We start from the raw sequence: 57,671 nt of genomic DNA on the forward strand, positions 1-57,671 counted from the left end.
GACGAGGCCGCCGGTGCCGCGTCCGCCGAATCCGCCGCCGACGAGGCCGCCGGTGCCGGGTCCGCCGAATCCGCCGCCGACGAGGCCGCCGGTGCCGGGTCCGCCGAATCCGCCGCCGACGAGGCCGCCGGTGCCGCCGAGGCCCGTGCCGTCACCGCCGCCCGGGACACGCTGCGGGCCACCCCGCACCGCGGCCTGACGTACGGTCTGCTCCGGCAGGCCGGCCGGCTGCCCGAGCGCACGGCGCCGATCGCCTTCAACTACCTGGGCCGGTTCGACACCGACCGGCGCGGGCCCTGGCGGCCGCTGCCCGGCACCCTGCGGGGCGAGGCCGACCCGGCCCTCGCGCTCTCGCACGTCCTCGCGGTGGACGCCTTCGTGGAGGCGGGCCCGGACGGGTCGCGGCTGCGGGTCGAGTGGGCCTGGCCGGCGGGCGTGCTGGACGCCGCCGCCGTGGGCGGCCTCGCGGCCCGCTGGGAGCGCGCGCTGACCGCCCTGACCACCACCGTCGCGGCGGCCCCCGTCGAAGCCGTCCCCGCCGCACTCGCCGGCGGTCCCGCTCGCGAGCCCGCCGCGGCCGCGGCCGCCCCCGCGCACCCCGCCCCCGCGCACCCCGCGTCCGACGGCCCGTCGGACGCCGCCCCGCCCGCCACCGCCGCGGACGCCGAGGCCCTGCCCGCCACCCCGCTGCAGAGCGGCCTGCTCTTCCACTCCCGCTACGCCGTCCGCGACGGCCGCCCCGACCCGTACCTCGTCCAGCTCGCCCTCGACCTCACCGGGCCGCTCGACCCGCAGCGGCTGCGCGAGGCCGCCCACCGGCTGCTCCGCCGGCACCCGCACCTCGCCGCCGCCTTCACCGCCGACGGGGACGGCCCACCGCGGCAGGTCGTGCCCGCCGCCCCGGCGCCGCCGCCCTGGCGCACCCTGGACCTCACCGGGCGGCCGGCGGGGGAGCGGGCCGAGGCGGCCCGGCGGCACGCGGCGGAGGACCTGCGGCCGTTCACGCCGGACGCGCCGCCGCCGGGGCCCGCCCTGGTCCGCTTCACGCTGCTCCGGCTGGCGGCCGACCGCTGGCGGCTGGTCTTCACCCACCACCACCTGCTGCTGGACGGCTGGTCGGTGCCGATCGTGCTGGGCGAGCTGTTCACCCTGCACCAGGGCGGTGAGCTGCCCCCGCCGCCCGCCTACCGCGGCTACCTCGACTGGCTGGCCGCCCGCGACACGGTGGCGGCCCGGGCCGCCTGGCGCACCGCCCTGGCCGGCGCCGAACCCACCCGGGTCGGTCGCGCCGGGGCGGCGGACCCGGCCGGAGCCCCGTCCACGACCGTCTTCACCCTCGCCCCGGAGCTGGCCGCCGGGCTGCGGGCGCGGGCCGCCGACTGGGAGGTCACCCTCGGCTCCCTGGTCTCGACGGCCTGGGCCCTCGTGCTGTCCCACCTCACCGGCCGGGACGACGTCCTCTTCGGCACCACCGTCGCCCAGCGCCCGGCCGAACTTCCCGGCGCGGAGCGGCTGGTCGGCCTGCTGATCAACACCGTCCCGGTGCGGGCCCGGCTGCACCCCGGCGAGCCGCTGCCCGGGCTCGCCGCCCGGCTCCAGCGCGAGCGCACCGCGCTGCTGGACCACGAGCACCTGGGGCTCGCCGAGATCGAGGAGGCCGTCGGGGCCGGCCGGCTGTTCGACAGCTCGCTGGTCTTCGAGAACTACCCGCTGGACGAGGAGGGGGCCCGCGAGCCCGCGCCGGGGCTGCGGATCGACCGGGTCGAGCCGTCCGACGGCACCCACTACCCGCTGTCGCTGGTGGTGCTCCCGCGCCGGGGCGGCCTCGACGTCCGGCTCCAGCTACGCCCCGCCGAACTGGACGGGCACATCGACGCGGACCGGGTCCGGGGCCTGTTCACCGCCGCCTGCGCCGTCCTGGCCGGCCCGGGGGCCGGGGCGCTCACCGCCGGCCGGGTCGACCTGCTGTCGCCGGTGCAGCGCGCCGGCCTGCGGGCCTGGGGCACCGGCCCGGCGGCCGCCGCCGAACCGCCGTCGATCGGTGCGCGGTTCGAGCGGCTGGCGGCCGAGCACCCGGACCGGGTGGCCCTGCGGTACGGCGGCGGCGCCGGTGCGCCCGGCACCACCACCTACGGCGCGCTCAACGCCGCGGCCAACCGCCTGGCCCACCACCTGGCCGGGCTCGGCGTCCGGGCCGGGACGCGGGTCGCCCTGCGGGTGCCGCGCTCCCCGGAGGTGCCGGTGGCGGTGCTGGCGCTGGCCAAGCTCGGCGCGGTCTGCGTCCCGCTGCACCAGGGGTTCCCGGCCGCCCGGGCGCGCGAGCTCGCCGCCGGGGCGGGCACCGCGCTCCTGCTGGACGCCGACGGGCTGGCGCGGGCCCGCAGCTCCGGCGCGAGCACCGCGAACCCCGGGACGACGGTGCCGCCGGACGCCGTCGCCCAGCTGCTGCACACCTCGGGCTCGACCGGTCGGCCGAAGGGCGTCGCCGTCACCCACCGCGCCGTCCTGGCGCTGGCCGACGACCCGCTCTGGCACGGGCCGGACCACGACCGCGTGCTGTTCCACTCGCCGCACGCCTGGGACGCCGTGGTCTACGAGCTGTTCGCACCGCTGCTGACCGGCCGCCAGGTCGTGGTGGCCCCGGCCGGGGAGCTGGCCCCGGCGGACTACGCGCGGGTGGTCGAGCAGGGCGGCGTCACCGCGGCCTGGCTCACGGCCGGCCTGTTCGACCTGCTCACCGAGCAGATCCCGGCCGCCCTCGCCCGGCTGCGGCTGATCTGCACCGGCGGCGACGTCGTCCCCCCGGCGGCGCTCGCCCGGGCCCGCCGGGCCGCCCCCGGTCAGCGGCTGCTCGACCTGTACGGCCCGGTGGAGAGCACCACCTTCGCGCTGGGCCACGAGCTCCCGCCCGGCCCGGTCCGCGAGGACCAGGCCGTCCCCGTCGGGCGCCCGCTCGCCGGGACGCGGGTGCTGCTGCTGGACAACGCCCTGCGCACCGTGCCGCCCGGCGTCCCCGGCGAGGTCTACCTGGCCGGGGCGGGCCTGGCCGAGGGCTACCACGGCGCGCCGGCGCGCACCGCCGAACGCTTCGTCGCGGACCCGTACGGCCCGCCGGGCGGCCGGCTGTACCGCACCGGCGACCTCGGCCGCTGGGACGCCGCCGGCCTGCTGCACTTCCTCGGGCGCGCCGACCGGCAGCTGAAGATCAACGGTTTCCGGATCGAACCGGGCGAGATCGAGGCCGCGCTGTGCGCCGAGCCCGGGATCACCGCCGCCCGGGTGGTGCCGCACGGCAGCGGTCCGGCCGGGCGCTCCCTGGTCGGCTACCTGGTCGCCGACCGGCCGGTGGCCGTCGCCGAGCTGCGCCGCCGGCTCGCCGACCGGCTGCCGCGCCACCTGGTGCCGGCCGTGCTGGTCCCGGTGGAGAGGCTGCCGCTGGACCCGAACGGCAAGGTCGACGCGGCCGCGCTCCCGGCGCCGCCGCGCCCGGCCGCAGAGCCGGCCCGCACGCCCCGCCGGGAGGTCCTGGCGGCCCTGTTCGCGGAGGTGCTGGACGCCCCGGCCGTCGCCGCGGATGACGACTTCTTCGCCCTCGGCGGCAACTCGATCGCCGCGATGCGGCTGACCGGCCGGATCCGGGCCGTCCTCGGCGTCGACCTGCCGCTGCGCGAGCTGTTCGACGCGCCCACGGTGGCCGCGCTGGACCGCCGGCTCGACCGGGCCGCCCGCCCGGCCGCCGCCGCACCGGGCCCGCCCGATCCGGCGGACCGGCCCGCCCGGCTGCCGCTCGCCCCCGCCCAACTGCGGCTGTGGACGGCCGGCTACCTGGGCGAGCACCGCCCGGACCACCTCACCGCGCTGGCCCTCGACCTCACCGGGGAGCTGGACGCCGCCGCGCTGACGGCCGCGCTCGGCGACGTGGTGGCCCGGCACGAGGCGCTGCGCACCGTCCTGCCGTACGGCCCGGACGGCCCGGAGCAGCGCGTCCTCGACCCGGCGCAGGCCCCGGCCGCGCCGCAGCGCGAGGACGTCCCGCCCGAGCTGCTGGACGAGCGGATCGCCGCCGGACTCGACCGCGGCTTCGACCTGTTGACGGAGCCGCCGCTGCGCACCGCACTGCTGCGCAGCGGCCCGGACCGGCACACCCTGCTGCTGGTGCTGCACCACGCGGCGGTGGACGGGCACGGCCTCCGACCGTTGCTGGCCGACCTGCGGTCCGCCTACCGGGCCCGGGCGGGCGGCCGGGCCCCGGCGTGGCCGGCCCCGGCCGTCCAGTTCGCGGACTGCGCCCTGTGGCTGCGCGGGCGGCTCGGCGAGGAGTCCCGGCCGGACGGTCCGGCCGCTCGCCAGGAGGCCCACTGGCGGGCCGAGTTGGCGGCCCTGCCGCCGTGGCGGGGGCTGCCGGAGGCGACCGGGGTGCCGGGCGCCGCGCCGGGTGAGGCCGGCACCGTGCGGTTCGCCCTCGACGCGGCGGCGCACCGGCGGCTGGCCGCGGCCGCCCGGGCCTGCTCGGCCGGCACCGGGATGCTGTTGCAGGCGGCGTTCGCCGCCGCCCTGGGCGACCTGGGCGCCGGTCGCGACCTGGCGCTCGGCGTGCCGCTGGCCGGCCGGGACGACGAGGCGCTGGACGGCGTGGTCGGCTGCCTGGTGAACACCGTGGTGCTGCGGGTCGACCTGTCCGGCGCCCCGGACGCCCGCACCCTGGTCGGCCGGGTGCGGGAACGGTTGCTGGCCGCGCACGCCAACCAGGACCTGCCGTTCGACCGGGTGGTGGAGCTGCTCAACCCGCCCCGGGAGGCCGGCCGCCAGCCGCTGTTCGGGGTGGCGCTCTCCCATCTGGTGCGGCCCGCCCCGCCCGGTGCGGACGTGCGCTGGACGGACGCCCTGACGGCCGTCGAGCGGCCCGTCCCGGCCACCCGCACCGCCGTCGACCTGCTGCTCCAGCTGGTGGAGCGGCGTGCCGCGGACGGCTCGCCGGACGGGCTGGAGTGCACCCTGGTGCACGCGCTGGAGCGCTGCGACGGCCCGTCCGCCGGTCGGGTGGCGGCCGCCTTCCGGCGGCGGGTCGCCGCGTTCTGCGACGCGTTGAACGGCCCCGACACGTTGAACGGCCCCGACGAGCCCCGCTGCCCCGACGAGCCCCGCTGCCCCGACGAGCCCCGCTGCCCCGACGAGCCGCGCCGCCCCGACGAACGCGCCGCCCCGGCCGGTCGGGCGACGCCGCCGGTCCGCGAGTTTCCCACCACCACTGAGACGAGGTCCCGATGAGCAGCACCAACCCCTTCGACGACGAGCAGGGCGCCTTCCTGGTCCTGGTGAACGAGGAGAACCAGCACGCGCTCTGGCCCGCCTTCGTCGAGGTGCCCGCCGGCTGGCGGAGCGTGTTCGGCGAGGAGACCAGGCAGGCCTGCCTGGACTACGTCGAGAAGCACTGGACCGACCTGCGCCCGCGCAGCCTGGCCGAGGCGATGGACGCCCGCGTCGACTGAGCCCGGCCGACCGGTTCCATCAGGGCTGTTCCGCCCTGGCTTAAGGATCTTCCGCCCCCTGAACGGGAACTGACAGCATGTCAGGGACGGGCGCGGGGCCGGCCCGTAGCGACGCGGTGCGGCGCGCCCGGGTTCCCCCACACCCGGCCGCGCCGCCCGCGGACCGGCCCCGGAGCCCCGCAGGCACCCGATCGCCGCCCGTCCGGGCCGAGCGAGCCCCGCCGCCCGACCTCCCGATCCCTCACAAGGAGTCACCGATGACCGCCGCCACACCGCGGGCCGAGCGCACCGCCCGCCCCCGGCACTACCTGATGTGCCGCCCCACCCACTTCGAGGTCAGCTACGCGATCAACCCGTGGATGGACCCGGCGAAGCCCGTCGACACCGGGCTCGCCGTCGCGCAGTGGGAGCGGCTGCACGCCCTCTACCGGGAGTTCGGCCACCGGGTGGAGCTGATCGACCCGATCCCCGGTCTGCCGGACATGGTGTACGCCGCCAACGGCGCCACCGTGGTGGACGGCAAGGTGCTCGGCGCGCGCTTCCGCAACGCGGAGCGGGCCGCCGAGGGCCCGGCCTACCTGGAGTGGTTCCGCTCGCACGGCTACGCCGACCGGCACGACCCGCAGCACGTCAACGAGGGCGAGGGCGACTTCCTGGTCACCGCCTCGTACGTGCTCGCCGGCCGGGGCTTCCGCAGCACGCCGGCGGGCCACGAGGAGGCGCAGGAGTTCTTCGGCCGCCCGGTGATCGGCCTGCAGCTGGTCGACCCGCGCTACTACCACCTGGACACCGCGCTGGCCGTCCTGGACGGCGACGAGGTGATGTACCACCCGGACGCCTTCTCCTCGGGCAGCCGGGCGGTGCTGCGCCGCCTCTTCCCGGACGCGGTGCTCGCCGACGCCGACGACGCGGCCGTGTTCGGCCTCAACGCGGTGAGCGACGGCCGGCACGTGTTCCTGCCGGAGGCGGCCACCGGCCTCGCCGTCAAGCTGCGCGAGCGCGGCTTCGAGCCGATCGGCGTCGACCTGTCGGAGCTGCTCAAGGGCGGCGGCAGCGTCAAGTGCTGCACGTTGGAGCTGCGTCACCGCGACTGACCGGCCGTCCGCCCCGGGGCCCTCGGTGGCCCCGGGGCGGACGTGCGCCCGGGCCCGGCGCCCACGAGGCACGCCGCACCCGCGCACCCCGTACGCCCGGCCCGCGCCGCGCACCCGGCCGGGGCGGGCACGATGACGCCGACGGGCCGGGGGCGCCCCCCCCCGCCCCGGCGCCCCCCCCCGGGGGCCCCCCCCCCCCCCCTCCCGCGCCGCCCCCCGCCCGCCCCGGCCCGCCCCCCCGGCCCGGGGCCCCGCCGCGGCCCCCGCCGGCCGCGCCCCCGGCGGGCGGGGGGGCCCCGTCGCCGCCGGGGCCCGGGCGGCAGGCGGCGGGCCGGGGCCCGCCCGCCCGGTCGGCGTCCCGCCCGGCCGGTAGCGCTCAGCCGGCCCGCGGCGCGCCCGGCCGGGAGCCCTCGACCCAGCGCTTCAACAGCGCCGCCGCCGCGCCCGAGTCGACCGCCTCGGCGGCCCGGGGCAGCACCGCGGCCAGCCGCTCGGACACCGGCCGCCGCGACGGCTCCAGCGCGGCCAGGCCGGCCGCCGCGGAGAGCAGGACGGCGTCGCGCACCGGCCCGCGCGCGCCGTCCAGGACGGCCCGCACCACCTCCGCGTTGTGGGCCGCGTCGCCCCCGCGCAGCGCGTCCGGAGCCGCGGTGGGGATGCCGAGCCCGCGCGGGTCGAGCCGCTCCTCGACGACCTCCCCGCCGGTCGCCGACCAGACCGTCGAGGTGGTGGCGACGGACAGCTCGTCGAGGCCGTCGTCACCCCGGAAGACCAGCGCGTCGACGCCCTGGCGGGCGAACACGGCGGCGATCAGCGGGCCCAGCCGCGGGTCGGCGACGCCGACCGCCATCGCCGTCGGCGAGGCCGGGTTGGTCAGCGGGCCCAGCGCGTTGAACGCCGTCGGCACGCCCAACTCGCGCCGGGCGACGGCCGCGTGGCGGAAGGCGGGGTGGAAGGCCGGGGCGAAGCAGAAGCCGATGCCGACCTCGCGCACCGAGCGGGCCACCTCCTGCGCCGACAGCTCCAGGGCGATGCCGAGCCGCTCCAGGACGTCGGCCGAGCCGGAGGCCGAGGAGGCCGAGCGGTTGCCGTGCTTGACCACCCGGGCGCCGGCCGCGGCCGCCACGATCGCGGCCATGGTGGAGACGTTGACGGTCTTCGCGCCGTCCCCGCCGGTGCCGACGATGTCCAGCGTCGGCCCGGGCACGTCCACCCGCACGGTGTGCTCGCGGGCGGACCGGACCAGCCCGTCGACCTCCTCGGCGGTCTCGCCCTTGGCCCGCAGCGCCACCAGGAAGCCGGCCAGCTGCGCCGGGGCCGCCTCGCCGCGCATCACCCGGTCCATCGCCCAGCCGGTGTCGGCGGCGCTCAGGTCCGTTCCGGCGATCAGTGCCGCGAGCAGCCGCGGCCAGTCTCGCGTGTCAGAATTCCCAGTCACGGGGCACCCGTTTCCGCTCGTCGTTTCCCGGTGGCGCGGTCAGCGGCCGACGCCGGCCGCGAGGAAGTTCTCCAGCAGTTGCATCCCGCCGGTGGTGGTGATGCTCTCGGGGTGGAACTGCACCGACTCGATCGGCAGGCTGCGGTGGCGCATGCCCATGACGTAGCCGTCGTCGTCGGCGGTGGCGGTGAGTTCCAGCTCCTCGGGCAGCGGCGAGGTGACGATCAGCGAGTGGTACCTGGTCGCGGTCAGGCTGTTGCCGAGGCCCGCGAACAGGCCGCGCCCGTCGTGGGTGACGGTGCTGGTGCGGCCGTGCATCAGCCGGTCGGCGACCTCGACCCGGCCGCCGAAGGCCAGCCCGATCGCCTGGTGGCCCAGGCAGACGCCGAGCAGCGGCACCCGCCCGGCGAAGTGGTGGACCAGCTCGACGTGCCCGGAGGCCGCCGGGTGGCCGGGGCCGGGGCCGAGCACGACCGCGTCCGGCCCGGAGGCCGCCAGCTGCTCCGGGGTGCGGGTGTGCGAGCGGACCACCTCGGTGTCCGCGCCGAGCGCCCGCAGGTACTGGTCGATGATGTGGACGAAGCTGTCCCGCGCGTCCACCAGCAGAACCTTCACGCCGTCAACTCCTCACCCGTCAGGGCCCAGTAGGCGGCGCCCAGTTTCGCCAGCGTCTCGTTCCACTCGCCCTCGGGCGTGGAGTCGGCGACGATCCCCGCCGAGCTCTGCACGGAGTACACCGCCCCGTCGTGCGCGATCGTCCGGATGCACAGCGCCAGTTCGCTCCAGCCGCCGACGTCGATCAGGCCGACGGCGCCCGCGTAGGCCCCGCGCGGCTCCCGCTCGATCTCGTGGATGATCTCCATGGCGCGCAGCTTCGGCGCGCCGGTCATGGTCCCGGCCGGGAAGGTCGCGCACAGCGACCGCCAGACGTCGGCGTCCTCCTCCAGCTCGGCGCTGACCGTCGACACCAGGTGGAAGACGTGCGAGAAGGTCTCCACCACCATCAGGTCGTCGGCGGCCAGGGTGTGCGGGCGGCAGACCCGGCTGATGTCGTTGCGCGAGAGGTCGACCAGCATCACGTGCTCGGCCTGCTCCTTGGGGCTGGCGAGCAGCGCCTTGATCCGCCGCTCGTTCTCCTCCTCGTCCGCGTCGCGGCGGGTGGTGCCGGCGATCGGGCGCATCACGATCCGGCCGTCCTCGATCCGGAACAGCAGCTCGGGGCTGGCCCCGATCAGCGTGCCCCCGCCGTTCGGCAGCAGGTACATGTGCGGGGAGGGGTTGCGCGAGCGCAGCCGCCGGTAGACCTCGACCGGGGTGAGCGCGGTGCGCACGTCGATCCGGTGGCCGACCTGGATCTGGTAGATGTCGCCGACCCGGATGTGCTCCAGGCAGCGCTCGACCCAGCCGTGGAAGGTGTCGCGGTCCACGCTGTCCTGCACCGACCGCGGGCGGACGGCGGGCGGGCACGCGGCCGGCGGGTCCTGCCAGGCGGCCTCCCGGGCGGCGCCCGGGACGTCGTACCGGCCCTGCCCGTCGAAGGCCGGGCAGTCCGCGCTCAGCAGCACCGGCGGTCCGGCCGGGTCGTAGCGGACGGCGTCGCGGAAGAGCGTCAGCACGGCGTCCGGGCGGGCCGGCGGCTGCGCCCGCGGCGGCAGGTCCTCCATGTGCCAGGCGGCGTCGTAGCCGAACCGGGCGAGGAAGCCGAAGTGGAAGCGGTCGCCGGGCAGTTCCCGGTCCGGGGCGAACAGGGCCTGCGCGCGCCGCAGGAACTCCCAGGTCCTGGCCGGGTCGTCGGCCGCCAGCCGGCCGGGGGCGCCGGCGGCGGGGGCGAGGCCCGCGGCCAGGGCGGCCGCCCGCAGGCCCGCGGCGAGCTCCGCCGCGCCGTCGATCTCCAGGTGGGAGCCGTACAGCCGGATCTCGGCGAGCCGGCCGCAGCCGACGACGGCCGGTCCGCCCGGCCGCCCGGACTCGGTGAGGCTCTCCAGCAGGTAGACCTCGTCCTGACCGTGCCGCCGGCTCAGCCGGGTGTACAGCTCCAGCGGGTCGTGCGACGGCAGCGGCACGGCGCCGAGCCGGACGGCGAACGGAGGGTGCGATGGCGCGTCTGGCATCGGAATCCTCATCGTGAAAGGCCGGCTGGGTACGGCCGGTGGACGAATGGTCTCCAGTCAATCCGTTGTTCCGGGAAGGCGGTCAGACCAGTTCTCCGGTGCGGAGGCAGGCCAATTCGTCGACGCTTGACCTTCTTTCCGCGGCCGGGCTGCAATGAGCGGGCCAGCGATTTCCGTTCCCATCCGAGGGCCGTGATGAATCGAATTCCGCAGACCGGAGCACGTGCCGCCTGGCGTTCCCTCCCGGCGGCCCAGCAACCGCAGTGGCCGGACCGGGCGGCGCTGCGCGAGGTGGTCGCCGACCTGACGGCCGCCCCGCCCCTGGTCCTCGCCGAGGAGTGCGACCGGCTGACCGACCGGATGGCCGCCGTCGCCCGCGGCGAGGCCTTCGTCCTGCAGGGCGGCGACTGCGCCGAGACCTTCGCGGGCCTCACCGCCGACGCGGTCACCGCCAAGCTGCGCACCCTGCTGCAGATGGCCGTGGTGCTGACCTACGCGGGCGGCGTCCCGGTGGTGAAGGTCGGCCGGCTGGCCGGGCAGTACGCCAAGCCGCGCTCCCAGCCGGACGAGACCAGGGGCGGCGTCAGCCTGCCCTCCTACCGCGGTGACGCGGTCAACGGCCCGGACTTCACCGAGTCGTCCCGCCGCCCGGACCCGGCCCGGCTGCGGCGGATGTACGAGGCGTCGGCCGTCACCCTCAACCTGGTGCGCGGCTTCGCGGCCGGCGGCAGCGCCTCCCTCTACCAGGCGCACCAGTGGAACCGGGGCTTCCTGGAGGACTCCGCCGAGGGCCGGCGCTACGAGGAGCTGGCCGACGGCGTGGACCGCGCGCTGCGCTTCCTGCAGGCCTGCGGCTGCGACCCGGCCGGGCTGCTGGAGGCCGAGTTCTTCGCCAGCCACGAGGGGCTGCTGCTGGACTACGAGCAGGCCCTCACCCGCACCGACCCGCGCACCGGGGCGGACTACGCGACCAGCGGCCACCTGCTCTGGCTCGGCGAGCGGACCAGGGGCCTGGACGACGCGCACGTCGCCTACTTCGCCGGCGTCCGCAACCCCGTCGCCGTCAAGCTCGGCCCGGCGACCACCGCGGACGAGGTGCTCGGCTACGTCGACCGCCTCGACCCCGAGCGCCGCCCCGGCCGGCTGGCCTTCGTGGCGCGGATGGGCGCCGGCCGGGTGCGCGAACTGCTGCCGCCGCTGGTCGAGAAGGTCGCGGCGGAGGGCGCGCAGGTCGCCTGGATCTGCGACCCGATGCACGGCAACACCGTGCAGACCGAGGACGGCCGCAAGACCCGCCGGTTCGACGACATCCTCGACGAGGTGGCCGGGTTCTTCGCGGTGCACCGGGAGCTGGGCACGCACGCGGGCGGCATCCACGTGGAGCTCACCGGCGACGACGTCACCGAGTGCCTCGGCGGCGGGGACGGGGTGCGCGCCGAGGACCTGCACCACCGCTACGAGACGGCCTGCGACCCGCGGCTGAACCACCGCCAGTCGCTCGACCTCGCCTTCCGGGTCGCGGAGCTGATGAAGGGCTGACCCCGGGGGCGCCGGGGGCCCCGGAGCGCGATCGTGCCCGCCGGCGCCCGGTGCCCCCGGCGGCACGCGACGGCCGGGGCGGTGCGCGCCGACCCCGGCCATTCGGCAATTCCCCCCGCAATTCGGTCCCGCCACCCCGGTGGGCGGGTGCGGGGAACAGGCCTGCCGTCGGCGTGTTTTCAGGAGAACTGAAATTCGTTGACCCGTTGACGAGCCCGTCCTTAGAGTGCCTTGCGATCTGCGCCTGTTCCTCTGGGGGGAGTGGAAACGGTGGGGCACCGACCTGATTCCGGCATACGCCACGACGGCGGCGGGACACCCGTGCCGTCGGTCGCCTTCCGCATCCTCGGACCGCTGGAGGCGCTCGTCGACGGGCGCCCTCTGAACCTCGGCGGGATCCGCCAGCAGACGGTGCTCGCCGCCCTCCTGCTCGACGCCAACCGGGTGGTCAGCGTGGAGCGCCTGGTCCGGGCGCTGTACGAGGAGGCGCCGCCGGCCACCGCCCGCGCGCAGCTCCAGATCAGCGTCTCCGCGCTGCGCCGGCTGTTCGCCGCGCACGGCCTCTCCGACGTCATCACCACCCACCCGCAGGGCTACCTGATCGGGGTGGCGGACGACCAGCTCGACCTGCTGCGCGCCCGCGCCCTGGTCGGCCGGGCGCGGCCGCTGCGCGACCGGGGGCGGCGGGCCGAGGCCGCCGAGCTCTTCCGCGAGGCGCTGGTGCTGTGGCGCGGCGACCCGCTCGGCGGCCTGCCCAGCGAGGTGGTCCGCTCCGCCGCGACGGCGCTCACCGAGCAGTGGGCGGCCGCGACCGAGGAGCGCCTCCAGCTGGAGCTCGCGCTCGGCCGGCACGGCGAGGTCGTCGGGGAACTCCTCTCCCTGGTCGACGAGTTCCCGCTGCGGGAGCGGCTGCGCGGCCAGCTGATGCTGGCGCTGTACCGCTCGGGGCGGCAGGCGGAGGCGCTGCGGGTCTACCGCGACGCCCGGCAGTGGATGATCGACGAGCTCGGCGTCGAGCCGGACCCGCGGCTCAAGCGGCTCGAGCACGCCATCCTCGCCACCGACCCCCGGCTCGACCTCCCCGGCACCGGCCCGTCCGCCGCCCCGGCCGGCCGCCCGCCCGCCGGCCCGCCCGCCGCCACGGCACCCACCGCCCCCGCGGCCCCCGTCACCGTCCCCGAGATGCTCCCCGCCGACCTGGCGGACTTCACCGGCCGCGAGGACCTGCTCGCCGGGCTGCGCGAGCGGCTCCTGCTCGGCTCCCACGAGCAGTCCCGGCTGGCCGTCCCGGTCGTCTCCGTCGTCGGAAAGGCCGGGGTCGGCAAGACCGCCCTGGCCGTCCACGCCGCCCACCAGATCGCCGCCGAGTTCCCCGGCGGGCAGCTCTTCGCCGACCTGCACGGCGCGGCCCCCGACACCGTCGGACCGGCCCAGGTCCTGGAGCGCTTCCTGCGGGCCCTCGGCGTCAACGGCACCGCCGTCCCCGAGGGCCTGGAGGAACGGGCCGAGATGTACCGCGCGCTGCTCGCCGAACGCCGCGTGCTGATCGTCCTGGACAACGTCGCCACCGAGCACCAGATCACCCCGTTGCTGCCCGGCAAGCCCACGTCGGCGGTGATCGTCACCAGCCGGCGGCACATCGGCAGCCTCGCCGGGGCCGTCCGGGTGGACGTGCCCACCCTCGCCCCCGGGCAGTCGGCCGAACTGCTCGGGCGGATCGCCGGCCCCGGGCGGGTCGCCGCCGAGCCGGCGGCCGCCGCGGCGCTGGCCGAGCTCTGCGGCCACCTGCCGCTGGCGCTGCGCATCGCGGGTGCCCGGCTCGCCGCCCGGCCGCACTGGGAGCTCACCGAGCTGGCGGAGCGCCTGGAGGACGAGACCCGCCGGCTCGACGAGCTCAAGTACGCCGACGTCGGCATCCGGGCCGGCCTGTCGCTGACCTACGACGGCGTCAGCGAGGACGCCCGGCGGCTGCTGCGCAGGCTCGCCCTGGTCGACGAGGGGCCGTTCTCGGCCTGGGTCGGGATGGCGCTGCTCGACCTGCCCGAGCACCGGGTCCAGGACCTGATCGACGAACTCTCCGACGCCCAGCTGCTGGACGCCGTCGCCGCCGCGCCCGGGCGCCACACCCAGTACCGGCTGCACAACCTGATCCGGGTCTTCGCGCGCGAGCGCCTGGTGGCGGAGGAGGGCGCCGAGGCCCGGGAGGCCGCGCTGACCCGGGTGCTCGGCTGCTTCCTCCACCTGCTGGTCGAGGCGCGCCGGCGCGAGTACGGGCGGGACGTGCTGATCCGCGGCCGCGGCACCGCGCTGCACCCGCTGCCCGACCGCACGGTGGACCGCATCCTGGCCGAACCGCTGCTGTGGTTCTCCCGGGAGCGCCCGATGCTCGTCGCGCGGGTCAGACAGGCGGCCGTGATGGGCCTCACCGCGCACTGCTGGGAGCTCGCCGTCACCGCGGTCACCTTCCTGGAGACCCACGGCCGGCTGGACGACTGGCGGGTCACCCACGAACTCGCCCTCGCCGCGGCCCGCAAGGGCGGCGACCGGCTCGGCCAGGCCGCCACGCTGCACTCGCTCGGCTCGCTCGCCCTGACCCGGCAGAACTTCGCCGCAGCCGAGGAGCGCTTCCGGCAGGCCGCCGGGATCTTCACCGAGCTCGGCGACGACCTCGGCTCCGCGCTCACCGCCCGCGGCCTCGGCTACCTGGCCCGGGTGGACGGCCGGCCCGACGAGGCGACCCGCCACTACCAGGCGGCCCTCACCGTGCTGCGGGCCGGCGGCGACTCGGTGGCCGTCGCCTACGTCCTGCACAACCTCGCCCAGCTCAGGCTGGGGGCGGGGGACGAGACCGGGGCCGCCGAACTGCTCGACGAGGCACTGCGGTTGAGCCGGGAGGGGCGCGGGCGCCGGGTCGAGGCGCAGGTGCTCCACCGGATGGGCCAGGGCCACCTGGAACGCGGGGACCACGACCGGGCCCTGGAGGCCTTCTCGCAGGCCCTCGACGTGGTCCGGCTGATCGGCGACCACACCGGTGAGATCTACGCGCTGCACGGCATCGGCGCGGCCCGGCACCGGCTCGGCGAGACGGGCGAGGCCGCGCACGCCCTGCACCGCGCCCTGGTCCTCGCGGAGGCCGCCAATGAGCGCCTGATCATGGGCCGGATCCTGGTCACCCTGGGCGAGTTGGCGCTCGGCACCGGCGAGGCCGAACGGGCCGCCGAGCACCTCAGACGGGCCCGGCTGGTGTTCCGGCTGATGCGCACACCGGCCGAGGAGGCCCGCACGCTCGACCTGCTGCGCGCGGCCCGGCTGGCCGCCGGTCAGCCCGGGCCGGCCGGGCCGGCCCCTCCGACGGAGGCCGGGCCGGACACCGCCCGGCCCGGGCGGTGGGCCCGGCCGGACCCGAGGGCCCAGCCGCCGCGGCCCGCCCGCCCCGTCCGGTCGGCCTGCCCCGCCCCGCCCGGCCCGGCGGCCCAGCCCGGGCGGCCCGGCCAGCCCGCCGGCCCCGCCCAGCCCGTTCACCCTCCTCAGCCCGTTCAGCCCGTTCAGTCGGCGACGAACGCCACCGCGTAGTGGTTCAGCGAGAGGGTGAGGTTCACCCGGTGCCCTGACCCGCCGTCGGGGATCCGGAAGGTGGCCGCCACCTCGGGGTGCGCGGTACAGAGGCCGAGTGCGGTGAAGTACCGGTCGACGTCGAAGACCAGCCGGTAGAGGCCCCGCCCGCCGTCCGTCCCGCCCCACTCGTCGATCCGGCCGCTCGCGTCGGTCCTGCGCTCGACCACCGGCACCCACTCGTCGTCCACGAGCGACTCCAGCCGCGCGTCGAGTCCGGCGGCGGAGCGCCCGTGGACGCCGTCCAGCGCTTCGACGATGACCTTCCCCATGCTCAGCCCACCCGTTCCACGCGTGACGACGGCGACGACCTGCGCGGTCCACCCGGAATGTCGGCCATGAATAACCACTCCTTACCTCAGTACACGATGCATCGGGAAAAGGGCGCGTCGAGCCTATTGTCGGGAGCCGCGCTATCGGCCCGCCATCGAATGCTTATTTGTTCGAAAAGTCTTGACGGGTGCTCATTCCCGCCCAGTAAAGTCACCGCTGCCAGCCACATTCACCCGCCGCCGCACACCGCGACCCCCGTCCGGGCGTCCGTCCGGTGGCGTTCCCGAAAGAGGCGGAAATACCCATGTCCTCGAAATCCGTCCCCACCGCACGACGGCTCCGGGTGTTCGACTCGACGCTGCGCGACGGCGAGCAGGCCCCCGGCAACGCGATGAACCCCGAGCAGAAGCTGGAGCTGGCCCTCGCCATCGAGGCCACCGGCGTCGACACCATCGAGGCCGGCTTCCCGAGTTCGTCACCGCGCGACTTCGAGGCGGCGAGACTCATCTCGGGGGCGCTCACCACCGCCAAGGTGGCCACCCTCAACCGGGCGGTCCGCTCGGACATCGAGCTGGCCGCCGAGGCCGCCGGCACCGGCCACCAGATCCAGATCATGGCCACCGGCAGCGACGTGCACCTGGAGCACAAGCGCGGCCTCACCCGCGCCGAGGGCCTCCACGAGATCGTCGACAGCATCCGGTTCGCCCGTGAGCTGGGCTTCACCGACATCACGCTCGGCCTGGAGGACGCCAGCCGGGGCAGCGACGACCTGCTGCGCCCGATGATCGAGGCCGGCATCGCCGAGGGCGCCCGCACGGTGGCGCTCGCCGACACCACCGGCTGCCTGCTCCCGGCCGAGTTCGGCGCGCAGGTCGCCCGGGTCCGCTCCTGGATACCCGACGACGTCATCCTGTCCACCCACTGCCACCAGGACCTCGGGCTCTCCCTCGCCAACGCCCTGGCCGGCGTCGCGGCGGGCGCGGACGAGGTGCAGGCCACCATCGCTGGCATCGGCGAGCGCGCCGGCAACACCCCGCTGGAGGAGCTCGCCGCCGTGCTGCTCTACAAGGGCGAGCAGCTGGGCGTCACGAGCGTGCTGCGCACCGAGAAGTTCTACCCGGCCTATCAGCTGCTGGCCCGCATCATCGGAATGTCCACCCCGCGCAACAAGGCCATTTTCGGCGAGAACGCCTTCGCCACCCAGGCCGGAATCCACCAGGCCGGCATGCTGCGCAATCCGGTGACCTACGAGTACGTCGAACCGCACAGCTTCGGCCGGGAGCGCGGAATCCTCATCGGCCGGCACTCCGGGCGCACCGTGGTCCGCAACCTGTTCGACCAGATGGGCCTCGGCGCCGAGCGCGACCTGCTCGACGAGATCTACGACACCTACATCGCCGACCGCGCCGACGGCACCTGCGTCGAGCTCGGCGAACTGCGCGAGATCATCGCCGGCCGCCTGCGCCGCACCGCCGACGCCGCCGGGATGGCGGTGGCCGGGCGATGAGCGGCACCGCGCGCAACCTGATCGAGAAGGTCTGGGAGAGCCACGTCGTCGACCGGGCCCCGGGCGAGCCCGACCTCCTCTACATCGACCTCCACCTGCTCCACGAGGCCAGCTCCCCGCAGGCCTTCGACGGCCTGCAGCTGGCCGGGCGCCGGGTCCGCCGGCCCGACCTCGCCCTCGCCCTGGAAGACCACAACGTGCCCACCAACACGCTGCTGGTCAAGGACGCGATGGGCAGCGCCCAGCTGGAGCGGCTGCGCGAGAACTGCGCCGAGCAGGGCATCGAGCTCTTCTCGCTGGGCGACGACCACCAGGGCATCGTCCACGTGGTGGCGCCCGAACTGGGCTTCGTGCGCCCCGGGATGACCGTGGTCTGCGGCGACAGCCACACCTCCACGCACGGCGCCTTCGGGGCGCTCGCCTTCGGCGTCGGCACCAGCGACGTGGAGCACGTCCTCGCCACCCAGACGCTGGCGCTCCCGCGCCCCCGGACGATGGCCGTCGAGTTCCTCGGCGAGCCGCCGGCCGACGTGACCCCGAAGGACCTGATCCTCGCCCTCATCGCGCACATCGGTGCCAACGGGGCCAACGGCTACGCGATCGAGTACCGCGGCCGGGCCGTCGAGAACCTCTCCATGGAGGGGCGGATGACGGTCTGCAACATGAGCATCGAGGCGGGTGCCCGGGCCGGTCTGATCGCCCCGGACGACACCACGCTGGACTACCTGCGCGAGCGCTGGGCGGACACCGACGCCGACTGGGACGAGGCCGAGCTCCACTGGCGCTCGCTGCGCACCGACGAGGGCGCCGCCTTCGACCGCGTCGTCGAGCTGGACGTCACCGGGCTGCGGCCGTTCGTCACCTGGGGCACCAACCCCGGCCAGGCCGTGCCGCTGGACGGCGCGGTGCCGGCGCCGGAGACCTTCGCGACCGCCGCCGAGCAGCAGGCCGCCCGACGGGCCCTGGAGTACATGGGCCTGGAGCCGGAGGTCGCCCTGCGCGACGTGCGGATCGACACGGTCTTCCTGGGCTCCTGCACCAACGGCCGGATCGAGGACCTCCGGGCCGCCGCCGACGTGCTGCGCGGCCGCAAGGTCTCCGACGGCATCACCATGCTCGTCGTCCCCGGCTCGATGGCCGTCCGGGCCCAGGCCGAGGAGGAGGGGCTGCACAAGGTGTTCCTGGACGCCGGCGCGCAGTGGCGGCTGTCCGGCTGCTCGATGTGCATGGGCATCAACGCCGACCGCCTGCAGGGCATCCAGCGGGTCGCCTCCACCTCCAACCGGAACTACGAGGGCCGGCAGGGCACCCACGCCCGCACCCACCTGGTCTCGCCCGTCGTCGCCGCCGCCACCGCCGTCGTCGGCCGGCTGGCCGCGCCGACCGAGCTGTGAGCGCCGCCGGGCGCACCAGCCCGACCCGTCCGTCCGCCCGGATCCGTCCGTCCACCCGGATCCGTCCGTCCGACCCGACCGCGCCGACCGCGCGCACCGACCAGCAGGGGGCACAGGCATGAGGGAGCCGCTCACGGCGCACACCGGACGGGCCGTCGCGCTCTCCCGGGACGACGTCGACACCGACCAGATCATCCCGGCCGAGTTCTGCAAGCGGCTCACCAAGTCCGGCTACGCCGACACCCTGTTCGGGCACTGGCGCAAGGAGCCCGGGTTCGTCCTGAACCAGCCGCAGCACCAGGACGCCAGCGTCCTGGTGGCGGGCCACAACTTCGGCACCGGCAGCTCCCGCGAGCACGCCGTGTGGGCGCTGCGCGACTGGGGCTTCCGGGCCGTCATCGCCACCAGCTTCGGCGACATCTTCCTGCGCAACGCGCTGAAGAACGGCCTGCTGGCCGTCGCCCTGCCGGTGCCCGTCGTCGCCGACCTCGCCGAACGGGCCCAGGCCGACCCGGAGTTCGGGATCACCGTCGACCTCGAGGCGCTCACCGTCACCGCCGCCGGCGGGACCTGGGAGTTCGAGGCGGACCACCGCGCCCGCTGGCTGCTGCTCAACGGCCTCGACGACATCGACGTGACCCTCCGCAAGGCCGACGCGATCGCCGCCTTCGAACAGCGCCGCCCCGCCTGGATGACCAGCATCACCCGCGGAGCCCTCTCCTCCCCGGAGGCGGCGCGCAGGCGCCGGGCCTCCTGACCACCGGCGCCCGCGGCGCCCCCGCCCGAGACACCGGGCCGTGCGGCGGTGACCCCGCCCGACCCCCGGCCGGCCCGGCCGGCCCGACCCGGAACCGGCCGGCCCCACCCCAGAAACGGTGAGACCCATGACCAAGACAGTGACCGTCATCCCCGGTGACGGCATCGGACCCGAGGTGACCCAGGAGGCCCTGGAGACCATCGACGCGCTGGGCCTGGACCTCGCGTTCGACGTCCTCGACCACGTCAACGCCGACACCTACCTGCGGACCGGGGTCTCCCTGTCCGACGAGGACTTCGAACGGATCAGGGCCAGCGACTCGGTGCTCTTCGGCGCCATCGGCGACCCCCGGGTGAAGACCTCGGACTACGGCCGCGGCGTCCTGCTGCGCCTGCGCTTCGACCTCGACCTCTACGTCAACCACCGCCCCGCCACCCTGCTGCACGAGCGGCTGAGCCCGCTGCGCGACGACCGGACCCGCGGCATCGACGCCGTGATCGTCCGGGAGAACACCGAGGGCCTCTACACCGACATCGGCGGCGTGCTGCGCGGCGGCACCGAGCACGAGATGGCGATCGACGCGGACGTCAGCACCCACATGGGCGTCTCGCGGGTGATGGAGTACGCCTACTCGATCGCCGAGCGCGGCGTCTGCATGGTCGACAAGTCCAACGCCGTGCGGCACGGCGGGCAGGTCTGGCAGCGGGCCTTCCGGGCGGCCGCCGACCGCAACCCCGGCATCCGCTCCACCCACCTCTACGTCGACGCCGCGGCGATGAAGCTGATCTCCGACCCGTCGCAGTTCGACGTCATCGTCACCAACAACTCCTACGGCGACATCCTCAGCGACCTGGCCGCCATGCTGGCCGGCGGTCTGGGCAACGCCGCCTCCGCCAACATCAACCCGGCGACCGGGTTCGGCCTGTACGAGCCGGTGCACGGCAGCGCGCCCGACATCGCCGGCCGGGGCATCGGCAACCCCTTCGGCGCGATCCTCAGCTCCGCGCTGATGCTGGAGCGCCTGGGCTGGGCGGCCGAGGCGAAGGCGGTCCAGCTGGCCGTCGGCACCGCCGTCGGGGAGGGCGCGTGCACCCCGGACCTCGGCGGCACCCTCGGCACCAAGGAGGCCGGCGCCGCGGTCCGGGCCGCCCTCAGGGCCTGACGCACCCCCACCGGCCCCCTGCCGCCGCCGTGGTCGCCCCACCGACCACGGCGGCCGCCGCGGTCGGTGCGCCGCCTCGACGGGCTCGTCCTAGCCCCAGGGGTTGTGCTCGCCCGACCGGTGGTCGGCGCGGACTCCGGCGGCCCGGAAGGCGGCGGTGCGGGCCACGGCGGTGCGGAACGCGGTGTGCTCGGTCATCTCGAACTGACTCCAAGTCCTGACGGCGGCCGGTCGGCAGCGGGGTAGGGACGGCTGCAGCCTGGCAGCCCCGGCCATCGGCCCGCTATCGACGCCGGCCGGCGCGCCCGCCCGGGCCCCCGCCGACCCCCACGGGGCGGATCGGGTGACGCGGGTTTGGCCACGGGGCCGCCACGGAACGACTTCCCACCGCACCGGCCGCAGCACCAGGCTGCCGCCCGGACCCGAGGGGTGGCAGGCATGGCCTCCGCAGGTTCCCAGGGAGGTCCCCCGCAGGCGCGGGCCCTCGTGCTCGCCCGCCGCCCCAAGCTCTGGATCGTCCCCGCCGTCCTGTGCGGGCTGGTGGCCGTGGTGCTCTCGCTGCTCTACATGGGCGGCATCGTCAACCCGGTCGGGCAGCTGCACCGGCTGCCGATCGCCCTGGTGAACGCCGACCGCAACGCGCCCCCGCCGGGCCGGGAGACGAACCTCGGCACCGAGCTGACCCGGGCCGTCGTCGCGAACACCCCGGCCGGCACCGTCGACTGGCGCCAGGTCGACCCGGACGAGGCGAACGAGCAGCTGGCCACCGGCAAGGTCTACGGCGCGCTGGTCGTCCCGGCGGACTTCACCCCCGCCGTCGAGGCACTGGCGGCCGGGCGGGCGACGGAGCAGCCCACCCTGACGGTGCTGACCAACCCCGGGCTCGGCAGCCTCGGCTCCTCGCTGGCCTCCCAGACCACCCAGGCCGCGGCCCACCAGGCCTCGCTGGCGGTCGGCAAGCAGCTGACCGCCGCCCTGCCGCCCGCCGGGGACCAGGGCACGGGCGGGCCCGACACCAGCCCCACCGCGCGGCTGCTGCTCGCCGACCCGCTCGCCGTCACCACCCGGGTCGGCCACCCGATCGGCACCCACAGCGGGCTCGGCCTGACCGCCTTCTACTACACGCTGCTGGCCGTGCTGATGGGCTTCATCGGCGGCAACATCATCCACAACGGCGTCGACACGGCGCTCGGCTACAGCGACAGCGAGCTCGGCCCCTGGCACACCCGGCGGCCGACCGTCCCGATCAGCCGCACCCAGACGCTGCTGCTGAAGATGGTCATGACGGCTGGGATCACCCTGCTCACCACCACCCTGGTGATGCTCTGCTCGATCACCCTGCTCGGCATGGACGCCCCGCACCAGGGACTGCTCTGGGTGTTCGCCTACTGCGCCAGCCTGGCCGTCGGCCTCGGCGTCCAGGCGATCAACGCGGCCTTCGGCGGCATCGGCCAGCTGGTGTCGATGTTCGTCTTCATCGCGTTCGCGCTGCCGTCCTCCGGGGCGACCATCCCGCTCCAGGCGGTGCCCGGGTTCTACCGCTTCCTGGCGACCTTCGAGCCGATGCGCCAGCTCAGCGACGGCATCCGGGCCATCCTCTTCTTCGACGCCCGGGCGGACGCGGGCCTCACCCGGGCCTGGATCATGATCGTGATCGGCACCGTGCTCGCGCTGGCCTTCGGCTTCGGGATGACCCGCTACTACGACCGCAAGGGCCTGCACCGCTGGACCCCGCAGGCCGGGTGAACCGGCCGCGGGCGCCCAGCCCCCGGCCTCAGCGGCCGATCGACAGCACCACCGCGCTGGTCCCGCCCCCGGGCGTCTGGTAGTCCACGGTGTCCCCGGCGCGGTGCCCGAGCAGCGCCCGGCCGAGCGGACTGTCGGCCGTCACCAGGTTCTGCTCCAGGTGCTCGGCGAGCTCCCCGACCGCCACGGTCTCCCGGGTGCCGTCCGCGAACCGGAGGGTCACGGTGGAGCCCACCCCCACCACGTCGGTGGCCGGCGGGCCCGCCACCTCCGCCTCGTGGAGCCGCAGCTCCAGCTCGGCGATCCGCCGGTCCAGCCGCAGCACGTCGGAGGCCCGCTGCAGCTCGTCCGCCGCGTCGGCCCGGTCGCCGACCGGGTCCTCCGCGCGCAGCGTCGCGGCGGCCCTGGCCCGCTCGGCGCGCAGCTGCGCCAGGTCCTCCTGCACCGCCCGCAGGCCCTCGGGACTGATGGGCTCGGGACCGCCTGTCATACCTGCTCCCGGGATCGCTGGTCGTCCGCTCACCGCACGGCGCTCTCCATTACCGCACCGCCCCGGACCCCCGGCAACTCCTTCCGGAGGACCTCCCCCTCGGCCCGGCACCGGAGCAGCGGCCGCCCCGGGGCGCGGTCGGCACGGCGCCGGAACGGCTGCCGGACGGGGGACCCCCTCCCTGCGGACGACCGGGTGGGGCCGGGTGTCACCGGGCGGGCGACGCCGGGTGTCGGCGCGCGAGCGACGCCGTCGGGACGACCGGTTCGAGGAAGACACTGGGCGTGCCGTGCCAGGACACGTGCAGGGCCTCCCTCGCCCGCGTGCACGCCACGAAGAGCAGGCTCAGCTCCCCGTTGAGGTCCTCCTGGTGCTGTTGCGGGTCGGTGTCCACCGGGGTGATCGCGCTCCGCATGGGCACCAGGCCGTCGCTCACGCCGGCCACGGCGACGTAGCGGAACTCCAGCCCCTTCATCCGGTGCATGGTGCCGACCCGGACACCGGGCGCCGGCGCGTTGCCGAGCAGCCAGGCCGGCGTCCCGGCCCGCTCCAGGGCCTGGGTGATGTCACGGCCGAGCCGGGCGGTCCGGGCGGCGACGCCGATGTCCTCGGGACTCACCCCCGAGGCGGTCCACTCCCCGACGCGGGCGACGAGGGCCCGGATCTCCTCGGCCTCGTCGACGTGGCCGTGCGTCTCGGGGCGGGCCCCGTGGAGGGTCGAGTGGTAGCCGGCGAGGGACTCCTCCCCGCCGTCCATGTCGTCGGGGCGCTCACCGGTGAGCAGGGACGCGGACCAGCTGAGGATCTCGTGCGTCGTCCGGTAGTTGATCCGCAGCCGGGAGGACCGCCCGACCACCTGGATCCCGAGCGAGCGCAGCGAGACCTTGTTCCCGTAGATCCGCTGGTGCGGGTCACCGGCGAGGAACAGGTCGTCCGGCCCGGGCGCGACGACCGCGCGCAGGAACCTCCACTGCGCGGGGTGCAGGTCCTGCGCCTCGTCGATCACCACGTGCCGGAACGGGCGTTCGTCCTGCTCGTCGAGCACCCGCGCGGCCTGCGCGCAGACCTGCAGGAAGGTCCACTCCCCGGCCTGCCGCAGCTCCTCCTCGAACGCGGCCACCGCCCGCCACAGCTGGGCCTTCCTCAGCGGGCCGAGGGCCGTCCCCCGGCCGGACCGGGACGCCTTCAGGTACTGCTCCGGGCTCTCGATCGCCTGGGCCAGGACGACCTGCCGCCACTCCTGGTCCAGGAAGACGTCGGTGAAGTCGACCCCGAGCCGGTCGGCGATCCGGCCCCAACGGGCGAGGACGGCGCGCTGGTTGAAGACGATCTTCAGCGGGGCGCCGCCGCGCGAACGGCGGAGGACCTCGTTCGCCAGCGCGTCGACGGTGACCACCCGGACCTTCGCCCTGGCCCGCTCGTCCGTGACGAGCAGCGTGAGGCACCGTTCCAGCTCCGCGGCGAGGTCCTTGGTGAAGGTGGTCAGCAGAATCGATCCGTCGGGTGCGTCCGCCGGCAACCGGCGCGCCAGGTGGTAGGCGCGGTGCAGGGCCACCACGGTCTTGCCGGTCCCGGGCCCGCCGGTGACGCGGGCGGGCCCGTTGTAGGAGTCCCGGTAGGCGATCCGGTACTGGGCCGGGTGGAGGAAGATCCGCCACGCGTCGAACGGGCGCTCCAGGATCTCCAGCAGCTCCTCGGGGCAGGACACCAGGGCGACCCGGCCGCGTGCGTGGGCCATCGCCGAGACCAGCCCGTCCTCGGGCTGCGCCGCGCTCACCGGGGCCGCCGTCCGGGCGTAGGCCTGGACGATCTCGCGGTCGACCTCCTCCGGCTCCATCCCGCTCGCGAGGCCGATCAGCACGTCGAACTGCTGCTCCGGCAGGACCCGGTGGAGCGCCTCCAGGTGGGCCTCGTCGGGGAGCAGCCGGATGATCGGCAGGATCTCCTCGTCGACGCCCAGGCTGCGCAGGACCTTGTCGGAGCGGTCGGCGAAGAGCCGCCGGGGCTCGTCGGTGGCAGCGGCCTTCAGGGACTCGGTCGCACGCTCCAGCGCGACGTCGTTGCGTATCTCGATGCCCTGGGTGGCGGTGTTGACCGAGCCCCGGTGCTTGCACGCCCAGTCGTTGGCCTTGTCGTGGGGGAGGACCTTCAGCAGGAGGTAGCCGTCACCCTCGTCCTCCTTGAGGACCACCCCGCGCCAGAAGGCGGTGATCCGGATGGTCCGGATCCGGGGATCCCGCTGGTGGGCGAGCTTCTCCAGGTGCAGGCCGGCGTGCGTGGCCCCGGTGAACTTCTCGAAGGCCTCGAACACCCGCCGCTGCACCGGCTTCTCCAGCGCCGTGAACTCCAGCAGGAAGTCCCGGTGCATCCCCAGCGTCGCCACGCGTCCCCCTCGTTGCGCGACTCGGTCGGTCGGGCGGTGTGCCCACTGTACTGGCCTGGACGATCACTCGGGCCGCGTACGGACGACCGCCGCACACACCCCGCGCCCGGCCCGCACCAGGGCGTGATTGACGCCCGTCGCACGGGCTGCGGCGGGGCGACCCGCGGCGGTCGAGTCCGCGGGGCGGCTTCGAGGCCGGGCCGATGCGGTGGCCCGCTGCCCGGGGGGCGGGCGGGGCCTTTTCGAGGGGGCGGAGGGTGGCGGTGATCACGCCGGGGGGTGGGGGGTGAGGGGTGCCAGGGGTGGTGCGGGGGGCGGCGGTTGGGGCGAAGGTGCTGGTCCGGGGCGTGCCGGGGGCGGCGGTGCGGTGCGGGCGGGGCGGGCGCCGGGGTGGGACCGCCCGAAGGGCCGGGGGCGGGCGAAGCTACCATGTGGGCAACACCCTCAGCTCGAAAGATGGACTTGTGACTGTCAACGACGACGTGTTCACGGACTGGAAGAACCGCGAGGAGATCGCGGAGTCGATGATCCCGATCATCGGGCGGCTGCACCGGGAGCGGGATGTCACCGTCCTGCTGCACAGCCGTTCCCTGGTGAACAAGTCGGTGGTCAGCATCCTGAAGACGCACCGCTTCGCCCGCCAGATAGCCGGCGAGGAGCTCTCGGTCACCGAGACGATGCCCTTCCTGAGCGCGCTGACCACCCTGGACCTCGGCCCGTCCCAGATCGACATCGGCATGCTCGCCGCGACCTACAAGGCCGACGACCACGGCCTGTCGGTCGAGGAGTTCACCGCCCGTGCCGTCTCCGGTGCCACCGGCGAGAACAAGCTGGAGCGCCGTGACGCCCGCGACGTCGTGCTGTACGGCTTCGGCCGGATCGGCCGCCTGGTCGCCCGCCTGCTGATCGAGAAGGCCTCCGGCAACGGTCTGCGCCTGAAGGCGATCGTGGTCCGCAACAGCGGCGGCGACGACATCGTCAAGCGCGCCTCGCTGCTGCGCCGCGACTCGATCCACGGCCCCTTCCAGGGCACGATCACCGTCGACGAGGCGAACAACAAGATCATCGCCAACGGCAACGAGATCACCGTGATCTACTCCGACGACCCGACCAAGGTCGACTACACGGAGTACGGGATCAAGGACGCCATCCTGATCGACAACACCGGTCGCTGGCGTGACCGCGAGGGGCTGTCCAAGCACCTGCGCCCCGGCATCGCCAAGGTCGTGCTGACCGCCCCGGGCAAGGGCGACGTCCCGAACATCGTCCACGGCGTCAACCACGACACCATCAAGCCGGACGAGCAGATCCTCTCCTGCGCCTCCTGCACCACCAACGCGATCGTCCCGCCGCTGAAGGCGATGGAGGACGAGTACGGCGTGCTGCGCGGCCACGTGGAGACCGTCCACTCGTTCACCAACGACCAGAACCTGCTGGACAACTACCACAAGGCCGACCGCCGCGGCCGCTCGGCGCCGCTGAACATGGTGATCACCGAGACCGGTGCCGCCTCGGCCGTCGCCAAGGCCCTGCCGGACCTCAAGGCGAAGATCACCGGCAGCTCGATCCGCGTCCCCGTGCCGGACGTCTCGATCGCCATCCTGAACCTGCAGCTGGCCCGCGAGGCCAACCGCGAGGAGGTCCTGGACTACCTGCGGGGCGTCTCGCTGACCTCGCCGCTGAAGCGCCAGATCGACTTCATCGACTCCCCGGACGCCGTCTCCAGCGACTTCATCGGCTCGCGGCACGCCTCGATCGTCGACGCGGGCGCCACCAAGGTCGAGGGCGACAACGCCATCCTCTACCTGTGGTACGACAACGAGTTCGGCTACTCCTGCCAGGTCATCCGGGTCGTCCAGTACGTCTCGGGCGTCGAGTACCCGACGTACCCGGCCCCGGCACTCTGATCCCGAGCCTGCCGGACGCCCGGACCATCCAGGGCTGACTCCCCGCGAAGGCGGCGGGGCGGCGACCACCACGGTCGCCGCCCCGCCGCCTTCCGGCGTTCCCGGGGCCTCGCCGGCGCCCCGGCCCTCCCGCGCGGACCCGTCGGGGCCGCACCGTCGACAGCAGGACACCGCGTGTCCTATGGTGAACAAAGTGTTCTGACCGAGAGGGAGGACCCGCGCACATGGCGGACACGTTCACCACCGACAAGACGGCCCTCGTCGACCTCGCCCACCGGCGGATGCGGGAGGCGATACCCGACACCGGCTGGACGGCGCGGCAGAAGCTCGCGCTGACCTGCCGGATCCTGTTCGACGCCGGCCACGACTCCGGTCTGGCCGGGCAGATCACCTGCCGGGCCGAGCGGCCCGGCACCTACTACACCCAGCGCCTCGGCCTCGGCTTCGACGAGATCACCGAGTCCAACCTGCTGCTCGTCGACGAGGACCTCAACGTCCTGGAGGGCGACGGCATGGCCAACCCGGCCAACCGCTTCCACAGCTGGGTCTACCGGGCCCGCCCGGACGTCACCTGCATCATCCACACCCACCCGCTGCACATCTCCGCGCTGTCCATGCTGGAGACCCCGCTCGTCGTCTCGCACATGGACATGTGCCCGCTGTACGACGACTGCGCGTTCCTGGAGAAGTGGCCCGGCATCCCGGTCGGCAACGAGGAGGGCGAGCTGATCTCGGCCGCCCTCGGGGACAAGCGGGCGCTGCTGCTCGCGCACCACGGCCAGCTGGTCGCCACCGGGAGCATCGAGGAGTCCTGCACCCTCGCCCTGCTCTTCGAGCGGGCCGCCAGGCTCCAGCTGCTGGCCTCCGCCGCCGGGCGGATCCAGGAGATCCCCGAGCTGCTCGCCCAGGAGGCCCACGACTGGATCTCCACCCCCAAGCGCGGCCAGGCCACCTTCGCCTACTACGCCCGCCGCGCCCTGCGGGCCGGCCACCGCGACGCGCTGTCCGCCACCGGAGAGGACGGTTCCTGAGATGTCGGCGTTGAACCTGGACGGTGTGATCGCCTACCCGGTCACCCCCTTCACCCCGGACGGCGAGCGGGTCGACGCCGACCGGCTGGCCGCCCTCGTCGAGCGCCTGGTGGCGAGCGGCGTGCACGCCGTCGCCCCGCTCGGCTCGACCGGCGAGAGCGCCTACCTGGAGGAGTCCGAGTGGCGCACGGCCGCCGAGGCCGCGGTCTCCGCGGTGGCCGGGCGGGTGCCGACGGTCGTCGGCGTCGCCGAGCTCACCACCCGGGGCGCGGTGCGGCGGGCGCGGCTGGCCGAGCGGGCCGGGGCGAGCGCGGTGATGGTGCTGCCGCTGTCGTACTGGCGGCTCGACGAGCGCGAGATCGTCCGGCACTACACGGAGGTCGCCGATGCCGTCGGGATCGAGGTGATGGTCTACAACAACCCGGCCACCGCCGGCGTCGACCTCGGCCCGGAGCTGATGGTCTCCCTGGTGGAGGGCGTGGAGAACATCACCATGGTCAAGGAGAGCACCGGAGACCTGGGCCGGATGCACCGGCTGCACCACCTCACCGGCGGCGAGCTGCCCTTCTACAACGGGAGCAACCCGCTCGCCTTCGCGGCCCTCACCGCCGGCGCGGCCGGCTGGTGCACCGCGGCGCCCTGCCTGATCCCGGAGGAGACGCTGGCCCTGCACCGGGCGGTCCGGGCCGGGGACCTCGCCGGCGCGGCCGAGGTGTTCCGGCGGCAGCTCGGCGTCCTGCAGTTCATCGTCCGGGGCGGCCTGCCGACCACCGTCAAGGCCGGGCTCGCGCTGCGCGGCTTCGACGCCGGCGGCCCCCGGCCGCCGCTGCTGCCGCTGGACGCCGAACGGACGGCCGAACTGGCCGGCCTGCTGGCCGCGGTGGACGCCGGCCGGGTGGTCTGACCGGGCCGTCCCCGCGGACACGGCCCCGAGGGCGACCCTAGGGCAGCGGTGGGACGCGGTCCCCGGGCTCCGCGGGCTCGTCGTGGATCACCACCAGCACCACCGCGGGCTCGTCCCCGGTGCTGCGGCAGCGGTGCGGCACGGCCGCGTTGAAGTAGACGCTGTCGCCCGGGCCGAGCGGCACCGTCCGCTCCGGGAACTCCAGCTCGGCCGTGCCCGCGTGGACGAAGAGGAACTCCTCGCCCGCGTGCGACTTGAACGGCGCCGCGGCCCGGCCGGTCGGCGGGTACATCACGAACGGCGCCATCCGCTTGCCGGCCAGGCCGGTCGCGATCCCCTCGTACCGGGGGGCCCCGCGGCCGGCCTCGCCGGTCGTCAGCGGGGTGCGCTCGCCGGCCCGCACCACGGTGACCAGCTCGGGCTCGACCTCGTCGGAGAACAGCCGGCCGACGTCCACCCCCAGGGCGTTCGCCAGCTTCAGCGCCGTGGAGATCGACGGGTCGCTGATCCCGCGTTCCACCTTGGAGAGGTAGCTCTTCGTCACCCCCACCTGCGCCGCCAGGGCCTCCAGGCTGAGCCGGTTCTGCGTCCTCAGCGCCCTCAGTCGGCTGGCCATGCGCTACCCCTCGGTCCGGAAGATCGGCCCATTATCCCATCGGGCCCGGACGCCCTGCGGGCCCTGGCCGCGGGGGCGGCCGGACCTGCGGCTATCTTGAGGGGTCACGGACAGCCGGAGGGAGCGGGCGATGGGGATGGGTGGTCGGCGGATGGCCGCCGCGGCGGTGGCGGCCGGGGTGCTGGTGGGTGCGCTCACCGGGTGCTCCTCGGGCGGATCGGACACCGCGAAGGGCGCGTCGGGGACGGCCGCCCCGGCGTCGGGGACGGCTCCGGCGGCGAGCCCGGCCACGGGTGCGGCGTCCGCCTCCCCGGCGGCCGACGCCTCCGGTGCGGCGTCGCCCGCGGCTCCCGGCGCGGCCTCGGCGCCGGCCGCCGGGCCGTCCTCGGCGGCCTCGGCCCCCGCACCGGGCGGCAGCGGCGGGGCGCCCGTGCCGCCGCCGGCCGCGGCGACGCCCGGTCAGGACCTGGACGCGGTGCTGCTGGACGACCGGATCGTCGGCCGGGTGCTGCCCGACGCCAAGGCGATGACCGGCTGGGAGGAGGAGAAGCGGAAGGTCGACACCGCCGACCACACCACCACCTGCACCGCCGCGGCGCCCTGCACCGGCAAGCCGCTCAGCGGCTCGGTCCGGTTCTCCTCGGGGGACGTCGTCGCCCGCTTCTTCGTCGACACCCTGCCCAGCCGGGACGCCGCCAGGAACCGGCTGAAGGAGTCCTACGCCTCGTACACCGCCGGGCCGTTCCGCAAGGTCGACACCCCCGTGCTGGGCAGCGAGAGCCAGGCCTTCCAGGGCCAGCTGGCCGACGGCGAGGGCATCGGCATCGTGGTGCGTTCGGGCACCGTCGTCGCCAGCGTGACCACCGAGGGCGGGCCGGTCGACCTGGCCGCCACCCGGCGCTTCGCCGCCATGCTGGTCAAGCGGATCGAGCAGGCGCAGGCGGGCGCGACCCCCGACGCCGGCCTCGGCGTGGGCTGACGGAACGTCGGTCCGGGAGGCCCTGGCGGCCCCGGTGGTCCTGGCGGCCCCGGTGGTCCTGGCGGCCTGACGGCCTGACGGCAAGGCTGCCCCGCGCCGGCCACCCCGCGCCGGCCACCCCGCGCCGGCCACCCCGCCCGCCGCCTCGCCCGCCGCCCGCGAGGCCCCGAGCCGCTCCGGGCCCGGGGCCTCGCGGACGTCCGGACCCCCGACCGCCGCCGGCCGCGCCCGCCGCCCTCCCCGCCGGGCCCCTGGGCTGGGGAAACGGATGTCGGTCGGCCGTGATATCTACTCCTCTGGGGTGGTCGCCGCGCGGCCATGCGAAAGATGCCGACGATGTTCCAGGGGGGCCGTACATGGCGCTGTTCCGACGCCGCTCCGGCGGGGAGACCGGTCAGGACCGGGCCGGGTGGTTCGGGTTCGGGCGGCGCGCCGCCGAGCCCTCCGCCGCCGCACCGCGGCTGGACCCGGCCCTGGGGGACGAGTCCGTCCGCCTGATGCTCGGCCAGGCCCGCGCCGGGGACTGGGCGGCCCTCGGCCCGGCGCTGGCCGGCCTCGACGGCGCGGAGCTGAGCGGGGTCGTCGGCGCGATCGCCGACGTGCCCGGGGTCGAGGAGTGGACGGCCCGGGCCCTGGCCGAGCGGCCGGAGGACACCCTCGCCCTGCTGCTGTCCGGCGCCCGGCACGTGACCTGGGCCTGGGAGGCCCGCACCGGGGCCCGGGCCAAGCAGGTGTCCGAGGACCAGTGGCGGGTCTTCCACGAGCGGCTGGAGGTGGCCGAGGAGCAGCTGCTGGAGGTCGCCGAGCGCGAGCCGTCCTGGCTGGCCCCCTGGTTCTACCTGCAGATCAGCGCGCGCGGCGCCTCGCTGCCGCCGGAGGCCGCCACCTGCCGGTTCGAGGCCGCGGTGCGCCGGGTCCCCGGGCACCCGGCCTCGCACCGCCAGCGCCTGCAGCAGCTGTGCGCCAAGTGGGGCGGCTCGCACGAGGAGATGCACGCCTTCGCCCGCTCCTCGATGCTCGCCGCGCCGGAGGGCAGTCAGCTCGGCGAGCTGGTCGCGCTGGCGCACCTCGAGCGCTGGCTGGACCTCCCGGACGGCGAGGACCGCGCCTACCTGGCGAGCCCCGAGGTGGTGGCCGAGCTGCAGGAGGCCGCCTTCCGGTCGGTGCTGCACCCGGACTTCGTCCCGGTCCGCGGCTGGCAGGGCCCCTTCAACACCTTCGCGATGGTCTTCTCGCTGGCCGACCAGCGCAGGACGGCGCGGCTGCTGTTCGACGCGCTCGACGGCATGGTCACCGAGGCGCCCTGGCACTACCTGTCCGGCGATCCGGTCAAGGCCTTCCGCTCCCACCGGGACCGCTGCGCGTCCTGACGCCGCCCCCGCCCGAACCCCGTCACCCGCCCCGCGATCGAAAGAGCCTGCGGTGTCCCCTTCCGAGAACCCGGCCTCCGAGCACCCGACGAGCGCGCACACCTTCCAGGTGGACCTGCGCGGCCTGGTGGACCTCCTCTCCCACCACCTCTACTCCAGCCCGCGGGTGTACCTGCGCGAGCTGCTGCAGAACGCGGTGGACGCGATCTCCGCCCGCCGCGCGCTGGACCAGGACGCGCCCGCCCGGATCACCGTGCGCGCCGACGACGAGCTGAGCATCACCGACACCGGCATCGGCCTGACCGAGGCCGACGTCCACACCTTCCTCGCCACCATCGGCCGCAGCTCCAAGCGCGACGCCGAGGGCCGGCTGGACGGCGCCGGGCTGGCCCGGGCCCGCGGCGACTTCATCGGCCAGTTCGGCATCGGCCTGCTCGCCTGCTTCGTGGTCGCCGACGAGATCACCGTCGTCACCCGCTCCGCCGCCCGCCCGGACGCGCCGGTGATCGAGTGGCGCGGCGGCTCCGACGGCCGCTACACCATCCGCACCCTGCCCGCCTCGGCCCGCCCGGAGCCCGGCACCACCGTCACGCTCTCCCCGCGCGCCGACGCCGCCGAGTGGACGGGGCCGGGCCGGGTGCTGGCGCTGGCACGGGACTTCGGCAGCCTGCTGCGCCACGACGTGACGGTGGTGGACGCGAACGGCACCGAGCACCGGGTGAACCGCACCCCGCCGTGGGCCGAGCGGCACGGCTCGCCGCTCGCCCGGCGCGACGCACTGACCGCCTACTGCCGCGGCACCTTCGACTTCACCCCGCTCGACACCATCGACCTGGACCTCCCGCTGGTCGGCCTGCGCGGCGTCGCGTACGTCCTGCCGGACGCCGCCCCGCCCTCGCGCCGCTCCGGCCACCGGGTGCACCTCAAGGGCATGCTGCTCTCCGACCAGGCCGACGAACTGCTGCCGGACTGGGCGTTCTTCGTCCGCTGCGTGGTGGACACCGACGGCCTGCGCCCCACGGCCTCCCGCGAGGGCCTGTACGCGGACGAGACGCTGGCCGCCGTCCGCGACGCGCTGGGCGTGCGGATCCGCGACTGGCTGACCGGCCTGTCCGCGAGCGATCCGGCGCTGCTCCACCGCTTCCTCTCGGTGCACCACCTGGCGGTCAAGGAGCTCGCCCGCTACGACGACGAGCTGCTGCGGATGATGCTGCCGTGGCTGCCGTTCGAGACCACCGACGGCAACGTCACCCTGGACGAGTTCACCCGCAGCCACCCGGTGGTGCTGGTGACCCGCACCGTCGAGGAGTTCCGCCAGGTCGCCCCGATCGCCGGCGCGGCCGGCCTCGGCGTGGTCAACGGCGGCTACACCTACGACCGGGACTTGGTGCACCGGCTGCCCGAGATCCGCCCCGGCGTCTCGGTCGCCGACCTCGACCCGGGCACCGTCACCGCGCACCTGGACTCCGTCGACCCGGCCGCCGAGCTCGCCGCCGGGGCCTTCCTGACCATCGCCCGCGAGGTGGTCGGCCGGTTCGACTGCGACGTCGCGCTGCGCAGCTTCCACCCGACCAGCGCGCCCGCGCTGCTGCTGGACACCCGGGAGGCCCGGCACGAGCGCGCCCGCGCCCAGCTCGCCGACGAGGCGGACGGCCTGTGGGCGGACATCCTCGGCTCGCTGCGCGCCGAGGCGCCGCGCGCCCAGCTGGTGCTCAACCACCTCAACCCGCTGGTGCGCCGCGCCGCGACGGTCACCGACCGGGAGCTGGCCGTCACCGCCGTCGAGGCGCTGTACGGGCAGGCCGTGCTGATGACCCGCCGCCCGCTGAAGGCGAGCGAGAGCGCCCTGCTCAACCGCTCGTTCATCAGCCTGCTGGACCACGCCATGCTCGGCCACGAGTCGGCCGGCCCGGACGTCACCGACCCGAAGGAGGCGTGATGCTGGACACCCCCGACGCGGTGATGGCCGCGCTGCGCGAGAACGACGCCCGTCCGTACGGCCGGCAGCGGACCGTGGTGGCCGAGGAACTCGTCGACGCGGCGGAGCAGTTCGAGGACACCGGGGTGCACTCGATGGCCCTGCTGGAGCTGATGGAGGCCTACGAGTACGACGGCGAGCGCAGCAAGACCCCGGTGGTCTTCGCCCGGGTGCTGAAGCTCTGGGACACCGACCCGGACGGCTTCGGCGAATGGGCCCGGCACCAGGTGTTCTGGCGCTTCAAGTGGGTGGCCGGCGCCCTGCTGGACACCCCGGAGGTGCCGCTGGCGGCCGTGCACCGCTGGCACACCGAACTGCGCGACCGCTACCGGGCGGCCGGCTTCGACCTCCAGCCGTACTACGCGCAGCGCTACCACCTGGCCGCGCAGACCGGCGAGGGCCGTCAGGACGCCTACGAGCTGTGGACGGCGCGCCCGCGCACCGAGCTGAGCGACTGCCACGCCTGCGAGACGAGGGCCAGGGCCGAGCACTTCGCCGACGCCGGTGACGACGCCCGGGCGCTGGAGGTCCTGGGGCCCGTCCTCGACGGCAGCAGCTCCTGCGAGCAGGAGCCTTACCTGAGCCAGGCCGCCGCCCTGCTCCCGCTGCTGCGCCTGGGCCGGCTGGACGAGGCCCGCTCCTGCCACCTGACCGGCTACCGCTACGCGCGCGGCAAGGCCGCGATGCTGCACGCCGTCGGCCGGCACCTGGAGTTCTGCGCGCTGTCCGGCAACGAGCCGCGCGGCCTGGAGATCCTGGCCGAGAACCGCGACCTCTTCGCGGTCACGGGGGACCAGTCCGCCCGGCTCTCCTTCCTGACCGGCGCCGAGGTGCTGATCGCCGGGCTGTCCCGGGCCGGGCACGGGGCGCTCGCGGTCAGCGGTCCGCCGGGCACCGGCTGGACGGTGGACACCCTGCTCGCGCACCTGCGCACCGAGGCCGGGGCGCTGGCCGACCGCTTCGACGCCCGCAACGGCACCGGCGCGGTCGGCGCCGACCGGCGGGCCAGGCTGGCCCGCGAGCCGCAGCTGGCCGAGCCGCTGGCCCTCGGCGTGCGCGCCGCCGCCGCGCCCGAACTGGCCGCCGCCCCGGCTCCCGTGCCGCGCCGGCCGGTCGAGCCGGAGCCGGAGGACTTCACCGCCCTGGTGGTGCGCGCCCGGGAGCTGGAGCTGGTCGGGCACCCGGACGCGGAGCGGCTCTGGCTGCGGATCGAGGAGCGCTTCACCGCCGACGGTTTCGAGCTCCCGGAGGGCACCGGGGACGGCGGCGCCGCGCGGCTGCGCGCCGAACTCGCCGAGCAGCGGGCCCACCGTTCACTGGAGCGGGACGAGTACGCCGAGGGCCGGGCCGGTCTGGTGGCGGCCGCCGCACTGTTCGAGGAGGCCGGGCTGCCCGGCCAGGCGCTGATGGTCCGGGGCCGTGCGCTGATCGCGGAGCTCGGCGACGTCGAGGGCGCGGTGGCCGACTGGCCGGCCCTGGACGAGGTGCTGCGCGCGGCGGAGGAGCTGCGGGCCGCGGGCGGCGCGATGACCGACGACGACTACCTGATCGTGCTGCAGGTCCGCGCCTACGCGGCCCACCACGACCTAGTCTCGGCGCTGCCCGAGCCGCCGGCCGCGGTGCTCGGGCGGTTCGAGGAGGCGGCCGACGGCTACCACGGCGCGGCCGTCGCCCTGGGCTCCGCCCGCCGGGCGGCCACCTCCCGCCAGTACCGCGCCGACGCGGCCGCCCGGCAGGGCCGGATGGCCGAGGCGGCGGCCGAACTGCGCGAGGTGCTGGCGCAGTTGGACGCGGCCGAGCTGCCCTGGCAGACGCCGCGGGTGCTCGGACTGCTCGGCCAGGTGCTGCTCCAGGACGGGGAGCCGGCGGAGGCCGTCGAGGTGTTCCACCGGGCGCTCGCCGAGGCGGTCCGCTGGGGCGAGGGCGGCTACCCGTTCGCACCCACGTACATGATGCTCGGTCACGCCTGCATGCTGCTCGACGACCGCGGCGGTGCGGTCCGGGCGCTCACCGAGGCCGCGGCGCGCTTCGACCGCAAGGGCCGGGAGGGTGCCGAGGAGGCCGCCCGGGTGCGGCTGCAGCTCGCGGACGTGCTGCGGGCCGCGGACCGCACGGCCGACGCCGTCGCGGTGCTGGAGTCGGTGCTCCTGGACGCGGCCGCCGCCGAGCTGGACGTGCGGCTGCTGGCGCAGGCCCGGCTGGACCTCGCCCGGGGCCTGGCCGACCTGGACGAGGACCGCGAGGCGGCCGAGGAGTACCTGCGGCTGGCGGACGCCGTGGCCGGCTGGGAGGACCAGGACACCCACACGATGGTGGCCTGCGAGGCCTCGCTGGCGCTGGCCAGGGCCGGTCGCCGGGAGGCCGCGAAGGCCGCCCTGGACCGCGCGGCGGAGGCCCACGGACGGGCTCCACGGGTGGACCAACTGGCGGCCACCCTCAGGGAGTTCGCCATGCTGACGATGCGCGCCGAGGGCCCCGACGGCCTGCCGGAGGCGCTCGCCAGGCTGGCCGAGGCGGACGCCGTCGGGGCGGCCGCCGAGCGGGCTGGGCTGGAGTACGACGCCCCGTTCCTGCAGGGCGGTTCGCACTACGAGCGGGCGCGCTGCCTGGCCGTCGGCGAGCGTTACGAGGAGTCGGTGGCCGAGGCAGAGAAGGCGATCGCCCGGTACGACGACGGAGGGGAGCAGTACGGGGCGCCGCGGGCGGAGGCCCTGCGGCTCGCCGCGCTGGTCGAGGGCACCGACCTCGGCCGGACGAAGGCGGCCGTGGCCCGGCTGACGGCGGGCATCGCCCGCTGCGAGGCCGCCGGGCTGCCGGAGGCGGCGGGGGTGCTGGCCGATCTGCGGGAGCGGCTCGCCGCGGGGGAGTGAGCCGGAGGCGTGGGCCGGGGGCGTGAGCCGGCCGGGGCCGGGGCCGGGGCGTGCGTGCCCCGGCCCCGGCCGCAACCCCGGGCTCAGCCTCAGCCTCAGCCCCGGCCGAGGGCGGCCGGCGTGCCGTCAGCAGGGCCCGTCGTCGCCCCAGACGCCCCACTGGCCGCTGGCGCTCGGCACCTCGTTGAGGGTCCACCACTTCGCGTGGTACTTGTGGCCGTTGTACGAGACCTTGTTGCCCGAGGTGTACGTGGTGCTCGCGCTCCACGCCGGGTCGGTGCAGGTCCCCGAGGTGGGCGGCGGCGAGCTGGGCGGAGTGGTCGGCGGAGTGGTGGGCGGGGTGGTCGGCGGGGTCGCCCCGGCGAACTTCACGGTGTACTTGGTGAAGTCCCAGTCGTTCTGGACCACGCTGGAGCAGGAGCCGGACAGCCCCGGGTCGACGGTGCCCGGGCACTGGCGGTCCCGGTTGACCGACCAGTAGGTGTACCGGGCGAGGTGGTGGGCGGTGGCGAAGTCCAGTACGGCCTGGAAGTCCGCCTGCCGGAAGTACTCGGCGGCGTCGGTGCGGCCGTTCATCATCGACACGCCCTCGTGGGCGTACGCGGTGGCCTCGGACCAGCCGAAGGTGGTCTGCAGGATCTGGTTGAACTTCACCAGCGCGTCGGTCTGGGCGGCCGCGCCGTTGAACCCGCCGTCGAACGGCATGATCGAGTAGTTGTCCGGCGTGAACCCCTGGGACTTGGCCTCGTTCAGCATCTGGGTGCCGAACCAGCCGGTGCCCGCGTTCGTCCCGGCGGTGGTGATCGAGACGTACAGGCCGGGGTTGTTCTGCTGGAGGATGCGCGCCGCGCCGATCTCGTTGTGGATCGCCGCGGCGTTCTCGTACTCCGGCTCCTCCAGGTCGAAGTCGATCGCCTTCAGCTGGTACTTGGTGATCACCTTCTGGTAGCCGGCGGCGGTGGCCTCCGGGGTGCCGCAGACCTGGCCGAGCTTGGTGCCGCCGTACCCGCCGACGGAGACCGAGACGTCGCCACCCTTGGCCCGGACGGTCTGGATGACGCCGGGCATGGTGGTGTCGGTGTCGATCGAGGAGGTGCCGCCCCAGGCCGGGGAACAGCCGTTGCCCTGGGCCAGGATGAACGCCAGCTGGAAGGCCTTCTGCCCGGTGGCGTCCATCACCGCCGCGGCGTCCGGCGGGCTGTTGTCCTCGGGCATCAGGTAGGGCGCCGAGGCGTACCAGTTGCTGCCGAGGCCGGCGGCGGTGTCGGCGGCGGCCGAGCCGGTGCCGGCCAGTGCGGCGGCCCCGCCGGCGACCAGGCCGAGCACGCCGGCCACGGCGACGGCGACCCGGCGCGGACGGCGGCGGCCCGGGGGGTTCGGGTTCCGGGTGGCGGGGTGTGGGGGGAGTGCGCGTTCCATCGGAGGCCCTTCCAGGCGGGGACGGCGGTGGGGGGAGGGCCTGCTCGCGCCGGAGTGGGGGTGGCGCGCAGGCCCAACGGTCCTTCGGCGCGGGGTGGTTGCCGATGGCTGTCACTGGTATAGACCTGTCGAGGAAGGCCGGTCAACCCCAAAGAGGTCAAGCCGTCGGCCCCGCCCGGGCGGGCCGGCGGGGGCCCGGAACCTAGCGGACCTGGCCGCGGCGCGACGGCGGCGGTGCGACGGGCCCGGCCGACTTCAGCGTGCGCAGCACCGGCGCAGACTCCAGCGCGGTGATCTCCGGGACGCTTCCCAGCCGCCGGGTCAGGTAGCGGTGCAGGTCCGCCGGGTCGGTGCACAGCGCGGTGGCGGTGAGGTTGCTCGGCCCGGTGGTCGCCGCGACCAGCGCGAGTTCGCGGTGGGTGGCCAGCGCGCGGCCGACCCGGTCCAGGTGCGCGGGGGCGACGCTCATCCACAGCAGCGCCTGCATGTCGGCCCCGAGCAGCCGGGTGTCGTACTCCACGTCGAGGAAGACCGTGCCGTCGGCGCGGAGTTCGGCCAGCCGGCGGGCGACGGTGGCGGGGGTGTGCCCGGTCGCGGCGGCCAGGTCGCCGAGCGGGGTCCGGCCGTCCCGGTGGAGTTCGGCGAGCAGCGCGTGGTCGGTGCGGTCCAGCCCGGTCGGCGACCGGATCGCACCTGCCGTCGCCCGGCTCGGGCCCGCCGTCGCCCGGCCCGGCCCCGTCTCGGTGGGCCGCAGCCGGGCCTCCTGCTCCTCGGTCAGCGCGTCGGTGCTGCCCGGCCAGGCGGACGGCCCGCCGCGGTAGGTGTGCAGCAGGCAGTGGGCGGAGACGGCGGTGACGGCGGCGGTGCGCGGGATGTCGCGCAGCAGCAGGCTGTGGCCGTCGGCGCCCGGAGCGGTCTCGACGATGGCGGTGATCTCGGTGCCGCCGGAGGTCAGTTTGACCCAGGCGGTGTCGGGGCGCCGGACCAGCGCCTGGGCGAGGCCCTGGGCGGTGTGCGGGCCGGCGGTCAGGCGCAGCAGCCACTGGGCCCGGCCGGCCCGGTGCGGGTCGGCGAGCCCGACGACCCGCAGCCCGGCCTCGGTGCGCAGCCGCCGGTAGCGGCGGGCGACGGTCTGCGGCGACACGTCGAGGACGGCGGCGATCCGGCTGAACGGGGCGCGCCCGTCGATCCGCAGGGCGTGGACGACGGCGCGGTCGAGCTCATCCGGCATGTGCGGTCCCCTGCGGTTCGGCGGTGGGCTCCGATTCTGCCCGGTCCGGCCTCGCCGTGTGCCGTGCCTCCGCGTCGGGCCTCGCCGTGTGCCGTGCCTCCGCGTCGGGCCTCGCCGTGTGCCGTGCCTCCGCGTCGGGCCTCGCCGTGCGCCCTGCCGCCGCAGCCGGTCCTGACGCGTCCGGGCCGGCTGTGGGCGGTTCGCCGCCGGGTGTGCGCATCCCCCTGGCGGCCGCGGCGAGCAGCACCAGCGCGCCCAGCGCCACCCAGCAGGCGCGCTGCGCCCCGGCGGTGCCCGGACCGGCGAGGTAGACCCGTCCGAGCACCGCGACGCCGAGGGTCGCGCCCAGCTGCTGCACGGCGTTGAGCAGGCCCGCCGCCGAGCCGGTCTCCTGCGGCCGCAGCGGTCGCAGGGCGGTGGTGAAGAAGGCGGGGGTGAACAGGCCCTGGCCGGCGCCCAGCACCACCAGTGCGCAGGACAGCGGTGCCGGGCTCCCGCCGGCCCGGTAGGCGCCGGCGACGGCGAGCAGGCCGAGGGCCAGCGCCGCGAGCCCGACCGGCATGACCTTCGCCCCGTATCGGGGCAGCAGCCGCGCCCCCGTGTACCAGGAGGCCGCGGCCATCCCGGCCGAGCCCGGCAGCAGCGTCAGTCCACAGGTCAACGCATCGGCCCCGGAGCCCAGTTGGAGCTGGAGGACGACGACCAGGGTGAGCCCGGTGGTGACCGCGAAGAACAGGGCCGAGCAGGCCAGCGCCGCGGGGAAGCGCACCGAGGTGAACAGGCTCCGCTCGATCAGGGTGGCGGCGCCGCGCCGGGCACCGCGCCGCTGGTGGGCGCCGAAGCCCACCGTGAGGGCGGCCCCGGCGGCGAGCGAGGCCAGCGCCGGGGCGTCCGTCACCGAGCCGTCGGGCCGGAGCAGCGGCAGCACCACCAGCCCGGTGGCCGCGGCGGCGAGCGTGCTGCCGGCCGGGTCGAGTCCGGGCCGGTGCGGGGCGCGGTCCTCCGGCAGCAGCGGGGCGACGGCCAGCACGGCGAGGGCGAGCGGCAGGTTGACCAGGAAGACCGCGCGCCAGGAGGAGCCGAGCAGGTCGGCGTGGGTGAGCAGCCCGCCGAGGACCGGTCCGCAGAGCGCGGCCAGCCCCATCACCGGGCCGATGGTGCCCAGCGCGCGCCCCGTCTCGGGCCCGCGGAACAGGGCCTTGATCAGGCCGATGGTCTGCGGCACGACGACGGCCGCGGTCGCGCCCTGGACGGCCCGGAAGGCGAGCAGGGCGGCGAGCGTCGGCGCGCAGGAGCAGGCCAGCGAGGCGAGCAGGAAGCCGGCGACGCCGGTGCGGAACACCCGGCGCCGCCCGTACCGGTCGCCGAGCCGGCCACCGGTGAGCAGCAGGACGGCGAACGGCAGGGTGTAGGCGGAGGTCAGCCAGGGCACGGCGGCGGCCGGTCCGCCGAGGTCGGCGCGCATGGCGGGCGCGGCGACCTGCACGATCGTCGCGTCCAGCAGGTTCATCGCCTCGGCGGTGAGCAGGGCGCAGAGCGCCGTCCAGCGGTGCGGGTACGGGTGGGACTGGGCGGGCACGGGTTCCCCCTCGGGTGGTGACGCGACTGCCGCCACCCTCCGGCCCGTGCGTGATGCGGACCAGCCGCCGGCCACTGCATCGACGAAAAACGCCATCGGTCCGGCCCGGGCCGCCGAAAAGTTCCGCCGGCCGAAAAGTTCCGCCGGGCACCGCCCCCGGTCAGATCCCGGTGGCCCCGGCCCCCACTCGGGCTCCCACCCCGACCCCTGCGCCCGCCCCCGCCCGCACCGCGGCCAGCAGTCCGGTGACGGCCGGGGACCACGGCCGGCCGGCCGGGCCGGTGAGGGTGAGCGTGCGGTGGACGGCGGGCCGGATCGGTACCAGCACGCAGTCGGCCGGCACCATGGTGAGCGCCAGCGCGGGCATCACGGAGACCCCGACGCCCGCGTGCACCATGCCGATCAGCGTGTTGAGGTCGCGGATCCGGTGCCGGGGCGCGAACCGGGTGCCGGCCCGGCGGTACGACTCGCGGATGTGGCGCTCGCAGCCGCCCTCCGAGAGCAGGAAGTCGTCGTCCTCCAACTCGGCGACGTGGATGCTCCGTTGCCCGGCGAGCGGGTGGTCGCGGCGCAGCAGCGCGTGCATCGAGTCCGCGCCGAGCGCGACCGCCCCGGGCGGGTGCGGGCCGGCGTCGACCAGGACCGCGGCGTCGACGGTGCCGGCCGCCAGCCAGGTGGCCAGTTCGGCGTCCTCGCCCTCGAAGACCCGGACGGTGACCTGCGGGTGGGCGGCCTTCCAGTCGCGGAGCAGCCCGGGCAGCAGCGCCTGGCAGACGGTGGTCGGTGCGGCGAGCCGGACGGTGCCGGTGAGGCCGCCGGAGTGCCGGGTGGCGACGGCCCGGACGGCGGCGGCGGACGCGACGGCCGTCCGGGCGTGCGGGAGGACCTGCTCGCCCAGCGGGGTGGGCCGGGCCGGGGTGCCGCGCAGCAGGACGGGTGCGCCGAGCACCCGCTCCAGCGCGGCCACGGCGTGCGAGACGGCGGACTGGCTGATGCCCAGTTCGTCCGCGGCCGCACCGAACCCGCCGGTGTCGGCGACCGCGACCAGGGCCCTCAGCTGGGCCAGGTTGACCTCCGGAGCCATGAGACTTCCTCATCCGTGGAGCACCGTGACTTGTTGGACTCATGCTCGGCCGCCCGGCCACCCTGTGTCCAGACGGATGCCGGACGGGACGAGGGGGAGGTGGTCGGGGTGCGGCGCTGGTTGCCGGGCTTCGTGGCGCTGTCGGCGATCTGGGGCGCGAGCTTCGCGCTGATCAAGGTGGCGGTGGAGGCGGGGGTGCCGCCGGTCTGGGTGGCGTTCTGGCGTTGCGCCCTCGGTGCGGCCACGCTCTGGGCGATCCTCCTGCTGCGCCGCGGGGGCGCCCCGCGCGACCGTGCGCTCTGGGGGCACTCGGCGGTGGTCGCGGTGCTGCTCAACAGCGTGCCGTTCACCCTGTTCTCGTTCGGGGAGACCAGGGTGAGCTCGGTGCTCGCCGGAGTGCTGAACGCGACCACCCCGCTGTTCACACTGCTGTTCGCGGTGCTGGTGGTCCCGCAGGAGCGCCGCCCCGGCGTCCGCCGGCTGTGCGGCCTCGCCGTGGGCTTCGCCGGCGTGCTCACGGTGCTGGGGGTCTGGCGCGGCATCGGCTCCGGCGAGGCCGTCGGCGGCCTGGCCTGTCTGGCCGCGGCCTGCTGCTACGGCGCCGGCTTCGCCTACCTGCGCCGCTTCCTGTCCGGCCGTCCGGAGTCCGTGGTCGCCCTGTCCGCCGTCCAGATCACCTGTGCGACCGTGGAGTCGGCGGTCATCGCGCCGCTCGCCGCGGGCGCCCCGCACTGGCCGGGTGCGGGCGGGGCCGGCGCCCTGCTGGTCCTGGGCGCGGTGGGCACCGGCCTGGCGTACCTGCTCAACCTCGGCCTGGTCCGCACCGCGGGCACCGGGGTGGCCTCGGCCGTCACCTACGTCATGCCGCTGTGGTCGACCGCCCTCGGCGCCGTCCTGCTCGCCGAGCCGGTCGGCTGGAACGCGCTCGCCGGCGGCGCCCTGGTGGTCGCGGCCGTCGCCCTCACCCGCCCGCGTCCGCCCGTCGCCGGCCCGCTCCCGGCAGCGGCCCCGAAGGACCGTCACCCGGTCGGCTAGAGCGACCGGATGAGCGCGGGGGCGCAGCGGCCGGTGGCCGTCCGGGCCGCGCTCTCCCCCGGCCGGTCCCTACCGGCCGGTTCCATGGCATCGCCGCGGGTCCGCGCGGTCGGCAGGGCCGGGTCGGGTCCCGCGGTCGGGTTTCCCCGCCATCCGGCCGGGCTCCGCGGGGGCGGGTCCGGCGCCCGGTCTGACGTTCGGTGTCCGGTGGATTACGGAAAGTCCCCATCGCCCCGCTAGGGTGGCCGCCGTGGTGAGGTCGTGGGATGCGGCGGTGGAGCGGGCGCAGGACCGGCTGGCGGCGGGTCCGCTGCTGCGGGTGGCCGTCGAGGGGGACGAACGGCGGTTCGCACGCTGGGACTTGGCGTCCCTGGTGGAGGGCGAGCTGGGCGAGCGGGTGGATCCGGACGCCCTGGCGCCCGACGCCGAGCGGCGGTGGCGCGAGGCGCTCGGCGAGAGCGGCCGGGAGTGGCCCGGCGGTGAGCTGTACCGGCGCCGCTACTGGGTGCTCGACGGGGGCGGCGCGGTGGCCGGCACGGTGGCCGTCGACAACTGGACCAGGGGGTCGGGCCAGCTCGCCCTCTCCTCCCTCTACCTGCGCCCCGGCGCGCGCGGCCGGGGGCTGGCCGCCGGGGTGCTGGACGAGGTGTACGCGGCGGCCACCGTCGAGGGCCTGCCCGGCTTCCGGCTGGAGGCGCACTGGACCTGGCAGCACGCCGTCCGCTACTACCTGCGCCGCGGGCTCTGGGTGGTCGGCTGGAAGCACTCGCTGACCCTCGCCCGGGTGCCCCGGCTGCCGCGCTACCAGGTGCGGGAGGAGGCCGGCTGGCTGCACCTGCTGGTGTCCGACCGGGTGCGCGGCTGGGTGTCGATGCTCGCCGCCGGCCACGAGGGCGACTGGCTGCGGCTGGACGAGACGCCCGAGTACCGCTCCGCCGACGGCTGGGTGCACGGCTACGCGCGTTCCACGCTGGCACTGCACCTGGCGCTGGCCGGCCGGCCGCTGGTGCGCGGGCCGCAGTGGTGGGCGGAGGCGTGGCGCTGGTCGGACGCGGGGGAGCCGGAGGGCCTGGCATACCGGATCGAGCACGTCGAGCAGTCGGCCCGGGCGGCCGGCCGCCGGGTGGTCAGCCCGTACCGCCCGGCGGTGGCGGCCGCCCGGCTGGCAGACTCGGGGGATGGCTGAGATCGAGATCGACGGCGGGCCCGCCGACCCGGCGCGGCTGGCCGCGCTGGGGTTGCTCAACTACGGGCACTTCACCACCCTGCGCGTGGCGGAGGGCAGGGCCAGGGGGCTGGCGCTGCACCTGGACCGGCTGGTCCGGGACTGCCGGACGCTGTTCGCCGCCGGCCTGGACCGGGCAGCGGTGCGCGAGCGGATCCGGGCGGTGCTGCCCGCCGACGGCGCACCGGTGACGGTCCGGGTGACGGTGTACGACCCGGAGCTCGGCCTGGAGCGCCCGGCCGGCCCGGCCGTGCCCCGGCTGCTGGTCACCACCCGCCCGGCCGCGGCCGCCGTGCCCGCCCCGCTGCGGGTCCGGACGGTGGCCTACCGCCGGGAGCTGCCGCAGGTGAAGCACGTCGGCCTGTTCGGTCTGGTCCACCAGCGGCGCAGCGCCCAACTCGACGGCTTCGACGACGCGTTGCTGGTCGATCCGGACAGCGGCCTGGTGACGGAGGGCGCCACCTGGAACCTCGGTCTGCTGGACGGCCGCCGGCTGGTCTGGCCGCAGGGCCCCAGCCTGCCCGGCGTGACGGCGGCGCTGCTGGCGGGTGCGTACGACGGGCCGCAGTCCCACGAGCCGGTGGACGCCGCCGGGTTGGCCGGGTTCCGGGCCGCGTTCGCGGTGAACGCGGGCGTCGGCGTCCGGCCGGTCGCGGCGATCGACGGCACCGCGCTCGACCCCGGTGACGCCGTCCTGGCCGAGCTGCGCGCCGCCTACGAGGCCGTCCCCGCCGACGAGGTGTGAACGCCGGTGCCCCGGGGCGGGCGGCGGGCGCCCGGGCGGATCGACCGGTGCACGAAGGGCTCGCTCGTACGGGTGACAAACGGCGTCCCGGCAGGCGCAATGGGGTGGCGGTCGAGTCCAAGACCCTTTATCGGCACTGATCGTGATGTCGGATCAGCTACGCTCTCGCCCGCCCCGACCGACCCGCCGAAGCAGAGAGTAGCCCGACATGAGCAGTCCTCCCGCGGCCCCGGCACCCCGCTGGCCGCTGATCCTGCTGCGCATCACCGCGACCACCCTGGCACTCCTGGCGCTGCTCCAGGCCATGCTGGCCGGCAGTTTCCTCAACGGCACCTACGAGTCGCTCAAGGACCACGAGGGCAACGCGATGACGCTCGCCACCGTGGCCGTCCTCCAACTGGCGGCGGCCGCGCTGGTGCGCCGGCCCGGCCGCGGACCGCTCTGGCCGCTGTGGACCACCGCCGTGCTCGTCGTCGCCGTCACCGGCCAGATCACCGCGGGCTACGCGCGGGCGATCGGCGTGCACGTCACGCTGGGCGTCCTGCTGGTCAGCGCCGTCCTGTTCGGCCTGGTCGGCGCCTGGCGGCTGCCGCTGCCCGCCCCGGCCGGCGCGCTGCCCGGGCCGGACGGCAGCGGGCGGCTGCCGCGTCCCGGCGGGCCGGTGGAGGTGTCCAAGTGAACCGCCGCCGGTTCCTCGGCATCGGCGCCTCCGTGCTCGGTGCGGGCGCGCTGGCCGCCGTGGCCGTCCCGTCCGCCGCCCGGCTGTTCGCCGAGGGCCGCCCGGGCCGGCTGCTCACCAGCGAACTCGACCTGCCGGAGGCCTTCCGCGTCCCGCTGCCGGTGCCCGCGGTGCTCCAGCCGGTGCGCAGCGACGCGACCTCCGACTACTACGAGGTCACCCAGCAGGTCGCCCGGCTGGAGATCCTGCCCGGGGTGCGGACCGAGGCCTGGACGTACAACGGCAGCTTCCCCGGGCCGACGGTGGTCACCCGCTCCGGCCGGGCCGCGGTGGTCCGGCACCGCAACGAGCTGCCGGTGCCGTCCGTGCTCCACCTGCACGGCGGGCACACCCCGGCCGACAGCGACGGCTACCCCACCGACCTGCTGCTGCCGGTCGGCTCCACCGGAGCCGCCGCCCAGGGCGCGGCGGGGATGCCGGGAATGGCGGGGATGGAGCACGGCGGCGGACGCAGCGTCACCGGCGAGCGCACCCACACCTATCCGGGCCTCCAGCGCGCCGCCACCCTCTGGTACCACGACCACCGGATGGGCTTCACCGGGCCCGGCGTCTGGCGCGGACTGGCCGGCTTCCACCTCGTCCACGACGACGAGGAGGCCGCCCTGCCGCTGCCACGCGGCGACCGCGACCTCCCGCTGATGCTCGCCGACCGCTCCTTCGCCGCCGACGGCTCCTTCCGGTACCCCTCGACCGACGCCGCGCTGGCGGTGCCCGGCGTCACCGACGACTACATGAACGGCGTCCTGGGGGACGTCATCCTGGTCAACGGCGCCCCCTGGCCCCGGCTCGACGTCGACCGCGCCCGCTACCGGCTGCGGGTGCTCAACGCCTCCAACACGCGCCAGTACCGGCTCGAACTGGACCCGCAGCCCTCCGGGGGCGACGCCCTGGTCCAGATCGGCTCCGACGGCGGCCTGCTGGCCGCCCCGGTCGCCCACGACGCTCTGGAGATCGCCCCCGCCGAGCGCTTCGACCTCGTCGTCGACTTCTCCCGCTACGCCCCCGGCACCCGGGTGCGGCTGCTCAACCGCTTCGGCAGCGGCCGCACCGCGGAGGTGATGTGCTTCGACGTCTCCTCCCGGCAGGTCGCCGACGACTCGACGGTGCCCGACCGGCTCTCCACCGTCGAGGAGCTGGACGCCTCCGCCGCCGTCACCACCCGGGACTTCGCCTTCCGCCGCAGCCGAGGCCTCGGCTGGACCATCAACGGCGACGCGTACCAGCCGGGCCGCGACCTCGCCCGGCCCGCGCTCGGCAGCGTCGAACGGTGGCGCTTCACCAGCGACCTGCACCACCCCGTCCACGTCCACCTGAACCACTTCCAGGTGATCGGCCGCAACGGCGGGGCGCCGGGCGCGTACGACGCGGGCTGGAAGGACACCGTCGACCTGCGTCCGGCCGAGGGGGTCGAGGTACTGGTGCGCTTCACCGACTACGCGGGGACGTACATGCTGCACTGCCACAACCTGGAGCACGAGGACATGGCGATGATGGCGGACTTCACGGTGGGGTGAGCCCGGCTTTCATCCGGACGGCGCAGTGCCGGGGGTGCGTGCGGTGCGGCCCCCGGCACTCCTGCCCTAGCGTCGCGAGAAGGCGCACCTTCGCCTTCCGGCCGACCGAGGAGCCGCGCATGACCACCCCCGCCGAACGCCGCCGCGCCGGCCGGACCGCCCGCCAGCGCGTCTCCCGCTCCGCCCACGGGCGGTGGATCCCCGCGGCGGACCGCCCCGATCCGGTCACCGTGCTCCAGGAGCAGGCGGCCGACCGGGTCGCCCGGCTGCTGCCCATCCGCTACGGGCGGATGGTCGAGACCCCGTTCACCTACCTGCGCGGTGCCGCCGCCGTCATGGCGGCCGACCTCGCCGCCGTCCCGAACACCGAGCTCACCGTGCAACTCTGCGGCGACGCCCACCTGTTGAACTTCGGCGTGTACGCCTCCCCGGAGCGTGCGCTGCTCTTCGACGTCAACGACTTCGACGAGACCTACCCCGGCCCCTTCGAGTGGGACGTCAAACGCCTCGCCGCCAGCGTCGCCGTCGCCGCCCGGGACAACGGGCAGGACGACGAACGGGCCCGCCGCGCCGCCCGCGCCGCCGCCCTCGGTTACGCCACCGCGATGCGCCGGCTCGCCGGGCTCGGCGAACTCGACGTCTGGTACGCCCGGATCGACACCGAGGACCTGCTGCCGCTGCTGCGCACGCCCAAGCAGCGCAAGCGCTTCGAGGCCGGGATCGCCCACGCCCGCCGGCGCACCAGCCTGCAGGCCTTCGAGAAGCTCACCGAGGTGCGGGACGGCCGCCGGCGCATCATCAGCGCGCCGCCCCTGATCGAACCCCTGAAGAAGGACGAACTGCGCGGCGTCGGGCGGGTGTTCAGCGACTACCGGGCCACCCTCGCCGAGGACCGCAGGGTCCTCCTGGACCGCTACCGCTTCGTCGACGCGGCGATGAAGGTCGTCGGCGTCGGCAGCGTCGGCACCCGGTGCTTCATCGTCCTGCTGGAGGGCCGGGACACCCGGGACCCGCTGTTCCTGCAGATCAAGGAGGCCGGCCGGTCGGTGCTGGAGTCCCAGCTGCCGACCACCAGGGTCGACGCCGAGGTCGCCGCCCACCACGGCGGCCGCCGCGTCGTCACCGGCCAGCACCTCATGCAGGCCGCCAGCGACATCTTCCTCGGCTGGACCACCGGCCCGGCCGGCCGCCACTTCTACGGCCGCCAGCTGCGCGACATGAAGGGCTCCGTCGAGGTCGCCGAGATGACCGTGCACGGTCTGCGCGACTACGCGGACCTCTGCGGCCGCACCCTCGCCCGCGCCCACGCCCGCACCGGGGACCGCCTCGCCATCGCCGGGTACCTCGGCGGCGCCGACACCTTCGCCGAGGCGATCGCCGACTTCTCCCTGCAGTACGCCGACCAGACGGCGCTGGACCACGCCCAACTGGTCGCCGCGATCGACGCCGGCCGGGTCAAGGCCACCCGGGGCGTGTGAGGGCGACCGGGCGGGTGGTCCGCCACCCGCCCGGGCGGTTCCGTGCGGCCCCGGCGGCCCCGGCGGACCGGTACAGGCTCCCGGCGGGTCACCGCGGCCCCGGGCCGGTCACCGCGAACCCGGCAGGGTGAGCGCGGCCAGGCGCTCCAGCTGCTCGGCCTGCCCGGCGAGGTCCATGGCGCCCAGCCGGGCGACCACGTGCCGGGCGCCCGCGGCGGCGTACCGGTCGAGGACGGCGGCCACCTCCTCGGGCGTCCCCAGCGCGACGGCCTGGATCCGCTCCACCTCCGCCAGCGGCAGGCCGTAGTTGGCCAGCGCGTAGGCGTCCATCACCTCGCGCGCCGCCGCCGCGTCGCGGTCGATCCGGACGTTGACGAACAGCGCCGGCGTCACCGCCCCCGGGTCCCGCCCCGCCTCCCGGGCGGCCTCCCGCACCGCGCCCAGCCCGGTGGCGTAGGCCCGGGGGTCGGGCGGGTACGGCAGCCAGCCGTCGTAGTCGCGGCCGGTGCGGGCCAGTGCGGCCGGCGTCGCGCCGCCGAGCCACAGCGGCGGCCCGCCCGGGCGGAACGGGGCCGTCGCGGGCGGGAGTTCGGCGAAGTCGTGGAACTCGCCGCGGAACTCCGTCGCCCCGCTCCACAGCGCCCGCCAGAGCGCCACCGTCTCGTCCAGCCGGGCGAACCGCCGCTCCCACGGCACCTGCGACAGCTCGTGCAACGGCCGCCCGAACCGGCCCGGGAAGCCCGCCCCGACCGCGACCGTCAGCCGGCCGCCGGAGAGCAGGTCGACCGAGGCCAGGGTCTGGGCGGCCTGGACGGGGCGGCGCAGCACCGGCAGCAGCGCCCCGGTGCCCAGCCCGATCCGCTCCGTCACCGGGGCGAGGGCCGCCAGCATGGTGAGCGGCTCGATCCGAGGGGTGAGCAGCGAGTCGTTGACGAAGAGCGAGGCGAAGCCGAGCTCCTCGGCCCGGCGGGCGAATCCGATCAGCTCACGAGGGTCTCCGGCGGGCGCCCACTGGGCCTGGCCGGTCGGAAGAAACACACCGATGTCCATGGCCCCGATCCTGCCGACCGCGGAGAATCGGCTCAATTCCCGCCGGGGAATGGCGGTTTCGGCCGTTCCGGGGTTGGCTGGCAGCATGGACTTCCCCCAGGCCCTGCGCGAGCGCCGCACCGACCGCCGCCTCAGCCAGCTGGACCTCGCCACCCGCGCCGGCACCACCCAGCGCCACCTCAGCTTCATCGAGTCCGGCCGTTCCGTCCCCGGGCGGGGCATGGTCGTCCGGCTCGCCGAGTCGCTGGAGCTGCCGCTGCGCGACCGCAACGAGCTGCTGCTGGCCGCCGGCTTCGCCCCCGTCTACCCGGAGACGCCCCTGGACGGGCCGGAGCTGGCCCCGATCCGGGCGGCGATCGACCACATCCTGACCGGCCACCTCCCGTACCCGGCCCTGGTGGTGGACCGGCGCGGCGACGTCGTCGCCGCCAACGCCGCGCTCGACCTGCTCACCGAGGACGCCGACCCCCGGCTCGTCGGCCCGGGCACCAACGCCTACCGGCTCGCCCTCCACCCCGACGGCCTCGCCCCGCGGATCCGCAACTTCCCCACCTGGGCCCGGCACATCCTGGAGCGCACCCGGCACCTGGGCGAGCTGCACGCCGAACTGTCCGGCTACGTCCCGGACCGGGACCCGGGGGAGCAGCACCTGGGCTTCGCCGTCCCCCTGGAGCTGGACACCTCCGCCGGCGAGCTCCACCTGATGACCACCGTCACCACCTTCGCCACCGCCGTGGACGTCACGCTCGCCGAACTCAAGTTGGAGGCCTTCCTGCCCACCGACCCGGCCACCACCGAGGCCCTGCTCAGCGCCCGGGGAACTGGTAGTCCGCGGTGATCCGGCCGTCCGCCCCCACCACCACGAACTCCAGGCCGCCGCCGACCGCCTCCCCGCCCGCGCTCGGCGCCATCTCCCAGCCGAAGGTGACCACGTCCCGCAGCCGCAACGCGTCCTTCCGCGTCCGGAAGGTGAACTCCCCGGGTGCCACGAACTCCTGGTACGCCCGTGTCACCCGCACCTCCAGCTCCGCGTGGCCGCGGGCCTCCAGCACCGGGTCGTCGAAGCCCACCCGGGCCGCCGCCTCCCGCACCTCGACCGGCGGGTGCAGCAGGTGCACGGCCTCCGGTGCCCACAGGGCGGCGATCGCCTCGCGGCGCCGCTGCGGGTCCGCCTCCGTCCACACCGCGGCGTAACGGTCGGCGATGTCCTGCGCGTCGATGCTCATGTCCCTGCCTCCTGGCGTCCGTTCGGTACGACCCCCATGCTCCGGGCCGCCCTGCCGCGGAACAATTCCCGCCGGGGAATGCCCCGGGCCGGCGCGTCGGTGCGCCCGCGGAAATTGCGCTTGCCCTGGTCGGGCGGGTGGCGTTGGCTGGGGCGCATGACCGAACCGCACACCGAACTGCACACCGAACGCCTGCTGATCCGCCGCTGGCGCGAGAGCGACCTCGCGCCGTGGGCCGCGATGAACGCCGACCCCGAGGTCCGCGAGCACCTGGGCGACGTCCTCACCCGCGAGCAGGCCGACGCCTCGGTGGCCCGGTTCGAGGCCGCGACCGAGCGGCGCGGGTACGGCTGGCTCGCCGTCGAGGTGCGGGAGAGCGGCGAGTTCGTGGGCTTCGCCGGCCTGGACGACGTCGACGAGGGCCTGCCGTTCACCGGCGTCGAGATCGGCTGGCGGCTGGCCCGCACCGCGTGGGGCCGCGGCTACGCGACGGAGGCGGCCCGCGCCGTCCTGGCGCACGGCTTCGACACCCTGGGGCTGCCGGAGGTCCTCGCCGTCACCACCGCCACCAACCTCCGCTCCCAGGCCGTCATGCGCCGCCTCGGCATGGTGCACGACCCGGCCGTCGACTTCGACGACCCGGACGCCCCCGAGGGCCCGCTGCGCCCCAACGTGGTCTTCCGCCTCGACCGCGCCGGGTACCGGGCCTGAGCCGGAGACCGGTGCCGGGCGGGAGCGTGACCGGTGCCGGGCCCGAGAACGTGACCGTCACCATGCCTGAGCAGGGCTCCGATCGTCGGCGGCGTGTGCCAGCATGACCTGCATGTTGGCGATCGGGGTGCAGGAGAACGACGGGACGCGGCACCGGAGGGTGGGCGCGGAGGTCCTGGCGCGGCTGGTGCGGCGGATCGGCGCGGACGGGGACCGCTTCCTCGTTGTGCAGCGGATACCGGACCTGCCCGACGTGTACATCCAGGTGTGGCACGCCGAGGGCGGGGACTACGAGCTCGAGCACCGCGACGGCTCCGCCGAGCGACACTTCGGGGTCCGGCTGGACGAACCGGAGGCGGTCGTCGCCGCGATGACGGGCTGGTCCCGCGGCGAGCCCGGCTGGGGCGCGGGCCTGGACTGGCGGCCGCTGGCCACCGGGCCGGCGCCCGAGCCCGTCCCGCCGCTGGACCTGCCGCCGGGGGAGCTGGGGCTGCTGCTGGACCGGCTGCGGCTCACCCTGGCCGGTGGCTACGCGACCCGGGCCGACCTCGCCGAACTCGCCGAGGACTACCTGGTCTCCGGTGACCGCCGGCCGGTGTCCCGGGCCCAGGCCGAGCAGCTGGCCGACCGGCTCTGGCTGGAGCGCGTCGGCGAGCAGACGGGGTGGATCGGCGAGACCGACCCGGAGCGCCTCACCCGGGCCTTCGCGGCCCTGGAGGAGGCCGGCATCACGGCCCGCGAGGACTTCACCTGCTGCCGCACCTGCGCCGACGAGGAGATCGCCGCGGACGGCGCGCCGGACGCCCGCGGCTACGTCTACTTCGACGCCCAGGGCACCGACGCCGCGGCCGCCGGCGAGGGGCTGTCCCTGCACTACGGCGGCTTCGACGCCTCCCCGCTCACCACGACGGCCATCGGTCACGAGGTGGTCGCCGCCCTCACCGAAGCCGGCCTGCAGACGGTCTGGAACGGCGACGCGTCGCGCGTGGTGGAGCTGCGCCCCCTGTTGTGGCGCCGCCGTCTGGTCGGCTGAGCGTCCACCCGGGCCGGCCCGGGGCCGACGCGGGGCCGACGCGGGGCCGCTCCGGGGGCACGCCGCCGGCCGGGGCCGCCGGCGTGCCCGGGGGCGTCAGGGCACCAGGATCCGCAGGGCGCCCGGGGCGACGCTCACGTCGACGGGCAGCGGGGCGATGAACTCGCCGTCGGCGTAGGCGGTGATGCCGGGGGAGTCGATCCGCAGGCCGGTGGTGCGGTGGGTGGTGACCTCGGGGCGGGTGGTGTGGGTGCCCTTGAACAGGGTGGGGAAGAAGCGGGCGATCCGCAGCCGGGGCATGGCGTCGACCAGGGTGACGTCGAGGAGCCCGTCGTCGGGCACGGCGGCGGGGCACATGAGCATGCCGCCGCCGTAGCTGCCGGTGTTGCCGACGGCGGCGAGGGTGAGGTCGCGTTCGATGACGGTGCCGTCGGCGAGGGTGAGGCGGAAGGGCAGCGGCCGGAGGTTGGCGAACTCGGCGAGGATGGCCAGGTTGTAGCGCATCCGCCCGCGCGGCCACCGGAGCCGGTTGGCGCGGTCGCTGACCAGCGAGTCGAAGCCGGTGGCGAGGACGGAGCCGAACCAGCGGGCGGTGCCGTCGCCGGTGGTGATCCGGCCGAGGTCGACGGTCCTGGTCCGGCCCGCGGCGACGACGGCCGCGGCGGCCTCGGGGTCGTCGCGGGGGATGCCGTAGGCGCGGGCGTGGTCGTTGCCGGTGCCGGCGGGTATCACGCCGAGCGGCACCGGGGTGCCGGCGACGGCCTGCAGGGCGAGGTTGATCATCCCGTCGCCGCCGACGGCGACCAGTGCGTCGACGCCGTCGGCGACGGCCTCGCGGGCCAGGCGGCGGGCGTCGTCGGGGTCGCGGCCCTCGTGCCGGTCGACCCGGAGGCCGAGGGCGCTCAGGTGGGCGACGGCCCGCCGGGCGGCGGGTGCGGCGTGGCCGGCGCCCGCCGCCGGGTTGGTGAGAACGGCGACGCGGTGCACGGTTCTCGGGCCGGTCACGGGATCAGCTTGCCGGGGTTGAGGATGCCCGCCGGGTCGAGTTCGGCCTTGACGGCGCGCAGGATGCGCACGCCGAGGTCGCCGATCTCGTCGGTCATCCAGGGCCGGTGGTCGGCGCCGACGGCGTGGTGGTGGGTGATGGTGCCCCCGGCGGCGACGATGGCGTCGCCGGCGGCCCGCTTGGCGGCGGCCCACTGCGTGAGCGGGTCCTCGCCGAGGGCGGCGACGACGGTGAAGTAGAGCGAGGCGCCGGTCGGGTAGACGTGCGAGATGTGGCAGAGCACGAGGGCGCCCGGCAGGGCGCCGGTGAGCGCCTCGGTGACGGCGGCCCGCAGCTGCGGCAGCCGGCTCCAGTCGGTGGCGGTCTCCAGGGTCTCGCACAGCGCGCCGGCGCCGAGCAGGGAGTCCCGCAGGTAGGGGGCGTTGAACCGGCCGTGCTCCCAGGCGCGGGCGGGCTGCTCACCGAGGGAGGTGGCGCCGACGGCGAGCAGGGCGTCGCGGGTGAGCCGGTGGCGGGTGGCGACCTGGTCCTCGGTGCCCTCGAAGACGGTGACGGCGAGGCAGCCGGTGACGGCGGGGGCACCGCCGATCTGCTCGGTCATGGCGAGGTTGACCATGGTCTCGGCCTCGTCGGAGAGCCGGATGACGGTCGGGCCGGTGCCCTGCTGCTCGACGGCGCGCAGCGCGGCGGTGCCGGTGGCGAAGTCGGGCAGGCTCCAGGCCTCGTAGGCCTTGGCGGCGGGCAGCGGGTGGACGCGCAGGCGGACGGCGGTGATGACGCCGAGGGTGCCCTCGGAGCCGAGGAAGAGCTCGCGCAGGTCGGGGCCGGCGGCGGAGGCGGGGGCGCGGCCGAGGTCGAGGACGCCGACGGGGGTGACGACGCGCAGGCCGCGGACCATCTCGTCGAACCGCCCGTACCCGGCGGAGTCCTGGCCGGAGGAGCGGGTGGCGGCGAAGCCGCCGATGGTGGCGTAGCGGAAGCTCTGCGGGTAGTGGCCGAGCTCGTAGCCGCGTTCGGCGAGCAGGGCCTCGGCGGCGGGGCCGGTGAGGCCGGCGCCGAGGACGGCCTCGCCGGAGGTCTCGTCGAGGTCGAGGAGCCGGTCGAGGCGGCGCAGGTCGAGGGAGACGACGGCGCCGTGGCCGCCGCGCTCGGGGTCGAGGCCGCCGACGACGCTGGTGCCGCCGCCGAAGGGGACGACGGCGAGGCGGCGTTCGGCGCAGAGCGCGAGGACGGCGGCGATCTCGTCCTCGCCGCCGGGCAGCACGACGGCGTCGGGCGCGTCCTGCGGCTCGCGGCTGCGGCGGCGCAGCAGGTCGGGGGTGGACTTGCCGCCGGCGCGCGGGAGCCGGTCGGCGTCGGCGGCGCTGACGTGGTCCTCACCGACGGCGTCGGCGAGGGCCTTGAGGTCGTCCGGGGTGATCCGGGAGGGGCGCAGGAGGACCTCGTCGGCGGCCGGTCCGGGGGTGGCGTCGCCGGTGACGCCGAGGGCGGCGGCGAGCAGCCCCTTGATGTCCGCGGACAGCTCCTTGGCGAGGGCCGGGTCGCCCCAGGCGTCCCACTTCATCGGGGGGAGCGGAAGTGCGGCGCCGGCCGGTCCCGCTTGCGTCTCAGGTGCCATGCGTTACAGTTTCACACATCATGTCAAGTAGTAACGCCGACTCCCCGAGCACCGGGCGGCCCCCCGGGGCGGCCCGGGCACCCCGCGCCGCCGCCGAGCCCGTCGCCGCCGAGCCCGTCGCCGCTCCGCCCGCCGCCGCGGCACCCCGCAGCACCGACGACGTGATCCTGGACGCCGCCGCCGACCTGGTCGTCCATTTCGGCGTGCGCCGCACGCAGCTCGCGGAGATCGCGCGCCGCGCCGGGGTCAGCCGGCCGACGGTCTACCGCCGCTGGCCCGACGTCCGGGCGGTGATCGGCGCCCTGCTCACCCGGGAGATCGCGGCCACCCGGGAGGGCGTCGCCCTGGCGGCCGGGGGCGACGGCGCCCCGATCGACCGGGAGGCCTTCGTCGACGGGGTGGTCGAGGTCGCCGTCCGGCTGCGGGACCACCCGCTGCTCGGTGCGCTGCTGCACTCGGCCGACTCCGACCTGCTCCTCGAGTACGTCGTCGAACGGCTCGGCACCAGCCAGCGCGGCCTGCTGGAGGCGCTGCGCTCCGGCATCGAGCAGGGCCAGCGGCACGGTTCGGTCCGGGCCGGGGAGCCGGTCGAACTGGCCGCGATGGTCCTGCTGATCGCCCAGTCCACCGTCCAGTCGCACCGCATGGTCGCCTCCCTGCTGCCCGAGGCGGCCTGGCGGCGCGAACTGGCCAGAGCGCTGAACGGATACCTCGCGCCATGACCTCGACGTCCGCCGGGCCCTTCGCCGGTTCCGGTCAACTCAACGCGGCCCGCCGGCGGGTGGAGCTGGAGGCCCTCGCCGAGGGCCCGTCCGTCGACCTGCTGGTCATCGGCGGCGGCGTGACCGGCGCCGGCGTCGCCCTGGACGCGGCCTCGCGCGGGCTGCGCACGGTGCTGGTGGAGTCCCGCGACCTGGCCTTCGGGACGAGTCGCTGGAGCTCCAAGCTGGTGCACGGCGGCCTGCGCTACCTGGCCTCCGGCCGGATCGGGGTGGCCCGGGAGAGCGCGGTGGAGCGGGGCGTGCTGATGACCCGCACCGCCCCGCACCTGATCCGCGCGCTGCCCCAGCTGGTGCCGCTGCTGCCGGGGCTGCTGCGCCCCGGGCAGGCCTCGCTGATCCGGCTGGGCTTCCACGCCGGGGACGCGCTGCGGCTGAGCGCGGGCACCCCGGGCGCGCTGCTGCCGAGGGTGCGGCGGATCGACGCGGCCCGGACGCGGCGGCTGGTGCCGGGCGTGCGTTCCGCGGGCCTGGCCGGCGCACTGGTCGCGCACGACGGCCAGCTGGTCGACGACGCGCGGCTGGTGGTGGCACTGGCGCGCACCGCCGCGCAGTACGGCGCGAGCGTGCTGACCAGGGTGCGGGCCGAGTCGGTGACGGGCACCTCGGCCCGGCTCGTCGACACGCTGAGCGGGCAGTCGCTGACGGTGCGGGCGGGCGCGGTGGTCAACGCCACCGGCGTCTGGGCGGGCGAGGTGGACACCTCGATCCGGCTGCGGCCCAGCCGGGGCACCCACGTCCTGGTGGACGCCGCGGCGCTCGGGCACCCGACCGCCGCGCTGACCGTGCCGGTGCCCGGCTCCACCAGCCGGTTCGTCTTCGCCCTGCCGCAGCAGCTCGGCCGGGTGGCGATCGGGCTGACGGACGAGGACGCGCCGGGCCCGATCCCGGACGAGCCGGTGCCCACCGAGGGGGAGATCGCCTTCCTGCTCGACACCGTCAACACGGCCCTCAGCACCGCGCTGACCGCCACGGACGTCCGCGGCGCCTACGCGGGGCTGCGGCCGCTGATCGACACCGGCGGCGGCAGCACGGCCGACATCTCCCGCGAGCACGCGGTGCTGGAGTCGCCGTCCGGGGTGGTCACCGTGGTCGGCGGCAAGCTCACCACCTACCGGCGGATGGCCGAGGACGCGGTGGACACCGCCGTGCGCCTGCGCGGCCTGCCGGCCCGGGCGTGCTGGACGGCCCGCCTGCCGCTGGTCGGCGCCCCGGCGCACCGGGACAGCCGGCCGGCCCCGCAGGGCGCGCCCGCCTCCCTGCTGGCCCGGCACGGCGGCGCGGCCGGGGAGGTGCTGGCCGCCGGGGAGGTCCGGCCGATCGCCGAGGGCGTGGACGTGACCCGCGCCGAGGTCGCGTACGCGGTCACCCACGAGGGTGCGCTGGACGCCGCGGACGTACTGGACCGCCGCACCCGGATCGGCCTGGTCGCGGCGGACGCCGAACGGGCCCGCCCGGCCGTCGAGGAGATCCTCGGGGACCGCCGGCCGTCCTGAGCCCGGGCGTCCCGAGGCGCGGCCCCCCGGGGGGGCCGGGGGCGGGGTGTCAG

The 57,671-nt window shown here is 75.9% G+C and carries 44 protein-coding genes (1 of these 44 only partly in view); 28 read left to right on the forward strand and 16 right to left on the reverse strand.

The features are described from left to right. The 3 genes from ACFYUY_RS00175 to ddaH form a co-directional block, all read left to right on the forward strand. The coding region (locus ACFYUY_RS00175; RefSeq protein ID WP_387896695.1) for an amino acid adenylation domain-containing protein at nt 1-5,268 on the forward strand (5,268 nt) is incomplete at its 5' end. Then, the gene (locus ACFYUY_RS00180) at nt 5,265-5,489 is read left to right on the forward strand and encodes an MbtH family protein (RefSeq protein WP_387896697.1); all 225 of its coding nucleotides are present in this window, start codon (nt 5,265-5,267) and stop codon (nt 5,487-5,489) included. The genes ACFYUY_RS00175 and ACFYUY_RS00180, both read left to right, overlap by 4 nt. 257 nt (nt 5,490-5,746) lie before the next feature. Next, the gene (ddaH, locus tag ACFYUY_RS00185; protein WP_360214110.1) at nt 5,747-6,583 is read left to right on the forward strand and encodes a dimethylargininase; all 837 of its coding nucleotides are present in this window, start codon (nt 5,747-5,749) and stop codon (nt 6,581-6,583) included. A 376-nt stretch (nt 6,584-6,959) separates the two neighbouring features. On the opposite strand, the gene trpD is transcribed toward ddaH, so the two are convergent. The 3 genes from trpD to ACFYUY_RS00200 are packed head-to-tail and all read right to left on the reverse strand — an operon-like array spanning nt 6,960 to nt 10,132. Beyond that, the gene (trpD, locus tag ACFYUY_RS00190) at nt 6,960-8,021 is read right to left on the reverse strand and encodes an anthranilate phosphoribosyltransferase (RefSeq protein ID WP_363362805.1); all 1,062 of its coding nucleotides are present in this window, start codon (nt 8,019-8,021) and stop codon (nt 6,960-6,962) included. A gap of 39 nt (nt 8,022-8,060) precedes the next feature. After that, nucleotides 8,061-8,636 carry an aminodeoxychorismate/anthranilate synthase component II gene (locus ACFYUY_RS00195; protein WP_360223147.1) on the reverse strand — a complete coding sequence of 192 codons (576 nt, stop codon included), beginning with the start codon at nt 8,634-8,636 and terminating at the stop codon, nt 8,061-8,063. Next, nucleotides 8,633-10,132: an anthranilate synthase component I family protein gene (locus tag ACFYUY_RS00200; protein ID WP_360223150.1), complete on the reverse strand. Its 1,500-nt coding sequence runs from the start codon at nt 10,130-10,132 to the stop codon at nt 8,633-8,635. The genes ACFYUY_RS00195 and ACFYUY_RS00200 overlap by 4 nt, the downstream gene beginning before the upstream one ends. Before the next feature lie 195 nt (nt 10,133-10,327). Between ACFYUY_RS00200 and ACFYUY_RS00205 the strand changes: the two genes are divergently transcribed. Then, the gene (locus tag ACFYUY_RS00205) at nt 10,328-11,671 is read left to right on the forward strand and encodes a class II 3-deoxy-7-phosphoheptulonate synthase (RefSeq protein WP_360223153.1); all 1,344 of its coding nucleotides are present in this window, start codon (nt 10,328-10,330) and stop codon (nt 11,669-11,671) included. Between the two features lie 321 nt (nt 11,672-11,992). Next, nucleotides 11,993-15,244, forward strand: a complete 3,252-nt coding sequence (locus tag ACFYUY_RS00210; RefSeq protein WP_387896699.1) for a BTAD domain-containing putative transcriptional regulator — start codon at nt 11,993-11,995, stop codon at nt 15,242-15,244. Here ACFYUY_RS00210 and ACFYUY_RS00215 read toward each other — a convergent pair. Beyond that, entirely contained in the window at nt 15,217-15,555 is a 339-nt protein-coding gene (locus ACFYUY_RS00215) for a hydroxyisourate hydrolase (RefSeq protein WP_360223449.1), read from the reverse strand. The genes ACFYUY_RS00210 and ACFYUY_RS00215 overlap by 28 nt on opposite strands. A 305-nt stretch (nt 15,556-15,860) precedes the next feature. Between ACFYUY_RS00215 and ACFYUY_RS00220 the strand changes: the two genes are divergently transcribed. The 5 genes from ACFYUY_RS00220 to ACFYUY_RS00240 all read left to right on the forward strand — a co-directional run bounded on the left by ACFYUY_RS00220 (nt 15,861) and on the right by ACFYUY_RS00240 (nt 22,122). Then, complete coding sequence (locus ACFYUY_RS00220) at nt 15,861-17,063, forward strand: pyruvate carboxyltransferase (RefSeq protein ID WP_360223447.1); 1,203 nt, start codon at nt 15,861-15,863, stop codon at nt 17,061-17,063. Then, complete coding sequence (gene leuC / locus ACFYUY_RS00225; protein ID WP_387896701.1) at nt 17,060-18,457, forward strand: 3-isopropylmalate dehydratase large subunit; 1,398 nt, start codon at nt 17,060-17,062, stop codon at nt 18,455-18,457. The genes ACFYUY_RS00220 and leuC overlap by 4 nt, the downstream gene beginning before the upstream one ends. A gap of 118 nt (nt 18,458-18,575) precedes the next feature. After that, nucleotides 18,576-19,214: a 3-isopropylmalate dehydratase small subunit gene (leuD, locus tag ACFYUY_RS00230; protein WP_387896703.1), complete on the forward strand. Its 639-nt coding sequence runs from the start codon at nt 18,576-18,578 to the stop codon at nt 19,212-19,214. Nucleotides 19,215-19,341: 127 nt separating this feature from the next. Further along, entirely contained in the window at nt 19,342-20,376 is a 1,035-nt protein-coding gene (locus tag ACFYUY_RS00235; protein WP_360222064.1) for an isocitrate/isopropylmalate family dehydrogenase, read from the forward strand. A 438-nt stretch (nt 20,377-20,814) separates the two neighbouring features. Then, on the forward strand, nt 20,815-22,122 hold the full coding sequence (locus ACFYUY_RS00240; protein ID WP_360222061.1) for a DUF3533 domain-containing protein: 1,308 nt from the start codon (nt 20,815-20,817) through the stop codon (nt 22,120-22,122). Between the two features lie 28 nt (nt 22,123-22,150). Here the strand turns inward: ACFYUY_RS00240 and ACFYUY_RS00245 are convergent, their stop codons facing one another. Both ACFYUY_RS00245 and ACFYUY_RS00250 read right to left on the reverse strand, forming a co-directional pair. Further along, a complete protein-coding gene (locus ACFYUY_RS00245) occupies nt 22,151-22,612 on the reverse strand; it encodes a GreA/GreB family elongation factor (RefSeq protein ID WP_387896706.1) in 462 nt (153 codons plus the stop codon). 208 nt (nt 22,613-22,820) lie between these two features. Next, nucleotides 22,821-24,995, reverse strand: coding sequence for a UvrD-helicase domain-containing protein (locus ACFYUY_RS00250; RefSeq protein WP_387896708.1), 2,175 nt, complete (start codon nt 24,993-24,995; stop codon nt 22,821-22,823). A gap of 464 nt (nt 24,996-25,459) precedes the next feature. On the opposite strand from ACFYUY_RS00250, the gene ACFYUY_RS00255 reads away from it, so the two are divergent. The 3 genes from ACFYUY_RS00255 (at nt 25,460) to ACFYUY_RS00265 (ending at nt 28,837) form a co-directional block, all read left to right on the forward strand. Then, nucleotides 25,460-26,902, forward strand: a complete 1,443-nt coding sequence (locus ACFYUY_RS00255) for a glyceraldehyde-3-phosphate dehydrogenase (protein ID WP_360222055.1) — start codon at nt 25,460-25,462, stop codon at nt 26,900-26,902. Between the two features lie 224 nt (nt 26,903-27,126). Next, nucleotides 27,127-27,933, forward strand: a complete 807-nt coding sequence (locus tag ACFYUY_RS00260; RefSeq protein ID WP_360222052.1) for an aldolase — start codon at nt 27,127-27,129, stop codon at nt 27,931-27,933. Nucleotide 27,934: 1 nt separating this feature from the next. Then, nucleotides 27,935-28,837, forward strand: a complete 903-nt coding sequence (locus ACFYUY_RS00265) for a dihydrodipicolinate synthase family protein (protein WP_387896710.1) — start codon at nt 27,935-27,937, stop codon at nt 28,835-28,837. Nucleotides 28,838-28,874: 37 nt separating this feature from the next. Here the strand turns inward: ACFYUY_RS00265 and ACFYUY_RS00270 are convergent, their stop codons facing one another. Continuing rightward, nucleotides 28,875-29,453, reverse strand: coding sequence for an XRE family transcriptional regulator (locus ACFYUY_RS00270; protein WP_360222046.1), 579 nt, complete (start codon nt 29,451-29,453; stop codon nt 28,875-28,877). 130 nt (nt 29,454-29,583) lie between these two features. Here ACFYUY_RS00270 and ACFYUY_RS00275 point away from each other — a divergent pair, with 130 nt between their 5' ends. From ACFYUY_RS00275 to ACFYUY_RS00290, 4 genes are all read left to right on the forward strand, one after another. Next, nucleotides 29,584-30,432: a hypothetical protein gene (locus ACFYUY_RS00275; protein WP_387896712.1), complete on the forward strand. Its 849-nt coding sequence runs from the start codon at nt 29,584-29,586 to the stop codon at nt 30,430-30,432. A gap of 356 nt (nt 30,433-30,788) precedes the next feature. Next, nucleotides 30,789-31,802 carry a hypothetical protein gene (locus ACFYUY_RS00280; protein ID WP_360222040.1) on the forward strand — a complete coding sequence of 338 codons (1,014 nt, stop codon included), beginning with the start codon at nt 30,789-30,791 and terminating at the stop codon, nt 31,800-31,802. Nucleotides 31,803-31,854: 52 nt separating this feature from the next. Beyond that, complete coding sequence (locus ACFYUY_RS00285) at nt 31,855-33,741, forward strand: HSP90 family protein (RefSeq protein WP_387896714.1); 1,887 nt, start codon at nt 31,855-31,857, stop codon at nt 33,739-33,741. Continuing rightward, nucleotides 33,741-36,650, forward strand: a complete 2,910-nt coding sequence (locus tag ACFYUY_RS00290; RefSeq protein ID WP_387896716.1) for a hypothetical protein — start codon at nt 33,741-33,743, stop codon at nt 36,648-36,650. The genes ACFYUY_RS00285 and ACFYUY_RS00290 overlap by 1 nt, the downstream gene beginning before the upstream one ends. 126 nt (nt 36,651-36,776) lie before the next feature. Here the strand turns inward: ACFYUY_RS00290 and ACFYUY_RS00295 are convergent, their stop codons facing one another. The 4 genes from ACFYUY_RS00295 to ACFYUY_RS00310 all read right to left on the reverse strand — a co-directional run bounded on the left by ACFYUY_RS00295 (nt 36,777) and on the right by ACFYUY_RS00310 (nt 41,963). Next, entirely contained in the window at nt 36,777-38,069 is a 1,293-nt protein-coding gene (locus ACFYUY_RS00295; RefSeq protein ID WP_387896718.1) for a carbohydrate-binding protein, read from the reverse strand. Nucleotides 38,070-38,271: 202 nt separating this feature from the next. Continuing rightward, nucleotides 38,272-39,300, reverse strand: a complete 1,029-nt coding sequence (locus tag ACFYUY_RS00300) for an Lrp/AsnC family transcriptional regulator (protein ID WP_387896720.1) — start codon at nt 39,298-39,300, stop codon at nt 38,272-38,274. Then, nucleotides 39,290-40,879, reverse strand: coding sequence for an MFS transporter (locus ACFYUY_RS00305; protein ID WP_387896722.1), 1,590 nt, complete (start codon nt 40,877-40,879; stop codon nt 39,290-39,292). The genes ACFYUY_RS00300 and ACFYUY_RS00305 overlap by 11 nt, the downstream gene beginning before the upstream one ends. Before the next feature lie 160 nt (nt 40,880-41,039). Further along, nucleotides 41,040-41,963, reverse strand: coding sequence for a LysR substrate-binding domain-containing protein (locus ACFYUY_RS00310; RefSeq protein WP_360204883.1), 924 nt, complete (start codon nt 41,961-41,963; stop codon nt 41,040-41,042). A 108-nt stretch (nt 41,964-42,071) separates the two neighbouring features. On the opposite strand from ACFYUY_RS00310, the gene ACFYUY_RS00315 reads away from it, so the two are divergent. From ACFYUY_RS00315 to ACFYUY_RS00340, 6 genes are all read left to right on the forward strand, one after another. Beyond that, entirely contained in the window at nt 42,072-42,998 is a 927-nt protein-coding gene (locus ACFYUY_RS00315) for a DMT family transporter (protein WP_387896724.1), read from the forward strand. A gap of 250 nt (nt 42,999-43,248) precedes the next feature. Beyond that, complete coding sequence (locus ACFYUY_RS00320) at nt 43,249-44,184, forward strand: GNAT family N-acetyltransferase (RefSeq protein WP_387896726.1); 936 nt, start codon at nt 43,249-43,251, stop codon at nt 44,182-44,184. After that, nucleotides 44,177-44,968, forward strand: coding sequence for an aminotransferase class IV (locus ACFYUY_RS00325; RefSeq protein ID WP_387896728.1), 792 nt, complete (start codon nt 44,177-44,179; stop codon nt 44,966-44,968). The genes ACFYUY_RS00320 and ACFYUY_RS00325 overlap by 8 nt, the downstream gene beginning before the upstream one ends. A 208-nt stretch (nt 44,969-45,176) precedes the next feature. Further along, nucleotides 45,177-45,647 (forward strand): hypothetical protein, encoded by a 471-nt coding sequence (locus ACFYUY_RS00330; protein WP_360204894.1) that lies wholly within the window; start codon nt 45,177-45,179, stop codon nt 45,645-45,647. Then, the gene (locus ACFYUY_RS00335; protein WP_387896729.1) at nt 45,644-47,221 is read left to right on the forward strand and encodes a multicopper oxidase family protein; all 1,578 of its coding nucleotides are present in this window, start codon (nt 45,644-45,646) and stop codon (nt 47,219-47,221) included. Before ACFYUY_RS00330 ends, ACFYUY_RS00335 begins: the two co-directional genes overlap by 4 nt. A 119-nt stretch (nt 47,222-47,340) precedes the next feature. Beyond that, nucleotides 47,341-48,699: a DUF2252 domain-containing protein gene (locus ACFYUY_RS00340; RefSeq protein ID WP_360204899.1), complete on the forward strand. Its 1,359-nt coding sequence runs from the start codon at nt 47,341-47,343 to the stop codon at nt 48,697-48,699. A gap of 108 nt (nt 48,700-48,807) precedes the next feature. Here ACFYUY_RS00340 and ACFYUY_RS00345 read toward each other — a convergent pair whose 3' ends face one another. After that, on the reverse strand, nt 48,808-49,749 hold the full coding sequence (locus ACFYUY_RS00345) for an LLM class flavin-dependent oxidoreductase (RefSeq protein ID WP_360204901.1): 942 nt from the start codon (nt 49,747-49,749) through the stop codon (nt 48,808-48,810). An 85-nt stretch (nt 49,750-49,834) separates the two neighbouring features. On the opposite strand from ACFYUY_RS00345, the gene ACFYUY_RS00350 reads away from it, so the two are divergent. Then, a complete protein-coding gene (locus ACFYUY_RS00350) occupies nt 49,835-50,587 on the forward strand; it encodes a helix-turn-helix domain-containing protein (protein ID WP_387896731.1) in 753 nt (250 codons plus the stop codon). On the opposite strand, the gene ACFYUY_RS00355 is transcribed toward ACFYUY_RS00350, so the two are convergent. Next, on the reverse strand, nt 50,556-50,975 hold the full coding sequence (locus tag ACFYUY_RS00355; protein ID WP_387896732.1) for a hypothetical protein: 420 nt from the start codon (nt 50,973-50,975) through the stop codon (nt 50,556-50,558). The two genes, ACFYUY_RS00350 and ACFYUY_RS00355, sit on opposite strands and share 32 nt — an antisense overlap. 156 nt (nt 50,976-51,131) lie before the next feature. Between ACFYUY_RS00355 and ACFYUY_RS00360 the strand changes: the two genes are divergently transcribed. Continuing rightward, nucleotides 51,132-51,686: a GNAT family N-acetyltransferase gene (locus tag ACFYUY_RS00360; RefSeq protein WP_360204910.1), complete on the forward strand. Its 555-nt coding sequence runs from the start codon at nt 51,132-51,134 to the stop codon at nt 51,684-51,686. A gap of 112 nt (nt 51,687-51,798) precedes the next feature. Continuing rightward, nucleotides 51,799-52,719 (forward strand): DUF6891 domain-containing protein, encoded by a 921-nt coding sequence (locus ACFYUY_RS00365; RefSeq protein ID WP_387896734.1) that lies wholly within the window; start codon nt 51,799-51,801, stop codon nt 52,717-52,719. A gap of 96 nt (nt 52,720-52,815) precedes the next feature. Here the strand turns inward: ACFYUY_RS00365 and ACFYUY_RS00370 are convergent, their stop codons facing one another. Further along, the gene (locus ACFYUY_RS00370) at nt 52,816-53,724 is read right to left on the reverse strand and encodes a diacylglycerol kinase (RefSeq protein WP_360204916.1); all 909 of its coding nucleotides are present in this window, start codon (nt 53,722-53,724) and stop codon (nt 52,816-52,818) included. Then, entirely contained in the window at nt 53,721-55,289 is a 1,569-nt protein-coding gene (locus ACFYUY_RS00375; RefSeq protein ID WP_387896736.1) for an FAD-binding oxidoreductase, read from the reverse strand. Before ACFYUY_RS00375 ends, ACFYUY_RS00370 begins: the two co-directional genes overlap by 4 nt. Nucleotides 55,290-55,363: 74 nt before the next feature. Between ACFYUY_RS00375 and ACFYUY_RS00380 the strand changes: the two genes are divergently transcribed. Next, nucleotides 55,364-56,065 (forward strand): TetR/AcrR family transcriptional regulator, encoded by a 702-nt coding sequence (locus tag ACFYUY_RS00380; protein WP_387896738.1) that lies wholly within the window; start codon nt 55,364-55,366, stop codon nt 56,063-56,065. Continuing rightward, complete coding sequence (locus tag ACFYUY_RS00385) at nt 56,062-57,618, forward strand: glycerol-3-phosphate dehydrogenase/oxidase (RefSeq protein ID WP_387896740.1); 1,557 nt, start codon at nt 56,062-56,064, stop codon at nt 57,616-57,618. Before ACFYUY_RS00380 ends, ACFYUY_RS00385 begins: the two co-directional genes overlap by 4 nt. Nucleotides 57,619-57,667: 49 nt before the next feature. Here ACFYUY_RS00385 and ACFYUY_RS00390 read toward each other — a convergent pair whose 3' ends face one another. Then, nucleotides 57,668-57,671: the 3' portion of a hypothetical protein gene (locus ACFYUY_RS00390; protein WP_360204925.1), read on the reverse strand. It continues 290 nt past the right edge of the window; the window shows 4 of its 294 coding nt (coding positions 291-294); its start codon lies beyond the right edge, outside the window; it ends in the stop codon at nt 57,668-57,670.

This window comes from Kitasatospora sp. NPDC004745 (assembly GCF_042873275.1).
Taxonomy (GTDB): Bacteria; Actinomycetota; Actinomycetes; order Streptomycetales; family Streptomycetaceae; genus Kitasatospora.

Coding starts and splice junctions, on each gene's coding strand:
- ACFYUY_RS00310 (WP_360204883.1), bottom strand. CDS start 41,963: ATGGCTCCGGAGGTCAACCTGGCCCAGCTGAGGGCCCTGGTCGCGGTC.
- ACFYUY_RS00375 (WP_387896736.1), bottom strand. CDS start 55,289: ATGAAGTGGGACGCCTGGGGCGACCCGGCCCTCGCCAAGGAGCTGTCC.
- ACFYUY_RS00355 (WP_387896732.1), bottom strand. CDS start 50,975: ATGAGCATCGACGCGCAGGACATCGCCGACCGTTACGCCGCGGTGTGG.
- ACFYUY_RS00240 (WP_360222061.1), top strand. CDS start 20,815: ATGGCCTCCGCAGGTTCCCAGGGAGGTCCCCCGCAGGCGCGGGCCCTC.
- ACFYUY_RS00220 (WP_360223447.1), top strand. CDS start 15,861: ATGTCCTCGAAATCCGTCCCCACCGCACGACGGCTCCGGGTGTTCGAC.
- ACFYUY_RS00325 (WP_387896728.1), top strand. CDS start 44,177: ATGGCTGAGATCGAGATCGACGGCGGGCCCGCCGACCCGGCGCGGCTG.
- ACFYUY_RS00245 (WP_387896706.1), bottom strand. CDS start 22,612: ATGACAGGCGGTCCCGAGCCCATCAGTCCCGAGGGCCTGCGGGCGGTG.
- ACFYUY_RS00345 (WP_360204901.1), bottom strand. CDS start 49,749: ATGGACATCGGTGTGTTTCTTCCGACCGGCCAGGCCCAGTGGGCGCCC.
- ACFYUY_RS00235 (WP_360222064.1), top strand. CDS start 19,342: ATGACCAAGACAGTGACCGTCATCCCCGGTGACGGCATCGGACCCGAG.
- ddaH (WP_360214110.1), top strand. CDS start 5,747: ATGACCGCCGCCACACCGCGGGCCGAGCGCACCGCCCGCCCCCGGCAC.
- ACFYUY_RS00200 (WP_360223150.1), bottom strand. CDS start 10,132: ATGCCAGACGCGCCATCGCACCCTCCGTTCGCCGTCCGGCTCGGCGCC.
- ACFYUY_RS00260 (WP_360222052.1), top strand. CDS start 27,127: ATGGCGGACACGTTCACCACCGACAAGACGGCCCTCGTCGACCTCGCC.
- ACFYUY_RS00380 (WP_387896738.1), top strand. CDS start 55,364: ATGTCAAGTAGTAACGCCGACTCCCCGAGCACCGGGCGGCCCCCCGGG.
- ACFYUY_RS00270 (WP_360222046.1), bottom strand. CDS start 29,453: ATGGCCAGCCGACTGAGGGCGCTGAGGACGCAGAACCGGCTCAGCCTG.
- ACFYUY_RS00205 (WP_360223153.1), top strand. CDS start 10,328: ATGAATCGAATTCCGCAGACCGGAGCACGTGCCGCCTGGCGTTCCCTC.
- ACFYUY_RS00330 (WP_360204894.1), top strand. CDS start 45,177: ATGAGCAGTCCTCCCGCGGCCCCGGCACCCCGCTGGCCGCTGATCCTG.
- ACFYUY_RS00265 (WP_387896710.1), top strand. CDS start 27,935: ATGTCGGCGTTGAACCTGGACGGTGTGATCGCCTACCCGGTCACCCCC.
- ACFYUY_RS00385 (WP_387896740.1), top strand. CDS start 56,062: ATGACCTCGACGTCCGCCGGGCCCTTCGCCGGTTCCGGTCAACTCAAC.
- leuD (WP_387896703.1), top strand. CDS start 18,576: ATGAGGGAGCCGCTCACGGCGCACACCGGACGGGCCGTCGCGCTCTCC.
- ACFYUY_RS00300 (WP_387896720.1), bottom strand. CDS start 39,300: ATGCCGGATGAGCTCGACCGCGCCGTCGTCCACGCCCTGCGGATCGAC.
- ACFYUY_RS00180 (WP_387896697.1), top strand. CDS start 5,265: ATGAGCAGCACCAACCCCTTCGACGACGAGCAGGGCGCCTTCCTGGTC.
- leuC (WP_387896701.1), top strand. CDS start 17,060: ATGAGCGGCACCGCGCGCAACCTGATCGAGAAGGTCTGGGAGAGCCAC.
- ACFYUY_RS00280 (WP_360222040.1), top strand. CDS start 30,789: ATGGCGCTGTTCCGACGCCGCTCCGGCGGGGAGACCGGTCAGGACCGG.
- ACFYUY_RS00275 (WP_387896712.1), top strand. CDS start 29,584: ATGGGGATGGGTGGTCGGCGGATGGCCGCCGCGGCGGTGGCGGCCGGG.
- ACFYUY_RS00340 (WP_360204899.1), top strand. CDS start 47,341: ATGACCACCCCCGCCGAACGCCGCCGCGCCGGCCGGACCGCCCGCCAG.
- ACFYUY_RS00360 (WP_360204910.1), top strand. CDS start 51,132: ATGACCGAACCGCACACCGAACTGCACACCGAACGCCTGCTGATCCGC.
- ACFYUY_RS00295 (WP_387896718.1), bottom strand. CDS start 38,069: ATGGAACGCGCACTCCCCCCACACCCCGCCACCCGGAACCCGAACCCC.
- ACFYUY_RS00215 (WP_360223449.1), bottom strand. CDS start 15,555: ATGGGGAAGGTCATCGTCGAAGCGCTGGACGGCGTCCACGGGCGCTCC.
- ACFYUY_RS00365 (WP_387896734.1), top strand. CDS start 51,799: ATGTTGGCGATCGGGGTGCAGGAGAACGACGGGACGCGGCACCGGAGG.
- ACFYUY_RS00350 (WP_387896731.1), top strand. CDS start 49,835: ATGGACTTCCCCCAGGCCCTGCGCGAGCGCCGCACCGACCGCCGCCTC.
- ACFYUY_RS00290 (WP_387896716.1), top strand. CDS start 33,741: ATGCTGGACACCCCCGACGCGGTGATGGCCGCGCTGCGCGAGAACGAC.